This is a genomic window from Streptomyces sp. NPDC102279, assembly GCF_044766365.1.
In the GTDB taxonomy this organism is placed as follows: domain Bacteria; phylum Actinomycetota; class Actinomycetes; order Streptomycetales; family Streptomycetaceae; genus Streptomyces.
The window spans coordinates 305,172-359,174 of sequence record NZ_JBIWLU010000008.1 but is presented as its reverse complement, the minus strand read 5'-3'; the positions used below and the strand labels follow the sequence as shown (position 1 = coordinate 359,174).

At 70.2% G+C, this 54,003-nt stretch carries 59 protein-coding genes, 1 tRNA gene and 1 riboswitch (2 of these 61 running past the window's edge); of the genes, 40 read left to right on the top strand and 20 right to left on the bottom strand.

Annotated elements, in window-relative coordinates:
• From ACIRQH_RS22770 to ACIRQH_RS22750, 5 genes are all read left to right on the top strand, one after another.
• A protein-coding gene (locus ACIRQH_RS22770) for an amino acid permease (protein WP_358815009.1) crosses the window boundary here: on the top strand, nt 1–1,406 show its 3' portion. Its footprint begins 46 nt before the window's first position; only the last 1,406 of its 1,452 coding nucleotides appear in the window; its start codon lies off the left edge, out of view; the stop codon is at nt 1,404–1,406.
• 135 nt (nt 1,407–1,541) lie between these two features.
• On the top strand, nt 1,542–1,964 hold the full coding sequence (locus ACIRQH_RS22765; protein ID WP_358815008.1) for a M67 family metallopeptidase: 423 nt from the start codon (nt 1,542–1,544) through the stop codon (nt 1,962–1,964).
• Between the two features lie 79 nt (nt 1,965–2,043).
• Complete coding sequence (locus ACIRQH_RS22760) at nt 2,044–2,145, top strand: putative leader peptide (protein ID WP_355862894.1); 102 nt, start codon at nt 2,044–2,046, stop codon at nt 2,143–2,145.
• Between the two features lie 115 nt (nt 2,146–2,260).
• A complete protein-coding gene (locus tag ACIRQH_RS22755; RefSeq protein ID WP_081217507.1) occupies nt 2,261–2,539 on the top strand; it encodes a MoaD/ThiS family protein in 279 nt (92 codons plus the stop codon).
• Between the two features lie 17 nt (nt 2,540–2,556).
• Nucleotides 2,557–3,507: a cysteine synthase gene (locus ACIRQH_RS22750; protein ID WP_358815007.1), complete on the top strand. Its 951-nt coding sequence runs from the start codon at nt 2,557–2,559 to the stop codon at nt 3,505–3,507.
• A 157-nt stretch (nt 3,508–3,664) separates the two neighbouring features.
• Here the strand turns inward: ACIRQH_RS22750 and ACIRQH_RS22745 are convergent, their stop codons facing one another.
• Nucleotides 3,665–4,138: a type II toxin-antitoxin system PemK/MazF family toxin gene (locus tag ACIRQH_RS22745; protein WP_388866258.1), complete on the bottom strand. Its 474-nt coding sequence runs from the start codon at nt 4,136–4,138 to the stop codon at nt 3,665–3,667.
• A gap of 250 nt (nt 4,139–4,388) precedes the next feature.
• Between ACIRQH_RS22745 and ACIRQH_RS22740 the strand changes: the two genes are divergently transcribed.
• On the top strand, nt 4,389–5,141 hold the full coding sequence (locus ACIRQH_RS22740) for an MBL fold metallo-hydrolase (RefSeq protein WP_358815005.1): 753 nt from the start codon (nt 4,389–4,391) through the stop codon (nt 5,139–5,141).
• A 69-nt stretch (nt 5,142–5,210) separates the two neighbouring features.
• Here ACIRQH_RS22740 and ACIRQH_RS22735 read toward each other — a convergent pair whose 3' ends face one another.
• Both ACIRQH_RS22735 and ACIRQH_RS22730 read right to left on the bottom strand, forming a co-directional pair.
• On the bottom strand, nt 5,211–6,458 hold the full coding sequence (locus ACIRQH_RS22735) for a PTS transporter subunit EIIC (RefSeq protein ID WP_404226885.1): 1,248 nt from the start codon (nt 6,456–6,458) through the stop codon (nt 5,211–5,213).
• 260 nt (nt 6,459–6,718) lie between these two features.
• Nucleotides 6,719–8,005 (bottom strand): PTS transporter subunit EIIC, encoded by a 1,287-nt coding sequence (locus ACIRQH_RS22730; protein ID WP_358815003.1) that lies wholly within the window; start codon nt 8,003–8,005, stop codon nt 6,719–6,721.
• A gap of 174 nt (nt 8,006–8,179) precedes the next feature.
• Between ACIRQH_RS22730 and ACIRQH_RS22725 the strand changes: the two genes are divergently transcribed.
• From ACIRQH_RS22725 to rdgB, 4 genes are all read left to right on the top strand, one after another.
• Nucleotides 8,180–8,413 carry a glucose PTS transporter subunit EIIB gene (locus ACIRQH_RS22725; RefSeq protein WP_069920430.1) on the top strand — a complete coding sequence of 78 codons (234 nt, stop codon included), beginning with the start codon at nt 8,180–8,182 and terminating at the stop codon, nt 8,411–8,413.
• A 134-nt stretch (nt 8,414–8,547) separates the two neighbouring features.
• On the top strand, nt 8,548–9,294 hold the full coding sequence (gene rph / locus ACIRQH_RS22720; RefSeq protein WP_355862908.1) for a ribonuclease PH: 747 nt from the start codon (nt 8,548–8,550) through the stop codon (nt 9,292–9,294).
• 145 nt (nt 9,295–9,439) lie between these two features.
• A complete protein-coding gene (locus ACIRQH_RS22715) occupies nt 9,440–9,838 on the top strand; it encodes a hypothetical protein (protein WP_358815002.1) in 399 nt (132 codons plus the stop codon).
• A gap of 122 nt (nt 9,839–9,960) precedes the next feature.
• The gene (rdgB, locus tag ACIRQH_RS22710) at nt 9,961–10,563 is read left to right on the top strand and encodes an RdgB/HAM1 family non-canonical purine NTP pyrophosphatase (protein WP_404226884.1); all 603 of its coding nucleotides are present in this window, start codon (nt 9,961–9,963) and stop codon (nt 10,561–10,563) included.
• 76 nt (nt 10,564–10,639) lie between these two features.
• On the opposite strand, the gene ACIRQH_RS22705 is transcribed toward rdgB, so the two are convergent.
• The 5 genes from ACIRQH_RS22705 to ACIRQH_RS22685 form a co-directional block, all read right to left on the bottom strand.
• Nucleotides 10,640–10,724, bottom strand: a tRNA-Leu gene (locus ACIRQH_RS22705).
• A gap of 41 nt (nt 10,725–10,765) precedes the next feature.
• Complete coding sequence (locus ACIRQH_RS22700; RefSeq protein ID WP_388931237.1) at nt 10,766–11,776, bottom strand: HNH endonuclease signature motif containing protein; 1,011 nt, start codon at nt 11,774–11,776, stop codon at nt 10,766–10,768.
• Nucleotides 11,777–11,864: 88 nt separating this feature from the next.
• On the bottom strand, nt 11,865–12,185 hold the full coding sequence (gene sugE, locus ACIRQH_RS22695) for a quaternary ammonium compound efflux SMR transporter SugE (protein WP_358814999.1): 321 nt from the start codon (nt 12,183–12,185) through the stop codon (nt 11,865–11,867).
• Between the two features lie 39 nt (nt 12,186–12,224).
• Nucleotides 12,225–12,294, bottom strand: a riboswitch (guanidine-III (ykkC-III) riboswitch).
• A 49-nt stretch (nt 12,295–12,343) separates the two neighbouring features.
• Entirely contained in the window at nt 12,344–12,646 is a 303-nt protein-coding gene (locus tag ACIRQH_RS22690; protein WP_326790934.1) for a co-chaperone GroES, read from the bottom strand.
• A gap of 97 nt (nt 12,647–12,743) precedes the next feature.
• Entirely contained in the window at nt 12,744–13,082 is a 339-nt protein-coding gene (locus ACIRQH_RS22685; protein WP_358814997.1) for a DUF3618 domain-containing protein, read from the bottom strand.
• 134 nt (nt 13,083–13,216) lie between these two features.
• Between ACIRQH_RS22685 and bcp the strand changes: the two genes are divergently transcribed.
• Complete coding sequence (gene bcp, locus ACIRQH_RS22680) at nt 13,217–13,684, top strand: thioredoxin-dependent thiol peroxidase (protein ID WP_355862919.1); 468 nt, start codon at nt 13,217–13,219, stop codon at nt 13,682–13,684.
• A gap of 69 nt (nt 13,685–13,753) precedes the next feature.
• Here bcp and ACIRQH_RS22675 read toward each other — a convergent pair whose 3' ends face one another.
• Nucleotides 13,754–16,204, bottom strand: coding sequence for a transglycosylase domain-containing protein (locus ACIRQH_RS22675; protein ID WP_404226883.1), 2,451 nt, complete (start codon nt 16,202–16,204; stop codon nt 13,754–13,756).
• A 218-nt stretch (nt 16,205–16,422) separates the two neighbouring features.
• Between ACIRQH_RS22675 and ACIRQH_RS22670 the strand changes: the two genes are divergently transcribed.
• The 4 genes from ACIRQH_RS22670 to ACIRQH_RS22655 all read left to right on the top strand — a co-directional run bounded on the left by ACIRQH_RS22670 (nt 16,423) and on the right by ACIRQH_RS22655 (nt 20,105).
• Entirely contained in the window at nt 16,423–17,223 is an 801-nt protein-coding gene (locus ACIRQH_RS22670) for an ABC-2 family transporter protein (protein WP_358814995.1), read from the top strand.
• Nucleotides 17,224–17,251: 28 nt separating this feature from the next.
• Complete coding sequence (locus ACIRQH_RS22665) at nt 17,252–18,139, top strand: ABC transporter permease (protein WP_404226928.1); 888 nt, start codon at nt 17,252–17,254, stop codon at nt 18,137–18,139.
• A 10-nt stretch (nt 18,140–18,149) separates the two neighbouring features.
• Complete coding sequence (locus tag ACIRQH_RS22660) at nt 18,150–19,148, top strand: ATP-binding cassette domain-containing protein (RefSeq protein ID WP_388931232.1); 999 nt, start codon at nt 18,150–18,152, stop codon at nt 19,146–19,148.
• A 72-nt stretch (nt 19,149–19,220) separates the two neighbouring features.
• Entirely contained in the window at nt 19,221–20,105 is an 885-nt protein-coding gene (locus tag ACIRQH_RS22655; protein ID WP_388866233.1) for a DUF1707 domain-containing protein, read from the top strand.
• Nucleotides 20,106–20,214: 109 nt separating this feature from the next.
• On the opposite strand, the gene ACIRQH_RS22650 is transcribed toward ACIRQH_RS22655, so the two are convergent.
• Entirely contained in the window at nt 20,215–21,546 is a 1,332-nt protein-coding gene (locus ACIRQH_RS22650) for an SGNH/GDSL hydrolase family protein (RefSeq protein ID WP_404226882.1), read from the bottom strand.
• A 232-nt stretch (nt 21,547–21,778) separates the two neighbouring features.
• On the opposite strand from ACIRQH_RS22650, the gene ACIRQH_RS22645 reads away from it, so the two are divergent.
• The 4 genes from ACIRQH_RS22645 (at nt 21,779) to ACIRQH_RS22630 (ending at nt 25,735) form a co-directional block, all read left to right on the top strand.
• A complete protein-coding gene (locus ACIRQH_RS22645; protein ID WP_388866227.1) occupies nt 21,779–23,140 on the top strand; it encodes a DUF445 domain-containing protein in 1,362 nt (453 codons plus the stop codon).
• A gap of 79 nt (nt 23,141–23,219) precedes the next feature.
• The gene (locus ACIRQH_RS22640; RefSeq protein WP_388866224.1) at nt 23,220–24,734 is read left to right on the top strand and encodes an MFS transporter; all 1,515 of its coding nucleotides are present in this window, start codon (nt 23,220–23,222) and stop codon (nt 24,732–24,734) included.
• A gap of 85 nt (nt 24,735–24,819) precedes the next feature.
• On the top strand, nt 24,820–25,305 hold the full coding sequence (locus ACIRQH_RS22635) for a hypothetical protein (RefSeq protein WP_358814990.1): 486 nt from the start codon (nt 24,820–24,822) through the stop codon (nt 25,303–25,305).
• Nucleotides 25,306–25,375: 70 nt separating this feature from the next.
• On the top strand, nt 25,376–25,735 hold the full coding sequence (locus tag ACIRQH_RS22630; RefSeq protein WP_388866221.1) for a VOC family protein: 360 nt from the start codon (nt 25,376–25,378) through the stop codon (nt 25,733–25,735).
• Nucleotides 25,736–25,773: 38 nt separating this feature from the next.
• Here ACIRQH_RS22630 and ACIRQH_RS22625 read toward each other — a convergent pair whose 3' ends face one another.
• Both ACIRQH_RS22625 and ACIRQH_RS22620 read right to left on the bottom strand, forming a co-directional pair.
• Complete coding sequence (locus tag ACIRQH_RS22625) at nt 25,774–26,286, bottom strand: levansucrase (RefSeq protein WP_358814988.1); 513 nt, start codon at nt 26,284–26,286, stop codon at nt 25,774–25,776.
• A gap of 53 nt (nt 26,287–26,339) precedes the next feature.
• Nucleotides 26,340–26,834, bottom strand: a complete 495-nt coding sequence (locus ACIRQH_RS22620) for a DUF2269 family protein (RefSeq protein ID WP_388866218.1) — start codon at nt 26,832–26,834, stop codon at nt 26,340–26,342.
• A gap of 218 nt (nt 26,835–27,052) precedes the next feature.
• On the opposite strand from ACIRQH_RS22620, the gene ACIRQH_RS22615 reads away from it, so the two are divergent.
• Nucleotides 27,053–28,015: a GlxA family transcriptional regulator gene (locus ACIRQH_RS22615; protein ID WP_404226881.1), complete on the top strand. Its 963-nt coding sequence runs from the start codon at nt 27,053–27,055 to the stop codon at nt 28,013–28,015.
• Nucleotides 28,016–28,033: 18 nt separating this feature from the next.
• Here the strand turns inward: ACIRQH_RS22615 and ACIRQH_RS22610 are convergent, their stop codons facing one another.
• The gene (locus ACIRQH_RS22610; protein ID WP_358814985.1) at nt 28,034–28,336 is read right to left on the bottom strand and encodes a hypothetical protein; all 303 of its coding nucleotides are present in this window, start codon (nt 28,334–28,336) and stop codon (nt 28,034–28,036) included.
• Between the two features lie 141 nt (nt 28,337–28,477).
• Between ACIRQH_RS22610 and ACIRQH_RS22605 the strand changes: the two genes are divergently transcribed.
• A complete protein-coding gene (locus ACIRQH_RS22605) occupies nt 28,478–29,152 on the top strand; it encodes a hypothetical protein (protein WP_404226880.1) in 675 nt (224 codons plus the stop codon).
• A gap of 5 nt (nt 29,153–29,157) precedes the next feature.
• Here ACIRQH_RS22605 and ACIRQH_RS22600 read toward each other — a convergent pair whose 3' ends face one another.
• A complete protein-coding gene (locus ACIRQH_RS22600) occupies nt 29,158–29,385 on the bottom strand; it encodes a DUF397 domain-containing protein (protein WP_388931219.1) in 228 nt (75 codons plus the stop codon).
• A complete protein-coding gene (locus ACIRQH_RS22595) occupies nt 29,385–30,230 on the bottom strand; it encodes a helix-turn-helix domain-containing protein (protein ID WP_388931377.1) in 846 nt (281 codons plus the stop codon). Before ACIRQH_RS22595 ends, ACIRQH_RS22600 begins: the two co-directional genes overlap by 1 nt.
• A gap of 212 nt (nt 30,231–30,442) precedes the next feature.
• Between ACIRQH_RS22595 and ACIRQH_RS22590 the strand changes: the two genes are divergently transcribed.
• A complete protein-coding gene (locus tag ACIRQH_RS22590; protein WP_404226879.1) occupies nt 30,443–31,120 on the top strand; it encodes an ATP-binding protein in 678 nt (225 codons plus the stop codon).
• 121 nt (nt 31,121–31,241) lie between these two features.
• Here the strand turns inward: ACIRQH_RS22590 and ACIRQH_RS22585 are convergent, their stop codons facing one another.
• From ACIRQH_RS22585 to ACIRQH_RS22575, 3 genes are all read right to left on the bottom strand, one after another.
• Complete coding sequence (locus ACIRQH_RS22585; RefSeq protein WP_404226878.1) at nt 31,242–32,927, bottom strand: DUF262 domain-containing protein; 1,686 nt, start codon at nt 32,925–32,927, stop codon at nt 31,242–31,244.
• Nucleotides 32,928–33,408: 481 nt separating this feature from the next.
• Nucleotides 33,409–33,858, bottom strand: a complete 450-nt coding sequence (locus tag ACIRQH_RS22580) for a very short patch repair endonuclease (RefSeq protein WP_404226877.1) — start codon at nt 33,856–33,858, stop codon at nt 33,409–33,411.
• Between the two features lie 149 nt (nt 33,859–34,007).
• Nucleotides 34,008–35,018, bottom strand: a complete 1,011-nt coding sequence (locus tag ACIRQH_RS22575) for an SEC-C domain-containing protein (RefSeq protein ID WP_404226876.1) — start codon at nt 35,016–35,018, stop codon at nt 34,008–34,010.
• Between the two features lie 250 nt (nt 35,019–35,268).
• Between ACIRQH_RS22575 and ACIRQH_RS22570 the strand changes: the two genes are divergently transcribed.
• The 4 genes from ACIRQH_RS22570 to ACIRQH_RS22555 all read left to right on the top strand — a co-directional run bounded on the left by ACIRQH_RS22570 (nt 35,269) and on the right by ACIRQH_RS22555 (nt 38,565).
• The gene (locus ACIRQH_RS22570; RefSeq protein ID WP_404226875.1) at nt 35,269–36,108 is read left to right on the top strand and encodes a class E sortase; all 840 of its coding nucleotides are present in this window, start codon (nt 35,269–35,271) and stop codon (nt 36,106–36,108) included.
• A gap of 286 nt (nt 36,109–36,394) precedes the next feature.
• On the top strand, nt 36,395–36,703 hold the full coding sequence (locus ACIRQH_RS22565; protein ID WP_358814974.1) for a DUF6412 domain-containing protein: 309 nt from the start codon (nt 36,395–36,397) through the stop codon (nt 36,701–36,703).
• A 99-nt stretch (nt 36,704–36,802) separates the two neighbouring features.
• The gene (locus ACIRQH_RS22560) at nt 36,803–37,570 is read left to right on the top strand and encodes a YidC/Oxa1 family membrane protein insertase (RefSeq protein ID WP_358814973.1); all 768 of its coding nucleotides are present in this window, start codon (nt 36,803–36,805) and stop codon (nt 37,568–37,570) included.
• A gap of 137 nt (nt 37,571–37,707) precedes the next feature.
• Complete coding sequence (locus ACIRQH_RS22555; RefSeq protein WP_404226874.1) at nt 37,708–38,565, top strand: fumarylacetoacetate hydrolase family protein; 858 nt, start codon at nt 37,708–37,710, stop codon at nt 38,563–38,565.
• Between the two features lie 308 nt (nt 38,566–38,873).
• Here ACIRQH_RS22555 and ACIRQH_RS22550 read toward each other — a convergent pair whose 3' ends face one another.
• Nucleotides 38,874–39,347: a heme-degrading domain-containing protein gene (locus tag ACIRQH_RS22550; RefSeq protein WP_358814971.1), complete on the bottom strand. Its 474-nt coding sequence runs from the start codon at nt 39,345–39,347 to the stop codon at nt 38,874–38,876.
• Nucleotides 39,344–40,429 (bottom strand): Gfo/Idh/MocA family oxidoreductase, encoded by a 1,086-nt coding sequence (locus ACIRQH_RS22545; RefSeq protein WP_358814970.1) that lies wholly within the window; start codon nt 40,427–40,429, stop codon nt 39,344–39,346. The genes ACIRQH_RS22550 and ACIRQH_RS22545 overlap by 4 nt, the downstream gene beginning before the upstream one ends.
• A 128-nt stretch (nt 40,430–40,557) precedes the next feature.
• On the opposite strand from ACIRQH_RS22545, the gene ACIRQH_RS22540 reads away from it, so the two are divergent.
• The 14 genes from ACIRQH_RS22540 to ACIRQH_RS22475 all read left to right on the top strand — a co-directional run.
• Nucleotides 40,558–41,700: an ROK family protein gene (locus tag ACIRQH_RS22540; protein WP_388931205.1), complete on the top strand. Its 1,143-nt coding sequence runs from the start codon at nt 40,558–40,560 to the stop codon at nt 41,698–41,700.
• Between the two features lie 354 nt (nt 41,701–42,054).
• Nucleotides 42,055–42,954 (top strand): hypothetical protein, encoded by a 900-nt coding sequence (locus ACIRQH_RS22535; protein ID WP_388866172.1) that lies wholly within the window; start codon nt 42,055–42,057, stop codon nt 42,952–42,954.
• Between the two features lie 56 nt (nt 42,955–43,010).
• A complete protein-coding gene (locus ACIRQH_RS22530; RefSeq protein WP_388866169.1) occupies nt 43,011–43,769 on the top strand; it encodes a GntR family transcriptional regulator in 759 nt (252 codons plus the stop codon).
• Between the two features lie 143 nt (nt 43,770–43,912).
• Complete coding sequence (locus tag ACIRQH_RS22525; RefSeq protein ID WP_388866166.1) at nt 43,913–45,037, top strand: TIGR03364 family FAD-dependent oxidoreductase; 1,125 nt, start codon at nt 43,913–43,915, stop codon at nt 45,035–45,037.
• Nucleotides 45,031–45,750, top strand: coding sequence for an HAD family hydrolase (locus ACIRQH_RS22520; protein ID WP_404226873.1), 720 nt, complete (start codon nt 45,031–45,033; stop codon nt 45,748–45,750). Before ACIRQH_RS22525 ends, ACIRQH_RS22520 begins: the two co-directional genes overlap by 7 nt.
• Nucleotides 45,747–46,853 (top strand): ABC transporter ATP-binding protein, encoded by a 1,107-nt coding sequence (locus ACIRQH_RS22515; RefSeq protein ID WP_404226872.1) that lies wholly within the window; start codon nt 45,747–45,749, stop codon nt 46,851–46,853. The genes ACIRQH_RS22520 and ACIRQH_RS22515 overlap by 4 nt, the downstream gene beginning before the upstream one ends.
• Nucleotides 46,846–47,724 carry a 2-aminoethylphosphonate ABC transporter permease subunit gene (locus ACIRQH_RS22510; protein ID WP_404226871.1) on the top strand — a complete coding sequence of 293 codons (879 nt, stop codon included), beginning with the start codon at nt 46,846–46,848 and terminating at the stop codon, nt 47,722–47,724. Before ACIRQH_RS22515 ends, ACIRQH_RS22510 begins: the two co-directional genes overlap by 8 nt.
• Complete coding sequence (locus ACIRQH_RS22505) at nt 47,711–48,508, top strand: ABC transporter permease (protein ID WP_404226870.1); 798 nt, start codon at nt 47,711–47,713, stop codon at nt 48,506–48,508. Before ACIRQH_RS22510 ends, ACIRQH_RS22505 begins: the two co-directional genes overlap by 14 nt.
• Nucleotides 48,509–48,574: 66 nt before the next feature.
• Nucleotides 48,575–49,666, top strand: a complete 1,092-nt coding sequence (locus tag ACIRQH_RS22500; protein WP_404226869.1) for a 2-aminoethylphosphonate ABC transporter substrate-binding protein — start codon at nt 48,575–48,577, stop codon at nt 49,664–49,666.
• A 167-nt stretch (nt 49,667–49,833) separates the two neighbouring features.
• Entirely contained in the window at nt 49,834–51,054 is a 1,221-nt protein-coding gene (locus tag ACIRQH_RS22495) for an alkaline phosphatase family protein (protein WP_404226868.1), read from the top strand.
• A 131-nt stretch (nt 51,055–51,185) separates the two neighbouring features.
• Entirely contained in the window at nt 51,186–51,965 is a 780-nt protein-coding gene (locus ACIRQH_RS22490) for an HAD-IIA family hydrolase (RefSeq protein ID WP_355862979.1), read from the top strand.
• 130 nt (nt 51,966–52,095) lie between these two features.
• Nucleotides 52,096–52,671: a hypothetical protein gene (locus ACIRQH_RS22485; RefSeq protein ID WP_404226867.1), complete on the top strand. Its 576-nt coding sequence runs from the start codon at nt 52,096–52,098 to the stop codon at nt 52,669–52,671.
• Nucleotide 52,672: 1 nt separating this feature from the next.
• On the top strand, nt 52,673–53,338 hold the full coding sequence (locus ACIRQH_RS22480) for a class F sortase (protein ID WP_358814960.1): 666 nt from the start codon (nt 52,673–52,675) through the stop codon (nt 53,336–53,338).
• Between the two features lie 446 nt (nt 53,339–53,784).
• On the top strand, nt 53,785–54,003 hold the beginning of the coding sequence (locus ACIRQH_RS22475; protein WP_358814959.1) for a glycoside hydrolase family 6 protein. The gene runs 798 nt beyond the window's last position; only the first 219 of its 1,017 coding nucleotides appear in the window; its start codon is at nt 53,785–53,787; its stop codon lies off the right edge, out of view.

Here is a 54,003-nt window from a genome sequence, read left to right as displayed (position 1 = left end):
TGGGCGGCGACGCCCCCGAAGAGGGGTACGAGCGCGGGCTCGGCAGCCGTCAGGTCCAGATGATCGCGATCGGCGGCGCCATCGGCGTCGGCCTCTTCCTCAACGCCGGGGCGAACATCGCCAAGGCGGGACCCAGCCTCATCCTGATGTACGCCCTCGCCGGCGTCATCATCTTCTTCATCATGCGGGCCCTCGGCGAGCTCCTGCTCTACCGCCCGGTCTCGGGATCGTTCGCGGAGTACTCCCGCGAGTTCCTCGGCCCGTTCTTCGGCTACTTCACGGCCTGGACCTACTGGCTGATGTGGGTGGTGACGGGCATGGCGGAGCTGACCGCCGCCGCCATCTACATCCACTACTGGTTCCCGTCGATCCACCAATGGGTGTCGGCGCTGGTCTTCCTCGTCGTCCTCTTCGTGGCCAACCTGATCTCGGTGAAGGTCTTCGGCGAGATCGAGTTCTGGGCCTCGATGGTCAAGGTCACGGCCCTGATCGGCATGATCGTGATCGGCCTCGGAGTCCTCACCTTCGGCTTCAGCGCCGCCGGTGACACCGCCTCCGTCACCAACCTCTGGCAGTTCGACGGCTTCTTCCCCAAGGGCATCGGCTCGTCCCTGATGACCCTCCAGGGCGTCATGTTCGCCTACCTCGCCGTCGAGCTGGTCGGCGTCACGGCGGGCGAGTCCGAGAACCCCGAGAAGACGCTCCCCAAGGCCATCAACACCCTCCCGTGGCGTATCGCCCTCTTCTACGTCGGCGCCCTCACCGTCATCCTCTGCGTCGTGAAGTGGACCGAGTTCATGCCGGGGGTGAGCCCCTTCGTGAAGGCGTTCGCCGTGATCGGCATCCCGGCCGGCGCCGGCATCGTCAACTTCGTGGTCCTCACCGCGGCCCTGTCCTCCTGCAACTCGGGCATGTACTCCACGGGCCGCATGCTCCGCAATCTGGCCGACAACGGTGAGGCCCCGAAGGCCTTCAACAAGCTCTCCTCGACGAAGACCCCGGCCCTCGGCATCACGGTCTCCGTGCTCTTCATGGCCATCGGCGTCGTCCTGAACTACGTCGTCCCCGAGAAGGCCTTCGGCTACGTCACCTCGGTGGCCACCGGCGCCGGCATCTGGACCTGGCTGATGATCCTGATCAGCCACATCCGCTACCGCCGCGCGGTGGACGCCGGCCGGCTCCCGGCCTCGTCCTTCCCCGCCCCCGGCGGCGCGAAGTGCAGCTGGGTCGCGGTCGTCTTCCTGCTCTTCGTCACCGGCCTCATCGCCTACGACACCGACTCCCGCGTCTGCCTCTACGTGATGGCCGTCTGGGCCGTCGCCCTGGGCATCGGCTGGGCGATCCTCAAGGCGCGCAACCCGCAGATCACGCAGCGCCGCGAGCCGGAGCTCGAAAAGATCCGCTGACCTGGGGGAACCGCACCCGGTCCGGCCGGCCCCGTCATCCCGGGCCGGACCCGCGGGCCGCACCGCGGTTCACCATGTGGGCCGCTCCGTACCACTCCTCGGTACGGAGCGGCCCTTCTGCTTATCCTGGCCAGCATGCTGACCATCACCCAGGCCCTGTTCGACCAGATCGTCGCGCACGCGCGCCAGGACCACCCCGACGAGGCGTGCGGCGTCGTCGCGGGACCGGCGGGAACCGACCGCCCCGAGCGGTTCGTCCCGATGCTCAACGCGGCCCGTTCGCCCACGTTCTACGAGTTCGACTCCGGCGACCTGCTCAAGCTCTACCGCGAGATGGACGACCGCGACGAGGAGCCCGTCGTCATCTACCACTCGCACACCGCGACCGAGGCCTACCCCTCCCGCACCGACCTCACCTACGCCAACGAGCCCGGCGCGCACTACGTCCTCGTCTCCACGGCCGACTCGGACGCCGCGGGCCCCTTCCAGTTCCGCTCGTACCGGATCGTGGAGGGCGAGGTCACGGAGGAGGAGGTCAAGGTCGTGGAAACCTACTGATCTCATCCATCGGTCAAAAAACGTCCGGAATACGAGATCACACTCCGGAACCCGTACCGGGAATCGATACGATGAGCCCATGGTTTCCCACGACGTGAGCGACAAGACGCCGGGCGCCCTGCTCGTGGCGCGGCTGCACGTCGACCTGTGCAGGCTGCAGAGCGCCATCTGTACGCGCTGACCTGCCGCCGCCGTACGGCCGAGAGCCGCGGCACCGCAAGCCCCGTACCACCTGCACCGCCCGCGCCGCCGCGCGTCTTCCGACCTGACTTTCCTTCCGACAGGAGCCCGCAGACATGGCCATCGAGGTCCGCATCCCCACCATCCTCCGCACCTACACGAACGGCGAGAAGGCCGTCGAGGGCGGCGGGGCGACCCTTGCCGAGCTCTTCGCCGACCTCGACACCCGTCATGCGGGCATCCGGGCCCGGATCGTGGACGGCGACGAACTGCGCCGCTTCGTCAACGTCTACCTGAACGACGAGGACGTCCGCTTCCTCGACGGCATCAACACCAAGCTGACCGACGGCGACAGCGTCACCATCCTGCCGGCCGTCGCCGGCGGCATGGCCTGATCGGCCGCTGGTCTCCGATGCGCTACGACTCCCCGCTCGCCGCGGTGGGCAACACCCCTCTGGTGCGCCTGCCGCGGCTGTCGCCGTCCGAGGACGTCCGGATCTGGGCGAAGCTGGAGGACCGCAACCCGACGGGTTCGGTCAAGGACCGGCCCGCCCTGCACATGGTCGAGCAGGCGGAGAAGGACGGCCGCCTGACACCGGGCTGCACGATCCTGGAGCCGACCAGCGGCAACACCGGCATCTCGCTCGCCATGGCGGCCAAGCTCAAGGGCTACCGCATGGTCTGCGTGATGCCCGAGAACACCTCGCAGGAACGCCGTGAACTGCTCGGCATGTGGGGCGCCGAGATCATCCCCAGCCCGGCCGCGGGCGGTTCCAACACCGCCGTACGGGTCGCCAAGGAACTGGCACGGCAGCACCCGGACTGGGTGATGCTCTACCAGTACGGCAACCCGGACAACGCCGGCGCCCACTACGCGACGACCGGCCCGGAGATCCTCGCCGACCTCCCGTCCGTCACCCACTTCGTCGCGGGCCTCGGCACCACGGGCACCCTCATGGGCGTCGGCCGCTTCCTGCGCGAGAACAAGCCGGACGTGAAGATCGTCGCCGCGGAGCCCCGCTACGACGACCTGGTCTACGGCCTGCGCAACCTGGACGAGGGCTTCGTCCCCGAGCTGTACGACGCCTCCGTCCTCACCACCCGCTTCTCCGTCGGCTCGGCGGACGCGGTCACCCGCACCCGCGAGCTCCTCCAGCAGGAGGGCATCTTCGCGGGCGTCTCCACCGGCGCCGCGCTGCACGCCGCGATCGGCGTCGGCACCAAGGCCGTCAAGGCCGGCGAGTCCGCCGACATCGTCTTCGTGGTCGCCGACGGCGGCTGGAAGTACCTGTCGACGGGCGTCTACACGGCGGCGACGACGGAAGAGGCGATCGAGACACTGCAGGGCCAGCTCTGGGCGTAGCCCGGACGCCGAGAGGGTCGAACAACGCGAAACGCCGGAGGGCGTGGAAACCGGAAACCCGGCTGCCACGCCCTCCGGCGTTTCGACGTTCTCCCTCGGGGAGGCTCATCGGGGAGGGCCGGCCGGCGTTCGTGACGCGCCCGGCCTCCCGGCGCTCTCAACCCGCCAGGTTCCGCACCTGGTCCCACAGCGCCCGATCGACCACGCCGACCCGGCGCCGGAAGTCACCCACCGACACCTCGCGCAGCTCGTCCGTCTCCAGATAACTCGGCCGCCCCTGCGCGTCCCCCACGGCACCCGGGGGCAGCCGGATCACCCCGGGCCGCTCGTCGTGGTACTTGCTGGTGATCTTCGCGACGGTCACCCGCTTCCCGCGCACCGTCAGCACCAGACACGGCCGGTCCTTGGCCCCCGGCCCGTCCTCGTAGGGCACGTTCGCCCACCAGATCTCCGCCGCCTTCGGCAGCCGTCCGCCGCGCAGCTTCGCGCCCCGGCGGGGACCCGTGGGCCGCCCCGGGGGACGCTTCCGCCCGGCCGGCCGGCGCCCGCGGCGCCCCCAGCCGTCCACCACCGCCGCGATCAGCGCGAGCAGTACCACCGCGGCCGACGCGAGCCACCAGGACGTGTCCATACCGAAGAAGGTACCGGCGCGCATCTGCCCACGCCCGCCCGGTACGGACCCCGGTTGACCCAAGGTCCATCCGAACCGGTGACACCACAGGTGAGTTCGCCCACAACAGCCCCTGGCGGAGGAGCGACCGGCCCTGGTGCGCCTTACGCTCGACGGACCGCACGACTCCCGTTCCCCGTATCCGTACCCGAGTACCTGCGCCCCCCATCTACTCTCTGCACGTCCTGCCAGCGCGGAGGTTCCAGCTCTTATGAAGCTCACCGTCGTCGGCTGCTCGGGGTCGTTCCCGTCCGTGGATTCGGCCTGTTCGAGCTACCTCGTAGAGGCCGACGGCTTCCGGCTGCTCCTCGACATGGGCAACGGTGCCCTGGGCGAGCTGCAGCGCCACTGCGGTCTCTACGACCTCGACGCGATCTTCCTCAGCCATCTGCACGCCGACCACTGCATCGACATGTGCGCGTACTTCGTCGCGCGCTACTACCGTCACGACGGCGGCCGCTGCGACCCGATCCCCGTCTACGGACCCGAGGGCACGGAGCAGCGCCTGACGACGGCCTACGCCGACACGCCGTCCGCCTCCTCGATGAGCGAGGTCTTCGACTTCCACACCGTCAAGCCGAGCACCTTCGAGCTCGGCCCGTTCACCGTGCACACGGAGCGGGTACGCCACCCCGTGGAGGCGTACGGGATCCGGCTGGAGCACGGCGGACGGTCGCTGACGTACTCCGGGGACACCGGGCCGACCGAGGTGCTGGACGAACTCGCCCGCGACACGGACCTGTTCCTGTGCGAGGCGGCGTTCACCCACGGCAAGGAGGAGATCCCCGACCTCCACCTCAACGGCCGCCAGGCAGGCGAGTCGGCCACCCGCGCCGCCGCCCGCCGCCTCGTCCTCACCCACATCCCCCCGTGGACGAACCCCCAGACCAACCTCCGGGACGCCCGCACGGCGTACACGGGCCCGTCGGAACTGGCGGTGCCCCGGGTGACGTACGAGGTCTGACGGCCGCTCACGCAGAAGGCCCCCGGAACCAGCTGGTTCCGGGGGCCTTCGAGCGTGGGACGGGACGGCTCACGCCTTGGTGAGGTCCTCGACCTCCTCCTCGGGCTCGCGGCCCGGGGTGGCGAGGTTGAACTTGATGATCGCGAAGCGGAAGACGGAGTAGTAGACCGCCGCGAAGACCAGACCGATCGGGATGATCAGCCAGGGCTTGGTCGCCAGGTTCCAGTTGAGCGCGTAGTCGATGGCGCCCGCGGAGAAGGTGAAGCCCGCGTGGACCCCGAGCGCCCAGGTGATCGCCATGGAGAGCGCGGTCAGGACGGCGTGGATCACGTAGAGCAGCGGCGCGATGAACATGAACGAGAACTCGATCGGCTCGGTCACCCCGGTCACGAACGAGGTCAGCGCGAGCGAGACCATCATGCCCATCACGGCCTTGCGGCGCTCGGGACGTGCGCAGTGCGCGATGGCGAGCGCGGCGGCCGGGAGGCCGAACATCATGATCGGGAAGAAGCCCGACATGAACTGACCGGCGGTGGGGTCACCCGCGAAGAAGCGGTTGAGGTCACCGTGGACGACGTCACCCGCGGCGTTCTTGTAGTCGCCGATCTGGAACCAGGAGACCGTGTTCACGAACTGGTGCATGCCGACCGGGAGCAGCCCACGGTTGATGAGACCGAACAGGCCCGCGCCGACGGCGCCCAGACCCGTGATCCACTCGCCGAAGTTCGAGATGCCCTCGCCGATCGGCTTCCAGATCAGACCGAAGAAGACGCCCATCGCGGTGCCGACGAAGGCCATGATGATCGGCACCAGACGGCGGCCGTTGAAGAAGCCGAGCCAGTCCACCAGTTGCTTGCGGTGGTAGCGCTTCCACAGCACGGCGGCGAGCAGGCCCATCAGGATGCCGCCGAGGACGCCGGGGTTGTTGTAGGTCGCGGCTATGTCCGCGCCCTTCTGGACCTTCGCCTCGGTGACCGGGAACGCCTTCAGCACGTTGCTGTAGACCAGGAAGCCGACGAGCGCGGCGAGGGCCGTGGAGCCGTCCGACTTCTTGGCGAAACCGATCGCGACACCGATGCAGAACAGCATCGGGAGGTTGTCGAAGATCGCGCCACCGGCCGTGGCGAACACGGCCGTGACCTTGTCCGGCAGGTTCAGCTTGTCGTGCACGTCGTCCTGGCCGAGCCGGAGCAGGATGCCCGCCGCCGGCAGCACGGCGATCGGCAGCTGCAGGCTGCGGCCGACCTTCTGCAGGCCCTGGAACAGGCCGGATCCCCGCTTCTTCGCGGGTGCCGCCGAGGCTGTGGCGGTGGTCATAGTTCCTCCATGTGCTGGCGCTGCCGGGGGACGGGAAAGTTGCTGAACGGGGTGGGCAGCGGCCACGTGGTCTACACCACTCAGTGGTGTAGACCTGTTGTAGCACGGTGAAGGCTGGATAAGGAACCCGCTGATTTTGTGGTCTCGGCCATAACGGGAAGAACTGGTTCCGGCCATGCCGAAGGGCCCCCGGACCAGGTGGTCCGGGGGCCCTTGGGGGAGAGCGGTGCTGGTGGGCGGCTCCCTCGTCGGGAGAGGGGCTACGCCTTGGTCGTGTCCTCCACGTCCTCCTCCGGCTCCCGCCCCGGCGTCTTCAGATCGAACTTGGTGATCGCGAACCGGAAGATCGTGTAGTACACGGCCGCGAAACACAGCCCGATCGGCACGATCGCCCACGGCTTGGTCGCCAGGTTCCAGTTGATGACGTAGTCGATCAGACCGGCCGAGAAACTGAAGCCGTCATGCACGCCGAGCCCCCACGTCACCGCCATCGACACACCCGTCAGCACCGCGTGCACCACGTACAACAGCGGTGCAATGAAGAGGAACGAGTACTCCAGCGGCTCCGTGATGCCGGTGACGAACGACGTCAGCGCCACCGACAGCATCAGACCGCCCACCTCCTTGCGGCGATGCGGCTTCGCGCAGTGCGTGATCGCCAGCGCCGCCGCCGGCAGCGCGAACATCATGATCGGGAAGAAGCCCGAGGTGAACTGCCCCGCGTTCGGGTCGCCCGCCAGGAACATGTTGATGTCACCGTGCACGACCTCCCCGTCCGGCTTGGTGAAGCTGCCGAACTGGAACCAGATGGGCACGTTCAGGAACTGGTGCAGACCGATCACCAGCAACGCCCGGTTGGCCAGACCGAACACACCCGCACCCCACGCGCCCAGCCCGACCAGCCAGTCGCTGAAGTTCTCCAGCGCGTCACCGATCGGCGGCCACACCCACACGCACAGCGAGGCGAACAGGATCGCCACGAACGCCATGATGATCGGCACCAGCCGGCGCCCGTTGAAGAAGCCGAGCCAGTCCACCAGCTTCGTACGGTGGAACCGCTGCCAGAAGTACGCCGACAGCAGGCCGATCACGATGCCGCCGAACACCCCGGGATTCTGGTACGTGAACTCGACGACCGAGTTGTCCTCCAGCTGGCAGCCCAGCTTGATCGCCGTGCTCCCTCCCGGGCAGTCCTCCGGGAACGCGCGCAGCACGCTGTAGTAGACGAGGAACCCCACCACCGCCGCGAGCGCCGTGGAACCGTCCGACTTCTTCGCCATGCCGATGGCCACACCCACGCAGAACAGCATCGGCAGACCGAGCTGACCGTCGAGCAGCGCGCCGCCCGCCGCTCCCATCACCTTCGAGACGTTGTCCCAGCCGAGCCCGTCCGCGCCGAACACGTCCGGCTGCCCCAGCCGGTTGAGGATGCCGGCGGCCGGCAGCACGGCGATCGGCAGCTGAAGACTCCGGCCCATCTTCTGCAGACCCTGGAAAGCCTTGTTCCAGCGGTTGCGCGCAGGTGAGACGGCACTCACGGCACTCATGGGCGTCCTCCGGGCCGGGCCGGTTTGGCGACTGCCCGTCAACTGGTGTAGACCAGTTGACGACGCGTCGCTCTGTCGTGATCGCCATCATTCGGCACCCACGACACGACCGCTCGCGAAGATGGGCCAACTGTGGGTTACTGCGACAAAGCGGTTCTGATCAGGGAGTAGGACATGGCCACGAAGGCTGAGAAGATCGTCGCCGGGCTCGGCGGCATCGACAACATCGAAGAAGTCGAAGGCTGCATCACCCGCCTGCGCACCGAGGTCCACGACGCCTCGCTGGTCGACGAAGCCGCTCTCAAGGCCGCCGGCGCCCACGGCGTCGTCAAGATGGGCACCGCCATCCAGGTCGTCATCGGCACCGACGCGGACCCCATCGCCGGCGAGATCGAAGACATGATGTGAGAACCGGGACCCGCTGAGGCACCCGCCGCTCCCCGCGAGCAGCACCCCGCCTCGACGAACCCGGCTCACCCCCGAGGGGCTGCTTCCGTCACCGGCGGACAGCCCCTCACCCGTGTGCCGATAGGCTCAGCGACATGTCTCGCATCGACGGCCGCACCCCCGAACAGCTGCGCCCCATCACCATCCAGCGTGGCTGGAGCAAGCACGCCGAGGGCTCCGTCCTCGTCTCCTTCGGCGACACCAAGGTCTTCTGCACGGCCTCCGTCACCGAAGGCGTCCCCCGCTGGCGCAAGGGCAGCGGCGAGGGCTGGGTCACCGCGGAGTACTCCATGCTGCCCCGCGCCACCAACACCCGCGGCGACCGCGAGTCCGTCCGCGGCAAGATCGGCGGCCGCACCCACGAGATCAGCCGCCTCATCGGCCGCTCCCTGCGCGCCGTCATCGACTACAAGGCGCTCGGCGAGAACACCATCGTCCTCGACTGCGACGTCCTCCAGGCCGACGGCGGCACCCGCACCGCGGCCATCACCGGCGCCTACGTCGCCCTCGCCGACGCCGTCGCCTGGGCCCAGGGCAAGAAGCTCATCAAGGCCGGCCGCAAGCCGCTCACCGGCACCGTCTCCGCCGTCTCCGTCGGCATCGTCGGCGGCGTTCCCCTCCTCGACCTCTGCTACGAGGAGGACGTGAAGGCCGACACCGACATGAACGTCGTGTGCACCGGCGACGGCCGCTTCGTCGAGGTCCAGGGCACCGCCGAGGCCGAGCCCTTCGACCGCAAGGAACTCAACGCCCTCCTCGACCTCGCCGTCGCCGGCTGCGACGAACTCGCCGCCGTCCAGCGCGCGGTACTCGAATCGACCGGTGAGGCAACCGCGCGTTAGTTCCACGCGTTCTAAGGGGTACGGGCGCACGGTCCAGCCGTGCGCCCCGCCGGCCACGTCAGGCGGATCGGGACGACCCCACCGCGGGACACACCGGCCGCCGACGCGGCCGTACGCCATCATGCCCACGGGGAGGGACCGTTCCATGTCCGCGCGCCACCACCGTCGTCGCCGTACCGCCGCACTCGCCGTCACCGCCGCACTCGTCGTCCTGCCGGCGGCCGTCGGCTGCGACGCCGTGAACAAGGCGCTCGACTGCGTGCAGACCGCCGACTCGATAGCCGACAGCGTCACCGACCTCCAGCAGGCGGTCGAGAACGCGGCCGACGATCCGTCGCAGACCGACGCCTCCCTCAACTCGATCGAGAACAACCTCGACAACATCGGCGACAAGACCGACAACGCCGACGTCAACAAGGCGGTCGACAACCTGAACAAGGCCGTCGCCAACGTCCGCACCGCCGTCAAGAACGGCGACAACACCCCCGACATCAGCCCCGTCACGGACGCGGCGGGCGAACTGACGAAGGTGTGCACGCCATAGGGGTGATGCGGGGAGCCCGGCCCTCGCGGCCGCACCGGCCTCCCGCGGGGACCGGGCCGCGACAGCTCGCGGGACCGGACGCCCGTCCGGCAACGGTGCCCCCCTCGGCGATACTGGCCCCCATGACCCGCCTGATCCTCGCCACCCGCAACGCCGGCAAGCTCACCGAACTGAAGGCGATCCTCGCCGACGCAGGCATCACGCACGACCTCGTCGGCGCGGACGCCTATCCCGACATCCCCGACGTCAAGGAAACCGGCGTCACCTTCGCCGAGAACGCCCTGCTGAAGGCCCACGCCCTCGCCCGGGCGACGGGGCTGCCAGCCGTCGCCGACGACTCGGGCCTGTGCGTCGACGTCCTGAACGGCGCCCCCGGGATCTTCTCCGCGCGCTGGGCCGGCCGCCATGGCGACGACCAGGCCAACCTGGACCTGCTCCTCGCCCAGCTCTCCGACATCGACGCCCCGCACCGAGGCGCCCACTTCGCCTGCGCGGCGGCTCTCGCCCTGCCGGACGGCACGGAACGCGTCGTCGAGGGCCAACTCCTCGGCACCCTCCGCCACACCCCGGCCGGCACCCACGGCTTCGGCTACGACCCGATCCTCCAGCCCGAGGGCGACATCCGCACCTGCGCGGAACTCACCCCCGCCGAAAAGAACGCGATCAGCCACAGGGGCAAGGCGTTCCGAGCACTGGTACCGGCGGTCCGCGAACTGCTGGGCTGACCTCGGCCGCCCCTGGCCCTCCGCGCGCACGAAGGCCCGGTCCGTGAACCCGGACCGGGCCTTCGTCTTCCCGCTGTGCGGTCGGTGGGACTCGAACCCACACGGGATTTCTCCCACGGGCACCTAAAACCCGCGCGTATAGCCTATTCCGCCACGACCGCGTCAAAACGGACACTTCGCCTGTCTGTGCCGCTGATGTCGCTCAGTGTACGGGGGAGGGGTCCCCGCCCGGAGGGTGACCGTTCTTCCGGCGGCACCATGTCGCGGTCAACGCATGGCAGTTCGGACACAGGTAACGCAGGTTCTCCGCGCGGTTGTCCAGCCAGTCGCCGTTGACGTGGTCGATCTGGAGGGTGATCGGCTGGTCCATCCAGCTCCCTGGGTTACCGCAGGAGGCGCACGCGTACGAAGCGCCCAACTCCTGGAGTGCCGCATGCAGCCGCGCCCGGTTGGGGCGCGCCGATCCCGCGGGGAGCACCACCAGGGCCTTCGGCGCCACAGGTGCCCGCCCGCTCGGTCGACCCCATGCCCGCCGACGGAAGTGGCCCGTGTCCAGGTCGAGTTGGGCCACCCTGCGGCGAACCCGGCGGTGATTGGTGTCGTTCACGTCGAGGCCCAGTGCCCGCATCACGTCCGCGTAGCTGGTGGCCGCGGGCACGGCGGCGCGCAGGGCGGCCTCGGGAATAGCGAGGCGGGCGTTGCGGAAGTGGGACGTGTCGACGCCCTGCTCCCGCAGCATCCTTCCCAGCGCGGCTCTGGACCGGCTGTCGTCGGGGACGCCGAGCGCTCCGGCCGTTCCGCGGATGCTCGCGGAGGACGCGGCAGCCGTGAGCAGTTCCTCCGGAGTGAACGGCAGGTCGAGGCGCGACCGGGCGATGCCCGGGAAATGGCGGAGGTCGAGACCGGCCGCTTCGATGCGGCGCCGGATGTGCGCGAGGGTGCCGGTCGCCGGCGTGGCGCCAAGCTTGAGCACGACCTCGCGCAGGGTCGTGGACGACGCCACCGCTTCGGCGATCGCGGCGTCCGGGTAGCGGGACCAGGGGCTGCGCCGCCTGAAGTGGCCGGTGTCGATTCCCTGGGCGGCGACCCGCTCCTGGAGCACGCGCCGCCGGCCGCCGCTCGGCGCGAACCCCAGCCGCCGCATCAGCTCGTTCCAGGTGTGCGACTGCCCGACGGCCGTCGCCAGCGCGCCCCGGTCGTACTCACCCGTCAAGACCGATCCCCCGTTCTCGGTCGCGCGTTCGCCACCTCGAACGGGTCAACGAGCAGCTCATCGGATCGTCACGCCCGGAGGGTCCGGCTCAGTGGCCCGAGGTGAGCTTCAGGCCCACCACCGCCACCAGCAGCAGGCCGATGAAGAAGATGCGGGCCGCTGTGGCCGGTTCGCCGAGGAGGAGCATGCCGAGGACGGCGGCGCCCGCCGCGCCGATGCCGACCCAGACGCCGTAGGCCGTGCCGATGGGGAGGGTCTTCGCGGCGTACGAGAGGAGGACCATGCTGGCGACGATTCCGGCGCCGGTGAGCACGCTCGGGACCGGGCGGGTGAAACCGTCGGTGTACTTCATTCCGATCGACCAGCCGACTTCGAGCAGACCGGCGACGAGCAGCAGAACCCAGGCCATGGGAGGCACCTCCGAGAGACAGGACGACGACTGGACGGAAGTGCGTCGTCTTTGCCCTACCCGGTACGGCGCGTCTCGTCGGGTACTTTCCACCGTAGCAAAGGAATGCGTAAGGGGCTGGTGACCATGGTCACCAGCCCCTTACGGCGATTTTCACCCTACAAATACAGGCCCGTCGAGTCCTCGGACCCCTCGAACCGGTCCGCGGCCACGGCGTGCAGGTCCCGCTCGCGCATCAGCACATAGGCGGTCCCGCGCACCTCGACCTCGGCGCGGTCCTCGGGGTCGTACAGGACCCGGTCGCCGGGCTCGACCGTACGGACGTTCTGGCCCACCGCGACGACGTCGGCCCAGGCGAGGCGGCGGCCGACGGCCGCCGTCGCGGGGATCAGGATGCCGCCGCCGGAACGACGCTCGCCCTCGGCGGCGTCCTGCCGCACGAGCACACGGTCGTGCAGCATCCGGATGGGCAACTTGTCGTCGTGGGTGTTGTGCTGTTCCCGATTGGCGCTCACGCCCAGAACCTACCTGTCCCCGAGCCTTCCGTAGCCGGGCGGGTCAGCCCTTGCGGCGCCGCGTGCCCAGCACGAGCAGTCCGACGACGCCCACCGCCAGCAGGGCCGCCGGCACGATGCGCTCCAGCCGGGGCGCACCCTCCTCGGTGACGAACTGCCCCTTCACATCGCCGACGACGCGGTTCACGCCGACGTAGGCGCGCCCCAGTGTGTGGTCGATGTTGGAGGCGACCTTGGCCTTGGCGTCTCCGACGATCGTCTTGGGGTGGACCCGCACGCCGATCTCGTCGAGCGTGTCGGCGAGCGTTGCGCGGCGGTTCTTGATGGCCGCCTCGATCTGCGCCGGAGTCCTGGTATCCGACGTGTCCGACGTATCCGACACCGCGCTGCCTCCGTGGTCGTGTAGTGACTGTCTGGTTCGGACAGTCTGTCAGCTCCTGGTGCGCCGCACCCCTCGGCACCCCCCATTACGCTCGTTCCGTATCCATTCCATCCCCTTGGCCACGTGAGGTACCGATGAGCGAGCGACTGCAGCCCGGCGACACCGCCCCCGCCTTCACCCTGCCCGACGCCGATGGCAACGAGGTCTCCCTGGCGGACCACAAGGGCCGCAAGGTCATCGTCTACTTCTACCCGGCCGCCCTCACCCCGGGCTGCACGAAGCAGGCCTGTGACTTCACGGACAACCTCGACGTGCTGGCGAGCGCCGGTTACGACGTCATCGGTGTCTCTCCGGACAAGCCGGAGAAGCTCGCGAAGTTCCGTGAGAAGGAGTCCCTGAAGGTCACGCTGGTCGGGGACACCGACAAGTCGGTCCTGGAGGCGTACGGCGCCTTCGGTGAGAAGAAGCTGTACGGCAAGACGGTCGTCGGGGTCATCCGTTCCACGGTGGTGGTGGACGAGGAGGGCAAGGTCGAGCGGGCCTTCTACAACGTGAAGGCGACCGGGCACGTGGCGAAGATCATCAAGGATCTGGGGATCTGACCCGCTCGGTACGGTTCGGCGCGCGGAGGTCCTCCTGCCGGGGACGGCCGCTGCGTGCTCCCCGGTCCGTCAGGGTTTTCTGGAGGTGAGCGGGCCCAGCGGGCCTTCGCCCGTGCTGGTGCCCGTTCCGCCGTCCGTGCCGGTGTCGCCGTCGGTGCCGGTGTCGCCGTCCGTGGTGGATCCGGTGGTGCCGCCGTCGGTGGTGGTGCCTCCGCCGTTGCCGTTCGTGGTGCCGCCTCCGGTGTCGGCGCCGCCGTTGGTCTGGCCCTGGTTCTGGCCCGCGGTCTGTCCCTGGGTCTGGCCGTTGGTCCGGCCCGGTGACTGGCTGGCGCCCTGGGTCTGCCCCTGGTCCTGGCCCGGGGTCTCCTGTCCGCCGTCGGTGGTGCCGCCGTCGTTCTCGTCGCCGGTGGTGTCCGGCTCGCTGGGTTCGAAGGAGGGGACGTCCTCCTGTTCCTCGGCGCCCGGCTGGAGCTGGAGGTCGAAGTCGGACGCGTCGGTGCCTTCGAGGGCGTCCTTGGTGAACTGGGCCCAGATCTGGGCGGGGTAGCCGCCGCCGTTGATGCGGGCTTGGCCGAGCGCGCCGTACAGGGACTTGTGGGCGCCGGTCTCGGGGTCCTGGCCCATCACGGAGACGACGGTGGCGAGGTCGGGGGTGTAGCCCGCGAACCAGGCGGCCGTGTCCTCCTCGGCGGTGCCGGTCTTGCCCGCGGCGGGCCGGTCGGCGGCCTGTGCGGCCTGCCCGGTGCCGCCGTCGACGACGCTCTGGAGCATGGACGTGGTGGTGTCGGCGGCCTGACGGCTCACCGCCTGGGTGGTCTGCTGCTTCGGCAGCTCGACGTCGTCCTCACCGTCCTTGGTGATCTTCTCGACGAGTGAGTACGTGCCGTGCCTGCCGTGGTTGGCGAGCGTGGCGTACGCCTCCGTCATGTCGAGGACGCTGGCGGTGGCCGGGCCGAGGGCGATGGACGGCGAGGCCGTCAGGTCGGGGGTGTTCGCGGGCAGGCCGAGCGCGACGGCGGTCTTCTCCACCTTCGCGGGGCCGACGTCGACGGCCATCTGCGCGTACACCGAGTTGACCGACTTGTCGGTGGCGGTGCGGACGGTGATGTCGCCGTACGAGACGCCGTCCTCGTTCTCCGGGGCGTAGGTGCCGCCGCTCCAGCCCTGCACCGGGCGTTTGTCGGTGCCGTCGTAGACGGTGTTCGGGGTGATCATGCGGCCGTCCTGGGTCGTGGAGAAGTTCTGCACGGCCGAGGTGAAGACGAACGGCTTGAAGGTGGAGCCGACCTGGTAGTCGCGGCGGGTCGCGTTGTTCACGTACTGCTTGGTGTAGTCGATGCCGCCGTACATCGCGCGGACCTTGCCGCTGGACGGGTCGATGGCGACGCCGCCGGCCCGGACGTAGGTGTCGACCTTGCGGTTCTTCTTGTCGAGCTGGTCCGTCACCTGGTCGTTCACGGCCTTCACGAAGGCGTCCTGCTTGGGCTTCTGCAGGGTGGTCGTGATGCGGTAGCCGCCGGTGGTCAGGGTGTCCTCGTCGAGGATCTTGTTCGAGGTCAGGTAGTCGTTGACCGCCTGCACGAGGTAGCCGCGCTGGCCTGACATGCCCGCCGATCCCTTGGCCTGTTTGGGCGGCTGGAAGGTGACCCGGGCGCGCGCCGGCTGGGTCAGCCACTTCTTCTTGACCATGCCGTCGAGGACGTAGTTCCAGCGGGCGAGCGCCGCCGCCTTGTTCTCGGGGTGCGCGATCACGTCGAACTCGCTGGGCGCGTTGAGCAGCGCGGCGAGGTAGGCGCCCTGGGCGACGGTCAGGTTCTGGGCGTCGACGCCGTAGTAGGCCTGTGCGGCGGCCTGGATGCCGTAGGCGTTGCGGCCGTAGTAGCTGGTGTTGAGGTAGCCCTCCAGGATGTCGTCCTTGCTCTTCTCCCGGTCGAGCTTGATGGAGATGAAGAACTCCTTGATCTTGCGGGTGACGGTCTGTTCCTGGCCCAGGTAGTAGTTCTTCACGTACTGCTGGGTGATCGTCGAGCCGGACTGCTTGCCCTTGCCGGTGGCCGTGTTCCAGCCCGCGCGGATCATCGCCTTGGGGTCGATGGCGGACTCGGTGTAGAAGTCGCGGTCCTCGGCGGCGAGCGTGGCGTGCTGGGCGTCCTTGGAGATCTGCGCGAGGGAGACGTTCTCGCGGTTGACGTCGCCGTCGCGGGCGAGCTGGCTGCCGTCGGCGTACAGATAGACGTTGCTCTGCTTGGTCGCGGCGGCGTTCGCCGGCGGGATCTTGACGAGGTAGTAGCCGAGCGCGAAGAGGCCGACCAGGACGAGGATCAGGCACACGAGGGTGCCGAGCAGCATCCGCCAGGTCGGGACGAGCCGGCGCCAGCCGGTCCGCTTCCGCTTCTCCTTCCGCTTCTTGCCGGGCTCGCCCGGTCCCGCCGCGGGGTCGCCGGCCGGGCGGGGGCCCGGTTCCGGTTCCCTGGGTGCCCAGCCCTGGTCGTTCCGCTGCGGCTGCGGCTCGTCACTCATCTGTTCGCCGGACTCCTGTTTCGCGTCGTACGTCGCCGTACGACCTCTTACGCCTCTTACGCCTGGTGCGCCCCTCTTGAAGACTGTCGCACCCTGCGTTTCGTTCCCTGATCCCGGCACGCGTCGCGCCGGAAAATGCCTGGCGGCGCGCGCGGGGCGGGGGCTAGGCTCCTGCGCTTTGGCTCAACTTGGCTCAACGCTCAGGAGAGGGGCGGGTTGTGGGCACGACGCGGTTGTACGCCTCCGTCGCGGCGGGCGGCTTCCGGCGGTACGCCACCTACCGGACCGCCACGGCCGCCGGCGTCTTCACGAACACCGTCTTCGGGCTGATCCTCGCCTACATCTTCATCGCGCTGTGGGACACGAGGCCGCACCTCGGGGGCTACGACCAGGCCCAGGCGCTCAGCTACGTGTGGCTCAGCCAGGCGCTGCTGATGGTGGTCGCGGTGATGGGCGGCGGCTTCGAGGACGAGCTGATCGAGCGCATCCGTACGGGTGACATCGCGATCGACCTGTACCGGCCGGCGGACCTGCAACTGTGGTGGCTCGCACAGGACATGGGGCGGGCACTGTTCCACCTGCTGGGCCGCGGGGCGGTCCCGCTCGCCTTCGGGGCGCTCTTCTTCGACCTGTCGCTGCCCGCCGATCCGCTGACCTGGCTCGCCTTCCTGGTCGCGGTCGCGCTCGGAGTGGTCGTCGGGTTCTCGATCCGTTTCCTGGTGGCGCTGTCGGCGTTCTGGCTGCTCGACGGCGCGGGTGTCTCTCAGCTCACCATGATCGCCGGGGTGTTCTGCTCGGGGATGCTGCTGCCGCTGAACGTGTTCCCGGGCACGCTCGGCGAGGTCGTACGGGCCCTGCCCTGGTCGTCGCTGATCCAGGCGCCCGTGGACGTCCTGCTCGGCACGGCGGATCCGCTCGGCACGTACGCGTTCCAGGCCGCCTGGGCGCTCGCGCTGCTCACGGCCGGGCGGCTGCTCCAGTCGGCGGCGACGCGAAGGGTGGTGGTGCAGGGTGGCTGACCCTGTCGAGGAGGCCGTGCGGGAGACGTTGCCCGGTCCTGCGGCGGCCGGGCCGGTGGGAGAGAGGGCGGTGGAGGCCCATCCCTTCGCGCGGCAGGGAGCGTACGAGCGGCTGTGCGACGGGCTGCGCGCCTACCGGCTGATCACGGCGATGTGGATGCGCTCGACGATGGCCTACCGGGCGTCGTTCGCGATGACCGCGCTCGGGAACTTCGCCGCGACCGCCCTGGACTTCGTCGCGATCCTGCTGATGTTCTCGCAGGTCGACCGGATCGGCGGCTACGGACTGCCCGAGGTGGCCTTCCTCTACGGTGTGGCCGGCACCGCCTTCGGGCTCGCGGACCTCGCGCTCGGCTCGATGGACCGGCTCGGACGGCGGGTGCGCGACGGCACCCTCGACACCCTGCTGGTGCGTCCCGTGCCCGTCCTCGCGCAGGTCGCCGCCGACCGGTTCGCGCTGCGCCGCCTCGGCCGCATCGTCCAGGGACTGGTCGTCCTCGGCTACGCCGTCGCCGTCCTCGACATCCAGTGGACGCCGCTCAAGATGCTGCTGGTCCCGGTGATGCTGCTCAGCGGCGGCGTGATCTTCTCGGCGGTGTTCGTGGCGGGCGCGGCCTTCCAGTTCGTCGCGCAGGACGCCTCCGAGGTGCAGAACTCCTTCACGTACGGCGGCAGCACGCTCCTGCAGTACCCGCCGACCGTCTTCGCCAAGGACATGGTGCGCGGGGTGACCTTCGTGCTCCCGCTCGCCTTCGTCAACTGGCTGCCCGCGCTGTACGTGCTGGGGCGGCCGTATCCGCTCGACCTGCCGGCGTGGGTCGCCTTCACATCACCACTCGTGGCGGTGCTCTGCTGCGCGCTCGCCGGGATCGCCTGGCGCGCGGGGCTGCGCGCCTACCGCAGTACGGGAAGTTAGGGGAACGGGCGTGGCCATCACCGAGGACGGCGGGCCGGCGGGGCCGGACGCCGGATTCATCGAGCTGGACGGTGTCGAGAAGGTCTTCGACGTGCGTAAGCGGACGGGGTTCCTGCGCAGTGAGCGGCGGCAGGTGCGGGCGGTCGACTCGATCTCGTTCAGCGTGCGGCGCGGCGAGATGGTCGGCTACATCGGTCCGAACGGCGCGGGGAAGTCGACGACCATCAAGATGCTCACCGGCATCCTCACCCCGAGCGGCGGCCGGTTGCGGGTCGCGGGGCTGGACCCGTCGCGGGAGCGGACCCGGCTGGCCCGCCGGATCGGGGTGGTGTTCGGGCAGCGGACGACCCTGTGGTGGGACCTGCCGCTGATCGACTCCTACCGGCTGATGCACCGCATGTACCGGATCCCCGACGGGCGTTACCGGGAGAACCTCGACCGCTGTGTCGAACTCCTGCAGCTCGGGGCGCTGTTGGACGTGCCCGTTCGGCAGCTGTCGCTGGGGCAGCGGATGCGCGGCGACATCGCGGCGGCGCTGCTGCACGATCCCGAGGTGCTCTACCTGGACGAGCCGACCATCGGGCTCGACGTGATCAGCAAGGCGCGGGTCCGGGAGTTCCTGCGGGACCTGAACGCCGACCGCGGCACGACCGTCCTGCTCACCACGCACGATCTGACCGACATCGAGCAGCTGTGCCGGCGCGTGATGGTCATCGACCACGGGCGGCTGATGTACGACGGTGCGCTGGCGGGGCTGCACGAGGTGGGGGAGAGCGAGCGGACCCTGGTCGTCGATCTGGAGCGGGAACTCCCGCCGATCGAGCTGGAGTCGGCGCGCGTGGTGAAGGTGGAGGGACCGCGCCAGTGGCTGGCGTTTCCCGCGGCCCTCTCGGCGGCGCCGCTGGTGGCGCGGATCGCGGCGGAGTACCCCCTCGTGGACCTCTCGGTGCGGGAGCCCGACATCGAGGCCGTGATCAGCCGCATGTACGCGGAGAAAGCGATCTCATGAGGCGACCGTCAAGGCTTGCCGAGGCGGCGAGCGGCATGGCGAGCGGGCGGGGGAACTCGTAGGCTGCTGTCCATGACGGACCACGAACTCCCGGAGCTGCGCGCCTCGGACGCCGATCGTGAACGGGTCTCCGAACAGCTGAGGGACGCCCTCGCCGAAGGACGCCTCGACATGGAGGAGTTCGAGGAGCGGCTGGAGGCGACGTACAAGGCCCGTACCTACGGGGAGTTGACGCCGATCACCCGCGATCTGCCGGGTGCGGCGGCCGCGGCCCCGATCTCCATGGTCAAGCACCCTGTGGACGACGGCAGTTGGGGTTCGCGGATCGTGGGAGGCGAGGGTTCCTCGTCGTGGGGTGTGGCCGTGCTCTCCGGGTTCGAACGCAAGGGCCGCTGGACGGTGCCGCGCCGCTTCAACTCCGTCGCCTTCATGGGCGGCGGCGAGATCGACCTGCGCGAGGCGAACTTCGCGGACCGTGAGGTCGTCGTCAACTGCGTCGCGGTCATGGGCGGGATGAACGTCATCGTGCCGCCCGGCGTCGAGGTCGTCGTCCGAGGCATCGGCATCATGGGCGGCTTCGACCACCGTGAGGAGGGCCGACCGGGCGATCCCGGGGCGCCCAGGGTGATCGTCACGGGCTTCGCCTTCTGGGGCGGCGTCGGTGTGGAGCGCAAGCTCACCCGTGCCGAGCGCCGGCGCCAGCGGGAGGAGCGCCGCCAGGAGAAGCTGGAGCGTCGTGCGGAGCGCAAGGAGCTGCAGGGGTCGCAGGGCGGCCGCCTCGGTGACGTGTTCGACGTCCTCGACGACGCGCGGGACCTGATCCGCGACCGGCACGAAGACCATCACGAGTACCGCGACGAGCGCGAGCGGGAGCGCCACGATCGCAACGAGGAGCGCCGGGAGCGTCACCGGGAGCGCCGCGAGGACCGCCACCGCCGGCACTTCGGCGACTACTGAACTCCCGCGGCCCCCGCGGTCGTCGGCGGGCGCGGTGACCGCGGTGTCCCCGTGGACGGCCGCGGCGCGCCCGCGATCGCGAGCGCGCCGGAGGGCGTGAGGGGTCGGATCACAGCTCCGCCGGAGCCGAGCCCTTCAGCTGCTGCAGGTCGAACACCTCGGCCATCCGCCGAAAGCCCCTGTCGCTCGGGTGGAGATGGTCCCCCGAGTCGTACTCGGTCCGCAGGCGGCGCGGGTTGTACGGGTCGCGCAGGGCCGCGTCGAAGTCGACGACGGCGTCGTAGACCTTCCCGGCGCGGATCTCCGCGTTCACGGCCTCCCGTACGGCCTCCCGCTGGGGGGAGTAGCCCCGGTGGCCCTCGAAGGGCATCAGGGTGGCGCCGACGACCCGCAGGCCGCGGGCGTGCGCCTGCCGGACCAGGGTCCGCAGGCCCGCCGTGATGGTGCTCGGGTCGACCTGGTTCGGGTTGCGCAGGATGTCGTTGACGCCGAGGTCGATGACGACGGCCTTGACGTTCGTACGGTCGAGGACGTCCCGTCCGAAGCGGCTCAGTCCGCTGGGGTTGTCGGCGGGACGGCCGAGGCCCGCCGCGAGGATCTGGTTGCCGCTGATGCCCTGGTTCACGACGCTGTAGCGGGGCGTCTCGCCGGTTCCGGCCGAGGCGCGCAGCCGCTCCGCGAGGACGTCCGGCCAGCGGCGGTTGGCGCCGACGGTCGAGGTGACGCCGTCGGTGAGCGAGTCGCCGAGCACGACGACCGTGCCCGTCGCCTCGTCGCTCAGCACGTCGACCGCCGTCACGTAACGCCAGTACGGCGTCTGCTCGGTGTACGAGGTGCCACTCAGGTCCTCCGTACGGTCGCCCTGCGCGACGTACGAGAGCTGGCGTGCCATCGGGTGGTAGGTGACCGGTCCGGACGGCGTCGGCGAGTACGTCGTCACCAGGATGTCCGCGCCGTGCGGGATGCGTACCCGGACGGCGTCGCTCATCACCTGACCGCCCGCCGGGATCACGACGGCCGTCGTGCCGCCGAACGTGAGGCGGCGCATGGTGTCGGCCGCGGCGGCGGCGTTGTCGGCGGTCGCGGCGACCGCGATCGTGGCGTGCGCGAGGGCCAGCGGCTGCTGTCCGTAGAGATTGGACAGCGTGATGCGGGCACCCGTGCCCCCGACGGCCGCGTGCACGACGTTGCGCACGGAGCGGCCGGCCATGCCGTTGGTCTCCGTGCCGGGCTCCGCCCCGGCCGGGGACGCCGACCAGGCGCCGACCCAGGTGCCGGTGGAGGCGGGCGCGGCGGAGTTGTGCGACGTACGCCCGGCGGCGACGTCGGTCCGGGTGCCACTGCCGTCGTCGGCGGCGACACCGATGTAGATGGCCCCGGAAAGGACCACGACCACGGCGAGAACCGCGGCGAGCAGGGCATAACCGTGACGCTTGGTCATGCGGTGCGTCTCTCCTCGAAACGAGTGGGAGCGAAATGCTCCGATGTGATCACCCCATGATGCGGCATGGGCCGGGGGGAGTACCGGCGCACCCCCCTTTGGGTCCCTCCGGTCGAATCCCCATCCGAACAGACGCCGGGAACTCGTGTGCCGTTCCAGTAGTCGGTCAAGAAGAGAGGGGAAAGAGACAATATTTACGGGCTGGGTCGGGTTCTGCGGACGGGTGGAGTGAATGGAACGCACGAAATCGGGTGAACCGGACGGCATGGAGCATGCCCACCCCGGGGGGACCGCGAACGCGACGGCACCCGCCGCGCCACCGGGCCGCGCGATGAACACCTTCAGCGCCTCCGACATCGAGAAGCGGCGCGGGGTGCGCCGGATGAAGGCGACCGCCACCGGCCTGCTGCTCCTCGTCGCCCTGGTGTACGTGCTGGCGAAGTGGGCCTCGCACGAGGGCGCGGGCGCCTGGGCCGGCTATGTCGCGGCGGCCGCGGAGGCGGGCATGGTCGGCGCGATGGCCGACTGGTTCGCCGTCACCGCCCTCTTCCGGCACCCGCTCGGCCTGCCCATCCCGCACACCGCGATCATCCCCACCAAGAAGGACCAGCTGGGTGTCTCGCTCGGCGAGTTCGTCGGCGAGAACTTCCTCTCCGAGGAGGTCGTGCGGCAGCGGCTGCGGGCCGTGGGCATCGGCAGCAGGCTGGGCGCCTGGCTCGCGGACCCCGAGCACGCGGACCGGGTGACCGCCGAGCTGGCCGCCGCCCTGCGGGGCGCGCTGACCGTGCTGCGGGACTCGGACGTCCAGGCCGTCGTCGGCGAGGCGATCACCCGGCGCGCCGACGCCCAGGAGATCGGCCCCGGCATCGGCAAGATGCTGGAGCGGGTCGTCGCGGACGGCGGGCACCGGCGGGTCGTCGACCTGGTGGTCAGCCGCGCGCACGACTGGCTGGTCTTCCACGACGAGCAGGTCATGGACGCCGTGCAGGGCGGCGCGCCCGGTTGGACGCCCCGCTTCGTCGACAAGAAGGTCGGCGAGCGCGTCTACCGGGAGCTGCTCCGCTTCGTCACCGAGATGCGCGACTCCCCGTCCCACCCGGCTCGCGGCGCCCTCGACCGGTTCCTCACCGACTTCGCCTCCGACCTGCAGTCCGACACCGAGACCCGGGCCCGCGTGGAGCGCCTCAAGGGCGAGGTGCTGGGCCGCGGCGAGGTCCAGGACCTGATCGCGTCCGCCTGGACGGCCGTACGGTCGATGATCGTCTCCGCGGCGGAGGACGAGCGCAGCGAACTACGGCTGCGTGTGCGGGCCTCCCTGCTGTCCCTCGGCGCCCGCATGGCCACCGAGCCCAAGCTGCAGGCCAAGGTCGACGGCTGGGTCGAGGGCGCCGCGGTGTACGTGGTGACGACGTACCGCACGGAGATCACCTCGCTCATCACCGACACGGTCGCCGGCTGGGACGCCGAGCACACGACCAAGAAGATCGAGGCGAACATCGGCCGTGACCTGCAGTTCATTCGGATCAACGGCACGGTGGTCGGCTCGCTCGTCGGCCTGCTGATCTACACCGTGTCGCGGACGCTGGGGGCGTAGCCGGGCGCGGACGGCGGGTGCGTAAGCGGGCGGAGATCGGGGAACACGTGCGGCGTTCACTCGAAGGAGAGGGAGCCCCATGACCCCACCCGCCTCGCCGGCCCCCACGCCCGCGTCCACCGGCACCATCACGACCAGCGTGCCCGCCCGGCTGGACCGGCTGCCGTGGTCGCGCTGGCACTGGATGATCGTGATCGGCCTCGGCACCGTCTGGATCCTGGACGGTCTCGAGGTCACCACCGTCGGCAACATCGCGGGCCGCCTCTCCGAGGAGGGCAGCGGACTCTCCATCACGTCGGCGCAGGTCACCGGTGTCGCGGCGGCGCTCTACGTGGCCGGTTCCTGCGCGGGCGCCCTGTTCTTCGGCTGGCTGACCGACCGCTACGGCCGCAAGAAGCTGTTCATGGTCACCCTGGTGGTCTATCTCGCCTCGACCGCGCTGACCGCCCTGTCCTTCGACGCCTGGTGGTTCTTCACCTTCCGCTTCCTCACCGGCTTCGGCATCGGAGGCGAGTACGCGGCCATCAACTCGGCGATCGACGAGCTCATCCCGTCCAAGTTCCGCGGCCGGGTCGACCTCATCATCAACGGCAGCTACTGGCTCGGCGCGATCGGCGGCGCCCTGCTGTCCATCGTCATGCTGAACACGGACATCTTCCCGAAGAACCTCGGCTGGCGGCTCACCTTCGCCCTCGGCGTCGTCCTCGGCCTGGTGATCCTGCTGGTCAGGCGGCACGTTCCGGAGAGCCCCCGCTGGCAGTTCATCCACGGCCAGGGTGACGCGGCAGACGAACTGGTCACCTCCGTCGAGGACGAGGTGGAGAAGGAGACGGGCAAGACGCTGCCGCCGCCCGCGGGCGAGATCACCATCGAGCAGCGCAAGAGCATCGGCTTCGGGATCATCGCCAGGACCGTCTTCGCCCGCTACCCGAAACGCGCGGTGCTCGGCCTCGCCCTCTTCATCGGCCAGGCCTTCCTCTACAACGCGATCACGTTCGGCTTCGGCGCCATCCTCACCACGTTCTTCGACGTCCCCACGGGCAGCACCGGCTACTACTTCGCCGTCATCGCGGCCGGCAACTTCATGGGCCCGCTGCTCCTCGGCAAGCTCTTCGACACCGTCGGCCGCCGGGTCATGATCTCCTCGACCTACCTGCTGTCCGGTGTGCTCCTGTTCGGAACCGCCTGGCTCTTCGACCAGGGCTCGCTGAACGCCGTGACCATGACCGCCTGCTGGTGCGTGGTGCTGTTCTTCGCCTCCGCCGGCGCCTCCAGCGCCTACCTGACCGTCTCCGAGATCTTCCCCATGGAGACCCGGGCCATGGCCATCGCCTTCTTCTACGCCATCGGCACCGCAGCCGGCGGCATCAGCGGCCCGCTCGTCTTCGCCGACCTCACCAAGTCCGGCGTCGTCGGCGACACGGTGCTCGCCTTCCAGATCGGCGCCGGCCTGATGTGCGCCGCCGGACTGGTCGCCGTGTTCTTCGCCGTCAACGCCGAACGCCGCGGGCTGGAGGACATCGCCGCCCCCCTGTCGACGGCGCCCTCCACCAGCGGCACGTCGTCCTCGACGTCGTCGGCCTCGTCCGACTGAGGTCCGGCACGGGGCCCTTCCGAGTATCCCGTTCTGAGTACGCGTACTCTGTCGGGCCCCCGCCGGGCACGTAACCCTCGTACGCATGACCGAGAAGCTGCTCCGCCCCCTGCGAACGCGCCCCTGGCCGGAACGCTGGCTGACGCGCGTGCTCGGCGCCGCCCTCTCCGGCGCGGCGTACCTCCTCTGCCTTCCCTGGGACCTGCGCAACCGCCCCGCGGCACAGGGATCCACGCTGGAGACCACCCCGGTGACCGCCACGGGCGTCCTCGCCCTCGCCGTCTGCCTGCTGCTCCTGGCCGCCTACGTCGGCCACCGCGACGCGCTCGCCTGGCCCCTGCTGCTCGTCGCGGCCCCTCCGGCGGCCCTGCTGTACGTGTCCCTGCGCACCCATCCCGGACCGCCGGACGGCTTCGTCGACGCCTGGCCGCTCACCTGGGCGTTCTTCACCCTGCTCGGCGCGGCGGGTGCGCTGGTCGTGGCAGCGGTGGCCCGGCGGTTCAGGACAGACTGGACGGAGCCGGCCGACATCGACGAATGGTTCGTTCTCGCCCACCGTCCCTGCACGTGACGAACGCCGTACCGCGTCCGTGACGCACCCCGCCGTCCCGCCACCCGTGAGCCATCAGGAGGCACCGCACATGACCGTCCGCAGGATCGTCCCCGACATCCAGGTCGGCTCCGAGCAGGACATGTCGGCGAACCGCGACTTCTACGGCGTGCTCGGGTTCGAGGAGGTCATGAACCAGGGCTGGGTCATGACCCTCGCCTCCCCGGCCAACCCCACCGCCCAGATCAGCTTCCTCACCGAGGAACGCACCGCACCCGTCGTCCCCGACCTGAGCGTGGAGGTCGAGGACGTCGACGCCGTGTACGCGCGGGTGCTCGCGTCGGGCGCGGAGGTCGTGCGGGAACTCCGGGACGAGGAGTGGGGCGTACGACGGTTCTTCGTCCGTGACCCGAACGGGCGAGTGGTGAACGTGCTGGGCCACCGGGCCTGACCGCGTCGGCCCACCTCACTCACCGAACCGGCGACGACTCACTGAGCGTAGAAGTACCGCGTCCCCTTCTCGATGAAGTACGAGGCGTAGACGCGGCCGAGGGCGGGCTTGCCGCGGTACATCCCCACGTACTGACGCGAACTGTCGACCACGACGGGCCGCGTCATGCAGGCGAACTTGACCCGCTGCTGTGCCTCCGCCCACTGCACGGCCGCCGGATCGACGCGGTCGCTGACCAGCAGCGGGAAGGCGCCGACACCGTTCTGCAGGCCGACGGGCAGACCACCCTTGGTGTCCTTGGCGTACTTCATCACCTGGTCGGTGAAAGCGGAGACGACGGGCACGGTTATCTCCGGGACCGCCGCGGCCACGGTGAACAGATGCAGTTTCGTCGCCATCCAGCTCATCCGGAACTCGGCCCGCCGCCCGACGAGCACGGGCACCCCGGCCCAGTCCTCCCACCGAGTGGCGCATCCGTCCTCGGTCAACCGGCCCTGCACGAAGGCCAGGTAGGCGCCGGGCGCCGACTGCTGTTGCTGCTGTGCGTCCATGCGCGGATCCTAAGCACCCGGGCGGGGTGCCGAGTCGTGCGGGGTGAGGAGAGTCAGGCCCCCGTGGTGGACCCGGGCCGGATGATCATCAGGACCGTGACGGTGGCCCACAGCAGGTTGAAGATCCCGGTGAACATGGCGAGCCGAACGGTGGCCGCACGACCGTCTGTTGCTCCGTCCCCGGGTGTCCCTTCCATCTCCCCGCCTCCCTCGGCCGTCTCCAGGACGGCACTCTGACGGGGCAGTACGAGGAGCGCGAGCACGCCGGCCGCGAGCGCGGTCAGCACGATGGAGACGATCAGCCAGGTGTCGCCGAGCACACCCATGTTGCTCGCCGTGGCGAAGCCGAACACGGGGACGACGACGCCGACGACGGCGTACACACGGCAGATGCGGTGCAGCAGCCGCGCGGTGGCGAGCGCGTCGGCATCGTCCGGCGCACCGAGGGACCGGCGCGCGGCCGGCGGGAACATGCTTGCGGCGACCGTCACGGGCCCGATGGCGACGATCGCGGCGATGACGTGGACGGCGAGGAGGAACTTGGTCACGGGGTGACGGTAGGGGCCGGGACGGATCTTGCAGAAGTGGCGCTTTTGCCAGACAGCAACGGATTCCGGCCAAGAGAGTGAAGAGCGGCTGAACGGAGACGGATCAGCCTCTGACCTGCCCCTGAACTGGGCGAAGGCGTCTCCTCGCGAGGCCGCAGGAGCCGGCGGACGGACCCGACCCGGATGACGGGAACCCGTCGTACGCCTAGGCTCCAGCCATGCACACCGTGGCCGTACTGGTGCTCGACCAGGTCATCCCGTTCGACCTCTCCGCCCCGATCGACACCTTCGGCTGGGCCAGACTGCCGGACGGCCGGCCCGCGTACCGGACCCGGGTCTGCTCGGTCACCGCGGGCGCGGAGGTGAGCGCGGGCGCCTTCACACTGCGCGCGCCGCACGGCCTGGAGGCGCTGGCGGAGGCCGACACGATCGTCCTGCCGGGGCGGTCCGACCCGTCGCTGCCCCTCCCGCCCGGCGTCGCGGACGCGCTGCGCGCGGCGGCCGCGAACGGCACACGGATCGCGTCGGTCTGCGTCGGGGCGTTCGTCTTCGCGGCCACGGGCCTGCTGGACGGCCTGCGCGCGACGACGCACTGGCGGGCGGCGGGGGAACTGGCGTCCCGCCACCCGGCGGTGACCGTCGACCCGAACGTCCTCTACGTCGACAACGGCCAGTTCCTCACGTCGGCGGGCGCGGCGGCAGCCCTGGACATGTGCCTGCACATGATCCGCCGGGACCACGGCTCGGCGGTCGCCGCGGACGCGGCCCGGCTGTCGGTGATGCCCCTCGAACGGGAAGGAGGACAGGCCCAGTTCATCGTCCACGCACAGCCACCGGCACCGGCGGGCACGACGATGGAGCCGCTCCTCGCCTGGCTGGAGGAGAACGCGGAACGCGAACTGACCCTGGAGGCCATCGCCGTCGAGGCCGGCACGAGCACCCGCACCCTCAACCGCCGCTTCCGCGAACAGACCGGCACGACGCCCCTGCAGTGGCTGCACCTGGCCCGGGTCCGCCGCGCCCAGTACCTCCTGGAGACGACCACCCACACGGTCGAACGCATCGCCGTCCAGGCGGGCTTCGGCTCCCCGACGGCGTTCCGCGACCGCTTCAAAAGGGTGGTGGGGACGAGCCCGCAGGCGTATCGGCGGGCGTTCCGGGGAGCAGGGGCGGCAGCTTAGGGGGACAGGGGGCTTAGGTCAGCCCCGGCGGTCGGATACGGCCCAGGAGGCGAGGGCCACGGCTCCGGCGACGCCGAAGACGGCGGGCCAGGCGCCCACCTTCTTGGCCAGCGGATGCGACCCGGCGAAGGCGGCGACGTACACGACGGTCAACGCCCCGGCGGCCTTCCCGCCGGCCTGCCGCTTCCACTGCTGCGCGGCAGCGACTCCGGCAGCGGCGAGGACCACCCCGCCGAGCTGCCGCTTCCTGGTCCACCGGGCAACCCCGTACCCCCCGACAAGCCCCCCAGCAGCCACCACCGCGGCCGGAACCTTCGCCATCACTGCCTCCTGCTGCTGCCTACGCCGCCGCGCCGATCACCGCGCGTCTGCCGAACGAACCGAGGCTAACGCGGACACAAGGCGGGGCTGACGGGGGCCAACCTTTCCGCCTTGTCAGTGGCATCCGTTTGGATATGCGGCATGACCGTTCACGACGTGGCTCGGGCGCTGCCTGACATCGCGACCTTGAGGAACCTCTGCCGTTCGATAGCCATGGCGGAGGCCGTCCTGAACCCAGACGGGGAACGGGAGCACTGCTTCATGCCGTCCTGGTCAGAGGCGGAGGAGCTGGCCTCCTTGCGCAACGGGTCGGGCGACGAACTCGACATCGTCTTCGCCCCCACCGGCGCGTACATTCGCGGCTTCGACCACGAGTCCCCCTTGAGCCCGTACGGCCACGAGGACCTGCCTGCGCCGTGGCCGGGCGTGCTGGACTCGGTCCCCGAGGTCTTCCGCCGCTACATCGACGAGCCTGCCTTCACGGACGAGGACGGATGCCCCGTCGTGACCGTGTGCCTGTGGCGCACCGCGGTTGCCACGTCCTGGGAGGCGGGTCCCATCACCTACCCCGACGGACACTCGGACCCGGACGGCTCGGACTGGCTCTTCGAACTGCTCCTCGATCCGACCCCGGAGGCGTTCCGGTCGTTCGCCGAGGACTACTACGAGACGTCGGTGGACGTCGAGATCATCCGGCACATCTACGCTCTGCGCCCGCTCGGCCGGTCGCACATCGTGGCCCTCAATCCTTCGGCACCCGTGGAGACGGTTCTCGCGGAGGCCAAGGCGATGGGGTATCCGCTCGCGGCCCAATAGGTCAGTCAGGGTGCTGCGTTGGCCTCTCGGACTCCATCGTCAGTACGCCCTCCTGGCAGGCTGCGTATGAAAGCCCGCCAAGCCGCAGACCGGACGGCGACGAGGAGGTCGGAGGACGCTTTTGAGTCGCGGATCAGCGTGCCGTCGTTCGTGTGGGCGCACTCGACGCATTCGGTGCCGCTGCCGCCGCTGTAGGAGGACTTGAACCAGACGGGCGTCAGCGGTTTGGGCATTACGGCTCCTTGCTTATGCGGCGGATCAGCGCTGACGAGGACTCCAAGTCGACTGCTTGCGCGCTGAGGTACTGGAACGCCAACCTATAGCGCTCCAGTTCCTGCTGCTTCTCCATGAACAGGCCACCGCTCAGGACGTCGACGTACACCACGTCCAGATCTGGAGCGGGGCCACGCAGGATAGCGAAACTGCCAACAGCCGCTGCATGCGCTCCTGTTGAGAACGTCAGGACCTGGACGGTGATGTGAGGCAGCTCCGCCACTGCCAGGAGGTGCTGGAGCTGCTCCCGCATGACGTCGCGCCCGCCGACGCTTCGTCGGATCGCTGCTTCGTCGATCACGCACCAGATGTGCGGTGGTTCATCTCGGCGGAGGAGCTCCTGTCGCTTCATGCGGATGTCGACCATGTGCTGTACCTCCCGCTCCGGACACTGCATTTCCGAGGCTCGGTGAACCGCTTCGGCATAGGCGCGGGTCTGGAGGAGACCAGGGATGTACATGCAGGCGTAGTGGTCCTCGCGGACGACCTCGTCCTCGAGGGTGAGCATCAAGTTCATGGAGTCGGGGATTGGGTCAGCGAGTGATCGCCACCAGCCCTGGATCTTCGCCCCCTTGGCAAGGTCGACCAAGGCGAGCCGTTCGACGTCGGTGACGTCGTACTCCCGGCACAGGGCATCAATAGCCGGCCATTTGACCGACCCCTCCTTGGTCTCGTACCGGCTGAGCGTGGCTTTGGAGATCCCGACGCGGGCGCCCGCCTCCTCTAGCGTCAGCCCTTTCCCTTCCCTTAGGCGACGTAAGTCGGCTCCGAGTTGGCGTCTGCGCGTTGTAGGTCCAACTGCCATGTGCACGGCCCTTCCGTCGGGATCCCTCAGATCGTGGTGGCTGCCGGACCGCGACGGCAAGGTCGCGCGCGCCGGGGGCGTGCGGACCTCCCCACGCTTCCGAGCGCCGTCCATTTCATGAAGTGAGAGTTCCATTTTGAGAGTTCCACTGCAACGCTCTGTGATGAAGCGATCGCAAGGGCGAAGCTGCCCGTGAGGAAGGGGACTTGTGGATGGACTGCGCAAGCTGTGTATCGAGGAAGCCGTGGGATCTGCCCTTCGTGGCTGAGCCCAAGGAGGTACCGGCCCTTCGCCGTATCGTGCGACGTCACCTGGAACTCTGGGGCCTGACCGAGGTCAGCGAGGCGGCCCAGCTCTGTGTGACCGAGCTAGTTTCCAACGTCATTGCCCACGTGGGATGGGGAACCCCGGCCACTCTCGCCGTCTCGATGAACGGCACGTATCTGCGCATCGAGGTCCATGATCCCGATGCTCGCGCCTTACCGACCTTGGTGCATGCGGAAGCTGACGGCGAGAGCGGGCGCGGCATGGCGCTCGTCGATGCCGTCGCTGATCGCTGGGGTGTGCTGCTTCACACGGACCGCAAGATCACCTGGTGTGAGCTGGCTACCAACCTGATCTCGCCCGGCGGCCCCAGCGGCGGCGTTCCTGCGGCAGGAGCGGCCGCCACGCTCTACGCGTACGGCGCAGCACGGCTGCACGGGTCGGAACCCACGGTGTTGAGCATTGCTGTGAGGGAGGAGGTCGCCGTCGATGTGATCGCCGACCTCCTCCACTGGCTTCAAGCGCACGGCCATGACGTCGATGAGGTGCTGGACCGAGCGCAGGCGCGCTTTGAAGCCAGGTTGGGTGGGGGCAGGGGGTTGGACGCTCGCACCCAGACGCGATGAGAGTGTTTTACTTTCGAGTTTCGTACCCGCCGAAAACCTGTCTGTTTTCTATCGGCACGGGTGGCGGCCGATGAGGACTGGACGAAGTTGGTCAAATTCTGCTGCGTCCGCTTGGCGTCGATCATGGCGCTGATTCACCCGTGACGGACTCGATGGCCTTAATGACGAGAGTTTTGCGGATAAATAGGAAGGCCGCGTAGTTGTCGTTCCTCAACTGCGAGTCATGGTCGCCCGGCAGCAAGTGTGACTGCAGAATTCCAGAGACTTCCTCTTCGCCAAGTGCCTCTTCCATCGTGGACAGATACTCCGAAGGGGCACGCTTCCCGATGCTCTGGTTGGTTCTCTTGTCGATAAGGGCTCGATTAAGGATGAGTTCCGGGTTCCCTGGATCCCCAGTTTCTTCGAGGTATTTCTTCGGGAAGATGTGGTGAGCGTCGATACTCTCTTCGAGAATTTTCTCTGGCGTAAGAGTCGAGCCTGAATGGAAATCTCGAGCGCCGCTGCTCAGTGTCAGCGCCATGACTCCCTTGTACAAAGCTTGCAGGTTAGTTCTGGCCGAGTCCAGAACCTCGCCGGTGAACGTGAAACCCTCCACCGCCTCAGGTATTCTTTCTCCGTCGTTGAGCCAAGAGGTGAGGTCCATGAAATCCTTACCCGCTTGACTGTTGCCGCCTTGGTCGTAATTTCTGGAGAAAACGGAGCACCAGAAGAAGCGGCGAATCTTTTGCAAAGCGGCCCCGCTTTGCGCGGAGCGCTTTGTTTCGACCACATGCCATGCTGCGGACAGAGGGACAAGCATCATGGAGTACGGCAGCCACTTCGGTGCAAGTACCCCGCACTCATCGCGAAGGAACGTAAGCGCCCGAGCGGCCCCAAGGGCCACCTGGTCCCAGTGCTTCTCGAACTCTGCGGGTGCTAGCTCCAAGACGTCACTGCGTTGGGCTGAGGCTGACTTGGTTCCGCGAGTTCCCTTGAATTTCTCAACCGTAGCGCGAAGTGAGACCGCTTGGAGTAGGTAGTAAGCGTCCACTTCGAATGTAGCCAAGATCGGGTGCTTATGCTGTACTCTCTCCCAATCTCGTCGAAGATCCACTCCGGCAGGCCAAAAGCGGGCAGCTAGCAACTCGAAAACGCTGAGTTTGACACCCGTTCTATTGAGCGTCTCAAATATGCGACACACGGCATCCAGAGGAGTTGCTTCGGGGAGCTCAACGACCGGGAATCGGTAATTACCAATCGGGCGCAAATATTTCCGAACGAGCTCCCTGATTTCACTGCGAATGGCCTTCCAGTTCTCTTCCTCTATAGCCTCCTCCATTACGTCGAGCCACTCTTCGATGCGGTCGGACTCGATTAGCGACAATGGGAAGAGTGACTGCCTAATTTCTTCGGCAGTGTTGACTGGAGGACGCTTGCGTAGCGATCTGGCGTTGATCTCTCGATAGACGATTACGTCGTCCAGGCGACTTGCGTCAAGGAGTCCCGGAGAATCCGAGTCGAGCGATCCCAGGAGTTTGAGATCGACGAAGAATCTTTGGGGTCCCGTACCGGTGAGGGCCTGGAATATCGAGGTAAGTCTTTGCTGCCCGTCTAGGACCAGAGTGGCGGACTCTTTGAGTTGCGTACCGTCGAACCCCTCGAAAGAGCGTCGCCTGATCTGCGGGGTCTTCTGTTCCCAGAAAAGAAGGGTTCCAGCTGGATAGCGAGCAACGATGGAGACGAGTAGTTTTTGCGTGTCGGCGGGATCCCAAACAAAGCTTCGCTGAAAGTCTGGTATCGCCAGGCGACCTCGCTTCATGTCGTCCATCAATTCTTTGATTGATGGCGTGTCTGGGGTCGACATCTGCTTCGATGAGTGCTGCTCCTGCCAGACCACGGAATCCCCCTAGGTAGATAGTTCGATGCTCCGGTTCACCGTGCTGACCGACCGTCAATCGGCATCCTGGATCGTATGGTCTGGTGCTCGTGCCGTTCCCGGATCTCCTCGACGACGTCCGGACTGATTCCGAGTTGCTCAAGCCGCTTGATCGCTTCCGTGGGAGGAAACGCATAGCGCCTTGAAAGTGTCGTACAGGCCATCGAATTCATCGGCCAGGAGTTTCGGATGCCCCCGCCCTCGTTCTATGAGCCGTCGCGCCACAGCACCCTTGCGAGCCGTCCCCCTGACGGCAAGGCAAGGCGCCCCGAGGTGGGGCGCGCGCGTCACTCCTGCGCAACATCTCCACACTATTGGGTGCGGTGGCCATCGATAAGGGAAACGAAGGCGCCGACAGGCCCGGATCCGCAGTTCACTCGACGTCGGGAGGGCCGCTTGCCGGGTTCGCCTCGGTATGTGAGTTTGGTTCTCGTCCTGTGGTCTGTGGTGACCGTCGTTCCGTGAGCGCTGCTTCGATTCGACTCGCGACGGTCGTACTGGCCTCGTGTTCCCAGAATCTCAGGACGACCCACCCGGTGTCGGCCAAGTGCTCGGTGGTCTCGCGGTCGCGAGCCATGTTCTTGTCGAGCTTCGAGCGCCACCACTCCGCATTTGCCTTGGGTTGGGTCGCGTGTTCGGGGCAACCGTGCCAAAAGCAGCCGTCCATGAAGATCGCGACCTTCGCCTTGCCGAACGCGATGTCGATCGTGCGGCGCGGAAGTCCGGGTACCGGCACGTTGACTCGGTAGCGGAGTCCGGAGGCGTGCAAAAGGCGTCTAACAGCGATCTCTGGTGCGGTGTCGCGGGAGCCTTGACGGCTCATGCGCGCAGACACGGCGGGAGAGGACGGAACAGCATCAACCACAGGGGCATTCTGCCGGACCTGTCGATATGCCGGCTGCGTGAGGTTGAAAGGTGGCGCCCCGGACGCCGATTTGCGCATTGCAGGGCGCCCGGGATCGACGGTCGGAGTCAGGCCCCGTGGCACTCCCCATAAGCATCTCCCGACCCGCACCAGCACCCATCCCCCCGCCCCGGCGGCCAAGCCACCGCCAACCCGCGTGCTGCCAGCGTCGTTGCGTACTGGGGGAGGAGTGTCGTGTCCGACGGGGACGAGGCCTCTGAGGCTGCGAAGGCCTCGTAGGAGGGGACCGTTGCCGTGACGATGCCGAGGTTCGGGGTGCCGGAGGCGGCGAGTTCGCGGAGGGAGGACTCTATGGTCGCGAGGTGCTCCTCGTGGGAGGGGTACTCCTCGGCGAGGTCCGGGTACGCGGCGACCAGTTCGGCCAGTTCGGGGGCCGACCAGTGCAGGACCGCCACCGGGAACGGGCGGGAGAGGGCCTCGCGGTAGGCGCCCAGTTCCGCCTGGAGGCGGCTGATCTCGGCCTGGAGTTCCGCCGGGTTGTCCGAGCCGAGCGACCAGATCCGCTTCGGGTCATGGAGTTCGTCCAGGGAGATCGCGGACGAGTGCTGGGTGTCCGCGAGCGCGTCCCACTCGTCGTGCGCCGCGCCCAGCATCCGGCGCACGCGGTGCCGGCCGAAGAGCAGCGAACGCGTGGCGTACGGCGGCTCCGTCACGTCCGTCAGCAGCAGGGTCGCACCTTCGGTGAACGTGTCCTGTGCCGCTTCCAGCTCGTCGTGGGACTCCAGGGCCTCGGCCACGATGACCCAGGGCGCCGGGTCCCGGGGTGCCGCCGCGCGGACGCCGTCGATGATCGCGCGGGCCTCCGCCTCGTGGCCGTACTCCCAGAGGTTCGACGCCTTCAGGGCGCGCACCAGGTGAGGGTTCTCCAGCGGGTCCGTCGAGGACAGCAGGCGGTCGTAGAGCGCGGTCGCGGCTGGACGGTCTCCGGCCAGTTCGAGGTGGGCCGCCGCCTGCACGAGCAGGTGTTCGGCGTCCTCGGGGTAGAGGCCGGCGGTCCGCTCCAGGCGTGCCGCTTCGGCGGTGTGGTCGACGTTCTCGGCAGGCGTGTCGGGGCGCATGAGTGACACCGTACTGCCGTTGGCCGACAAAGAAGAGAGAGGTGCTGGCCACAGCGGCGGGAGTCACCAACGGCATATGCGCAAGGGTGAGGAGGGGTGCCTGCCTCGGTCGATCTGTGAGCGAGAGGGCCCGGTGGACCGGCCGTCGCGGCTGGAACTCCCCCGTGAGCGCGGCGCGGAGCTTCGCCCGTTGCTCTGGTCACTTCGCGAGGTGCCGCCTATCGTGCGGGCCGGCGAAGGGGGCGTTCGGATGTGGGCTCCGGGGGTCGTGCACCACGGGACGCGGCGGCGGCGGGCGGCGTACCGGCGGGCGGTCTGGAGCGGTGCCGAGGTGTTCGTCACCGTCGGGGTCGTGCTGCTCCTCCTCGTCGTGCACCAGTTGTGGTGGACCAACCGGCAGGCGCGGCACGACGCGGATCACCAGGTGCAGGCGTTGGAGCGGGAGTGGGGGAGGGCGGGGGCTCCCGAGGCGGTGGGGTCGGCCCAGGGAGGCGATGACTCCGGTTCCGGTTCCGCCTCCGGTTCCGCGTCGGGAGCAGGAGACGGGGAGCGCGACGGGAAGAGTGGCGCCGGGGACTCCACCGGTGCGGCGTCCTCGCGCGGGACCGCCGCCGACAGCGCCCGGACGACGCCCCGTTGGTCCCAGGCCTACGCCGTCCTCAGCATTCCCCGGCTCTCCCTCCGGGTCCCCGTCGCGGAGGGGGTCAGCAAGGCGGACGTCCTCAACAAGGGGTACGTCGGTCACTACAAGGGCACGCAGCAGCCCGGACAGGCCGGGAACTTCGCGCTCGCCGGGCACCGGAACACGCACGGGGAGCCGTTCCGGTACCTGCCGAGGCTCAGGCGCGGCGACACGATCACCGTCGAGACGAAGAGCGCCGTCTACACGTACGTCGTCGACCGGATCCTGCCGCAGACCTCACCGAGCGACGGCGGGGTCATCCGGCCGGTGCCCCGCAGCACTGTCCGCCCGTCGTACGGCTACAGCGAGCCCGGGTACTACGTCACGCTCACCACGTGCACCCCCGACTACACCTCCCGGTACCGGATGGCGGTGTGGGGCAAGCTCACGGCGATGCGCCCTCGCTGACCCGACCGCCATGCCGGACCGCCATGCCGGACCGCCATGCCGGACCGCCATGCCGGACCGCGATGGCGGACTGCACCGTGCCCTCGTCGGCCGGACTACACCGTGCCCTCGTCGGCCGGACTGCACCGTGCCCCCGGCCGGCCGGCCGGACTGCGCCACGCCTCCGGAGCCGACGCGGCGACCGGCTTCCCGCCGGTCCGGGTCATCCGGCGGTCCGGAGAGAAGCATCCTGTATAACGAACGGAAGGACCGACGCACGCGCCATGGACGAGAGGAGGGGCAGCCGATGATCCGCACCTGGGCCAACGCCCGTCCCGCCGCCGTACTGGTGCTGCTGCTCCTCCAGGTCGCCCTGTTCGACACGGGCAGCCTCTCCGCCACCGTCGCGCTCGCCGCGACCGCCGCCGCAGGGTCCGCCTTCGCGGCCTGCTCGCTCATCGTGTCGCGCTGCGCGCCCGCCGTGCCGCGCACCCGGGTCCGTACGGCCATCCGCGACCGCGCCCGCCGTACGGCCTTCCTGGCCCAACGCGACCCGGACGCCAAGGGGCGCCCGCGGCCCAGGGCGCCCGGACACGCCCTCCCGACGGCCGCGTAGGGCACCCTCTCCACCTTCTGCACCCTCTGGTGACCCCGCGTGGTCCGTCATGCCGCATTCCGTACCCCCGGCACGACGAGACCCCCGGAGGGCTCACCCATGTCCACGTTCCTGTCCGCTTTCGCGCATCTGGTCGAGAACTTCGCCGACCTGCTCCAGCCCCTGTTCCACGCCTCGGCGGCCGCCGTCGCGATCGTCCTGTTCACCGCGCTCGTACGACTCCTCGTGCACCCCCTCTCGCGAGCCTCGGCGCGCGGACAGCGGGCGCGCGCCGCGCTCCAGCCGCAGATCACGGCGCTGCGGAAGAAGCACGGCAAGGACCGTGAGAAGTTCCAGAAGGCGCTGATGGAACTGCACGCCGAGGAGAAGGTGTCGCCGCTCTCCGGCTGCCTGCCCAGCCTGTTCCAGATGCCGGCGTTCTTCCTGCTGTACCACTTGTTCTCCAGCTCGACGATCGGCGGCGGCGCGAACTCCCTGCTCGGGCACACCCTTTTCGACGCGCCGCTCGGCGGGCGCTGGGCGGGGGCCCTCGGTGACGGGGGGATCTTCGGGCCGGCCGGTCTCGTCTACCTGGCGCTGTTCGCCGTCGTCGCGGCCGTGGCCACCTTCAACTTCCGGCGGACCAAGCAGATGACGGCCGCGGCGGCTCCGGCCGCGGTGGGCACCGACGGCGAACCCGTGCCGGGCCTCGCCTCGATCAACAAGCTCATGCCGTTCATGTCCTTCTTCACGCTCTTCACCGTGGCCGTGGTGCCGCTGGCCGCCGCGCTGTACGTCGTCACCAGTACGACCTGGAGCGCGGTGGAGCGGGCGGTGCTCTACCGGGACATGCCGGGAGCAGCACCCGCCGCGGCCGCGCTCATCTGACTCCGGGCACGCGGCCGCCCGAGCGGTCCAGTCCGTGAACGGGGTCTTGCGGAGTGGACGCCGAGCTTGGAGGATCGACCAGTCATCCGATGGCTGCACCTGTCGGTCGACGCCCGCGATCGAGGGAGATGGTGATCATGAAGCTGCTGCGAGTCGGTACGGCGGGGTCGGAGCGACCCGCGCTGCTCGACGCCCAGGGGACTCTGCGGGATCTGTCGGGTCTCGTTCCCGACATCGACGGGGGACTGCTCGCCGACGAGGCCGCGCTCGGACGGATCCGTTCCGCGGCCGAGTCCGGGGAGCTGCCCGTCCTGGACGCGACCGGGCTGCGCGCCGGGCCGCCGCTGGCCCGGATCGGCAAGGTCGTGTGCATCGGGCTGAACTACCACGACCACGCCCGTGAGACCGGTGCCGAGGCGCCCGGCGAGCCGGTCATCTTCTTCAAGGCCGCGGACACCGTGGTCGGCCCGGACGACACGGTGCTCGTGCCGCGCGGGTCCGTGAAGACCGACTGGGAGGTCGAGCTGGCCGTCGTCATCGGCCGTACGGCCCGGTACCTGGAGTCCCACGAGGAGGCGCTCGCCCATGTCGCCGGGTACGCGGTGGCGCACGACGTCTCCGAGCGCGAGTTCCAGATCGAGCGCGGCGGCACCTGGGACAAGGGCAAGAACTGCGAGACGTTCAACCCGCTGGGGCCGTGGCTGGTGACCGCCGACGAGGTGCCGGACCCGCAGGCGCTGTCGCTGAAGCTGTGGGTGAACGGCGAGCTGAAGCAGGACGGTACGACCGCCGAGCAGATCTTCCCCGTCGCCGAGGTGGTCCGGTACGTCAGCCACTTCATGACGCTGTACCCGGGCGACGTCATCAACACCGGTACGCCGGCGGGGGTCGCCATGGGGCAGCCCGAGCCGAAGCCGTATCTGCGGGCGGGGGATGTCGTGGAGCTGGAGATCGAGGGGCTGGGGCGGCAGCGGCAGGAACTCAAGGGAGCGTAAGCGCTCCGCTTGGTCTGTGGTGGGGTCCGTCGGGGGCCGGGTGCCTATTTGACTGCGGGTGCGTTGTGGCTGTTCGCGCAGTTCCCCGCGCCCCTGAATGGGCCGGCCCGTTTTCTTCGTCCGCGGGTGCGCTGTGGCTGGTCGCGCGGTTCCCCGCGCCCCTGAATGGGCTCGCCGTCTCCTGTTGGCTGCGGGTGCGTAGTGGCTGGTCGCGCCGTTCCCCGTGCCCCTGACAGGGGCACGCCGTTCTCGGTTGTCCGCGGGCGGGGCGCCCCGCGCCCCCTTCGGGGCGCGGGGAACGCGGTCGGTCACGCCTTCAGGAACTTCTCCAGGGCCTCGACCACCAGGCGGTGGTCCTCGATCTGGGGGAGGCCGGAGACCACCACCGTGCCGATGACTCCCGTGTCCTTCACCGTGAGCGGGAACGCCCCGCCGTGGGCCGCGTACGTGTCGGGGTCGAGGCGGGAGGAGTCCTCGAACGTCGTGCCCTTCGCGCGAAAGCGGGAGCCGACCAGGAGCGAGGAGCAGCCGTAGCGCTCGACCACGCGGCGCTTGCGGTCGATCCAGGCGTCGTTGTCCGGCGTCGAACCGGGCAGCGCCGCGTGGAACAGCTGCTGGCCTCCGCGGCGGATGTCGACGGCGACCGGAGCGCGCCGCTCACGGGCCAGCTCGACGAGGAGCGTGCCGAGAGCCCAGGCGTCGTCGTGGGTGAAGCGGGGGAGCGTCAGCCGGCGCTCCTGCTCCTCCAGCTCGGCGATCTCGGGTGCGACGGGCGCGTTCACAGGGACACCACCACTCCCTCGTGCGCGGAGCGTCGGGCCGCCTCCAGGACGTCGAGGGCGGCAGCGGCCTCGTGCGCGGTCACCGGGTTCGGCGCGCCGTCGCGCAGGGCGGCGGCGACGGCCGCGTAGTACGCCGGGTAGGCGCCCGGGACGGTGGGCTGCGGGCGGCCGCCGTCGGTCAGCGGGGACTCGCCGGAGCCGACACGACCCCACAGCGACTGCGGCTCCACACCCCACGGGGACGCGCCGCCGGGACGCCTGCCCTCGCGCAGGTCGGCCTCCTGCGGGTCGAGCCCGTACTTGACGTAGCCCGCCCGCGAGCCGAGGACACGGAAGCGCGGGCCGAGCTGCGCGGTCGTCGCGGAGACGTAGAGGTGGGAGCGGACCCCGCTCGTGTGCGTGATCGCGATGAACGTGTCGTCGTCTGCCGCCGCACCCGGCCGGCGGATGTCCGACTCGGCGTACACCGAGGCCGCGGGGCCGAAGAGGACGAGCGCCTGGTCGACGACGTGGCTGCCGAGGTCGTAGAGGAGACCTCCGATCTCTGCCGGGTCGCCGGACTCGCGCCAGCCGCCCTTGGGCTGCGGACGCCAGCGCTCGAAACGGGACTCGAAGCGCTGGACGTCACCCAGCTCGCCCTCGGCGATGAGCCCGCGCAGGGTCAGGAAGTCGTTGTCCCAGCGGCGGTTCTGGAAGACGGAGAGCAGCAGGCCGCGTTCGTCGGCCAGGGCGGCCAGCTCACGGGCCTCCGCCGCCGTTCCGGCGATGGGCTTGTCCACGACGACGGGCAGGCCCGCCTTGAGCGCGGCGGTCGCGATCGGGACATGCGTCTTGTTCGGGGACGCGATGACGATCAGGTCGAGTTCGTCGGCGCGGGCCCACAGGTCGTCGGGGGTGGCGGCGAACCGGAGTCCGTCGCCGAACTCGGCGCGGGCCTGTTCCTGCCGCTCCGGGTTGGAGGTGACGACCGTGTCGAGGGTCAGGCCCTCGGTCGAGGCGATCAGCGGGGCGTGGAAGACGGAGCCCGCGAGGCCGTAGCCGACGAGACCCACGCGAAGGGGCGTACCAGTCATGCCTGTCATGGGTCCCACTTTCGCAACGCTGTTGCCAAAGTGCAAGCGCGGGGGAGAATGGGTCGCGTGAACAGGACCGACGCAGGACCGATGAGGGTGGGAGCGGCGTGACCGGCGTGCCGGGGAGTCCAGGAACCGTGGCGAGTCCCGGAACCGTCCGGAGTGCGGGCCCGGCCGGGGGTGCCGGCACTCCCGGCGTGAACCTGCCGGCCCTGCGCAGCCACAACGCCGCGCTGGTGCTCGACCTGCTGCGCACGGCCGGGGCCGCCGGGATCAGCCGGCTCGAACTCGCCGAGCGCACGGGACTGACCCCGCAGGCCGTCAGCAAGATCACCGCCCGGCTGCGGGCCGACGGCCTCGCGGCGGAGGCGGGCCGCCGCGCGTCCACCGGCGGCAAGCCCCGTACGGTGCTGCGGCTCGTCCCCGAGGCCGGTCATGCCGTCGGCCTGCACCTCGACCGGGACGAACTGACCGCGGTGCTCTGCGATCTCACCGGTGCCGTGGTGGCCGAGCGGCGCGCCCCGCTGGACCTCGGCGCCGGGGCGGACGCGGTGGTGGAGGGCGCCGCCGGCGAGGTGGAGGCCCTGCTCGGCGGGGTGTCCCCGCTGGGCGTGGGGGTCGCGCTGCCCGGCCCGCTCGACCACACCCTCGGTGTCCTGCACCGGGTCACGGGCTTTCCCGAGTGGGACGGCTTCGCGCTGCGGGACGCGCTGGCCGGGCGGCTCGGGCTCCCGGTGGTCGTCGACAAGGACACCAACGCGGCGGCCCTCGGCGTCGCGGTGGGCGCCGGTTCGGGCTCCGGCCCGGTGGGCGGCGGGTCCTTCGCCTACCTGCATCTCGGTACCGGGCTGGGCGCCGGGCTCGTGATCGGCGGGACCGTGCACCGCGGGACCCGCACCGGGGCCGGTGAGTTCGGGCACCAGGTGATCCAGCTGGACGGGCCGCTGTGCGAGTGCGGGAACCGCGGCTGCATCGAGGTGCTCTGCCTGGACGCGGTCGGACGCGGCACCCTCGACGAGGCGGCCCGGGTGCTCGGCGCCGGGGCCGCGAACCTGGCGGGCCTGCTCGACATCGACCTGGTGCTGCTCGGCGGCCGTACGGTCGCCGCCCACGAGGAGGTCTTCGTACGGGGAGTCGGCACCGTCCTCGGGGAACGGGCCCGGCGTGAAGGGGGCGGCACCGTGGTCCCGGTCGGCATCGCCCCCGGCGGTGCCCGCGGCGTGGCCGAGGGCGCGGCGCAACTCCTGCTGGCCCCGCTGTTCGGGCGCGGGGACGGCTGAGAGGAAGGGCGGGGAATCTGGTCGCGGAGGGCGGCCGGTTCCGAGCCCCGGGTGCGGTGGAACCGGGTGGGACGGGTGCGCCTGCACCGGGTGGGACGGGTGCGCCGGCACCGGGTACGACGGGCGCCCTGGAATCGCATCGCATACGGGGTGACCCGGCGCTGGAGACCGGCCCGCTGGGCACGTGACCCGGGCCGGTCGGGGGATTCCTGCCGCCGAACGGGGGGCCCGTGCGCGTGGCGTGCCGGGGGCCGTCGGGGAGACGTGTCAAGGTCACGGCGCCGTTGCCCCGTACCGCCTGACGCTTTCGAAGCTCCCGATCCCCGTCCCCCACCGATCGGCCAGAGGCTCCCCATGCGACTGCGTACGTCCCACCCGCTCGTCCCGGCCGCCCTCGCCCTGTGCGCCGCGCTCGCACCGGCGCCCGCCCACGCGCTCGAACCGCGTCCCGCGTGTGTGGCGTCCGACACCCATGACTTCCCCGTCACGACCCGGATCCACGGCGGTCCGGACGACTACCGGCCGGGCGGCGACTTCGGGACCTGGTATCTCGACCTCACCAACACCACGTCGCACACCTGCGGCGCGATCCACCCGGTCGTCGTCCTCGCGGACACCGGCCGGACGCTCCGGCCGGAGCAGCTGCGGATGGAGTTCTACGAGGGCGAGCGGGCGCACCCGGTGACGTTCGAGCGGACCGACGAGGCCGAGAACGTGGCGCCGTTCGACGACGGTTTCCCCGGGTTCACCGTGGCGCCCGGCCGCACCCTGACCGTGAAGGTGCGGCTCTCCTTCACCTCCGCCGCGCCCGCCCCCGACGACGTCGTCGCGAGCGCGTCGGTCGTGCAGCGGCACGGCGGCGACGGCGACTGGGTGGGGGAGTCGAACGACTACCGGTTCCACGTCGGGGACGACGACGGGGACACCGGCCGGGAGCAGGGCTCGGACGAGGGCGGCACCACGGACCCCGGCACCGCCACGGCCGACACGGGCACCGGCAGCGCGAGCCCCGGCACGGGGACCGCGACCGGGGGAACCCGGAGCCCCGGAACCGGCACCGCGAGCGCGAGCGCCGGCACCGGGGCGGCCGCCTCCGCCGGTACGGGCGCGGCGGCGCCGTCCGCGGAGGAGCTGGCGAGGACCGGACCCGGCGCCCCGAACCGTCCCCTGCTGGCCGCGCTCGCGGTCGCCCTGACGGCCCTCGGAGCCGGACTGCTCCTCGTGGCACGGCGGTTGCGCACCCGCCGCCCCTGAGGCGCCGCCGAGACCTGGCAGCCGCGCGGCCCGCGCCGTCTGCGACGATCGTGTCCGTGGACTACCCGAACGACCAGGCTCCCGGCGCCCCCGTCCGCTCCGGCATCCCGGAGCACGGCCGCATCCCGAAGTACTACGCGGTGAAGGCGCACATCGCCCGGCTCGTGGACGAGCTGGGTGAAGGGGGACTCCTGCCCACCGAGCGCGACCTCTCGGAGAAGTACGAGGTCGCCCGGGAGACGGTGCGCCAGGCGTTGCGCGAGCTGCTGCTCGAAGGGAAGCTGCGGCGGCAGGGACGCGGCACGGTCGTCGCGGGTCCCAAGCTGGAGCAGCCGCTGTCGCTGGCGAGCTACACCGAGGGCGTCCGCAGACAGGGGCGCGTTCCCGGCCGTTCGCTGATCTCCCTCGACCGGTTCCCGTGTCCGGAGACACTCGCCGCCGAGGCGGGCCTCAAACGGGGTGAACCGGTGTGGCACATGGAGCGCGTGCTGCTCGCGGACGACGAGCGGGTCGGTCTGGAGAGCACGTACGTGGCGGTCGGCCGGGTCCCCGGACTCGACACCGACTTCGATCCCGACTCCTCGTTCTACGCCTACCTCCACGACCGGCTGGGCATCGGGTTCGGCGACGCCGACGAGCGGATCGAGACCGTGCTGGCCACCCCGCGGGAGGCGCTGCTGATCGGCACGCCGCCCGCCCTGCCGATGCTGCTGCTCCACCGGATCTCCCGGGACACCGACGGGCAGCCGCTGGAGCGGGTGCGGACGCTGTACCGGGGCGACCGGTTCTCGTTCACCGCCCACCTCGGCGACTGATTCCGGCCAGATCGAGGCGGGCTCCGGCCCGCCTCTTATTATAACGACAAGATAACGGGTCTAGCCCAAATGTGATAGGCAGTTCACCATCTGGTTGCTGTCCGGACCCTTCCGATTCCCCCGTACCGAGGAGCGTGGCCGTTGTGAGAGTGATAGTCGTCGGAGCCGGCGTGGTGGGCACCCTGCACGCCTGGCATGCAGTGGAGCGCGGCCACCAGGTCGTACAGATCGAGCGTGAGGCGGAGGCCCGTGGGGCCTCGCTGCGCAACTTCGGCCAGATCTGGGTGAGTGGCCGAGCCGGAGGAGAGGAGCTCGACACCGCCCTGCGGGCGCGGGAGCTGTGGGAGGAGATCGGCGCCCGGGTCCCGGGTCTCGGGTTCCGGGGCTGCGGATCGCTGACCCCGCTGCGCAACCCGCGAGAGACAGCCGTCGCCGAGGCCGCACTCGCTCGCGACGACGCGGCGGCCCGCGGCTACAAGCTGCTCACCGCCGGTGAGGCGCGCGAGCTGAACCCCGCCCTGCGCGGCACCTTCGAGGCCGCCCTGTACTGCGAGCGCGACGCGGCCGTCGAGCCGCGTACCGCCCAGGTCGCCCTGCGCGCAGAGCTGCTGAGGTCCCCGGACTACACCTTCCTGCCGGGCCGCGAGGTCCGCGAGGTGATCGGCGAGAACGCCGTCCGCGACGACCACGGCGACGTCCACACCGGTGACGTCGTGGTGCTGTGCACCGGCGCCTGGCTCGGCGGTCTCGTCCGCGAGCTGGCCGGGCCGGAGCTGCCCGTGCGGCGCGTCCGGCTGCAGATGATGCAGACCGACCCGCTGGGCGAACCGCTCACCACCTCCGTCGCCGACGCGGACAGCTTCCGCTACTACCCGGCCTACCGGAGCGAGGCGCTCGACGCCCTCGACGCCGGCCAGCCGCAGACGCCGACCGCGGCCGAGCACCGGATGCAGCTGCTCATGGTGCAGCGCGCGGACGGGGGGCTGACCATCGGCGACACCCACGAGTACGAGCACCCCTTCGCCTTCGACACCCTCGAAGACCCCTACGACCACCTCGCCGAGGTCGTCGAGTCCTTCCTCGGCCGCCCGCTGCCGAAGATCCGGCGCCGCTGGGCCGGGGTGTACGCGCAGTGCACCGACACCAGCAGGGTCGTGCACCGCCAGCGCGTCCGGGACGGGGTGTGGCTGGTCACCGGGCCCGGTGGGCGCGGCATGACCTGCTCACCCGCAATCGCAGAGACGACCGCCGACGAGCTGGGATGGTGACCGGGTTGAACGACATACGACTTGTGGTGCTCGACATGGCAGGCACCACCGTGGCCGACGGCGGCCTCGTGGAGCAGGCCTTCGCCGTGGCCGCCGGGGAGCTGGGCGTGGAGCCCGGATCCGCCGACCACACCGAGAAGCTCGACTACGTCCGCGCCACGATGGGCGAGTCCAAGATCTGCGTCTTCCGGCACCTGTTCGGCGAGGAGGCGCTCGCCCGGCGCGCCAACGCCGCCTTCGAGAAGGCGTACGGGGAACTCGTCGACGGCGGTCGGATCGCGCCGGTCACCGGGGCCCGCGAGACGATCGAGGAACTCCGGGCGGGCGGCCGGACCGTCGTCCTGACCACCGGGTTCGCCCGGGTCACCCAGGACGCCATCCTCGCCGCCCTCGGCTGGCAGGACCTGGTGCCGCTCACGCTGTGCCCGGCGGACGCCGGAGGCCGCGGCCGCCCCTACCCCGACATGGTCCTGGAAGCCTTCCTGCGGACCAAGGCCGCCGACGGCGTCGGGCAGACCGCCGTCGTGGGCGACACCTCCTACGACATGCTCAGCGGCGTCCGCGCCGGCGCCGGACTCGTCGCCGGCGTCCTCACCGGCGCCCACGACGAGGACGCGCTGCGCGCCGCCGGAGCCGGGCACGTCCTCGGCTCCGTGGCCGAACTGCCCGCCCTGCTCGGCGAGTTCACCGGCTCCGGCGGAGAGCGGCGATGAGCAGCGGCATCCGCTTCGACCGGGTGTCCGTCGCCTACGGCGGCACCACGGTCCTCGACTCCCTCGACCTGACCGTCGAGCCCGGCGAGGTGATGGCCCTGCTCGGGCCGTCCGGCTCGGGCAAGACCACCGCGCTGCGGGCCGTCGCCGGATTCGTGCGGCCCGCCGCCGGGCGGGTGTTCATCGGCGACCGCGACGTGACCGGCCTGCCGCCGCACCGGCGCGGGATCGGCATGGTCGTCCAGCAGTACGCCCTCTTCCCGCACCTGCGTGTCGAGGACAACGTCGCCTTCGGGCTCAAGGCGCGGAAGACCCCCAGGGGCGAGATCCGCGGGCGGGTGGCCGAGGCCCTGGGGATGACAGGGATGGCGGCGTACGCACGGCGCCACCCGCGCGAACTGTCCGGCGGGCAGCAGCAGCGCGTCGCCATCGCGCGGGCGCTCGCCATCCGGCCCGGAGTCCTCCTGCTCGACGAACCGCTGTCCGCCCTCGACGCCCGGCTGCGCTCCGGAATGCTCACCGAACTGGCCCGGCTGCACCGCGAGTTGCCCGACGTGTCGATCCTCTACGTCACCCACGACCAGATCGAGGCACTGACCCTGGCCGACCGGATCGCCGTCATGGACAAGGCGCGGCTGCGGGACGTCGGCACCCCCCAGGAGCTGTACCGGGCGCCGCGCACCGAATTCACCGCGTCCTTCGTGGGCAACGCGAACCTGCTGCCGGTGACGGTGGGTTCCGGCACGGTGTCCCTCGCCGGGACCCGGCTCGACGTCCCGACCGGGGACGCCGCTCCCGGCGCCTCGGCCACGCTGTGCGTACGGCCCCACCTCGTCGGCCTCGGGTCCGGACCCAACCGGCTGTCCGGCTTCGTCGGCGAGGTGCAGTGGCGCGGGGCCACCCATCGGCTGTACGTGGACGTGGCGGGCCACCGGGTGATGGCGGACGTGCGAGAGCTGCGGAACCCGCCGGCCCCGGGGGACCCGGTGGACCTGCACTTCGCCTCCGAGGACGCCGTACTTCTCTCCGCGGGCGTCTCTGGCGGGGAAGCCGTGGGACGGGAAGCCGTGGGAGCGGCCGAAGGGGGAGGCCGGAATGGCTAGCGCCGCGGTCCCCGCCCCGGCGAAGGCGGTCACCGGGGCCAGGACGGCAATCCCCTCCTGGGTCTGGGCCTGGGCCCTGCCCCCCGTCGTCGTGCTCGGCATGGTGTTCCTCTATCCGCTCGGGCTGGTCGTCCAGCAGTCGTTCCGGCCGGACACCGGAGGGACCTCGGCGCGGGCCTACGAGGACGTGTTCGCCTCGACCGCGTTCCGGGAGGCGCTCGGCACCACCGTGTGGCTCGCGCTCGGATCCACCGTCGGCTGCCTGGTCCTCGGGTTCGCCCTCGCCCTGGTCATCACCTTCGTGCCGTTCCCCGGCGGCAAGGCGGTCGCCAGGTTCATCGACGTCTTCCTGTCCTTCCCGTCCTTCCTGATCACGCTCGCGCTGCTGTTCGTCTACGGCACCGTCGGCATGGCCAACGGGCTCTGGACGGGCGCCACGGGGGCCGCCGAGGGACCCTTCCAGTTCCTCACCACGCCTTGGGGTGTGCTCCTCGCGGAGATCACGTACTTCACCCCGTTCGTGATGCGGCCGCTGCTCGCCGCCTTCTCCGGCATCGACACCGGTCAGCTGGAGGTGGCCTCCTCGCTCGGCGCGCGGCCCGCGCGGATCGTGCGGCAGGTCATCCTCCCCGAGGCGCTGCCCGCACTCGCCTCCGGCGGCAGCCTGGTCCTGGTGCTGTGCCTGAACGAGTTCGGCATCGTCCTGTTCACCGGGGCCAAGGGCGTCACCACGCTGCCGATGCTCGTGTACGGCAAGGCGATCCTGGAGTCCGACTATCCGGGAGCGTGCGTCGTCGCCGTCGTCAACGTCCTGATCTCCGTGGGGCTGTACGGCCTCTACCGGGTGGTGAGCCGCCGTGTTGGTGCATAGCCGCACAGGGAAATGGGCCACCTGGGCCGTCTTCCTCGTCCTCTTCCCGCCGCTGTTCGCCATGCCCCTGCTCGTCGTCCTCGCCGCGTCGTTCGCCACGAACTGGTCGAGCGCGTTCCCGTCCGGCTTCACCACCGGGCACTACACCGCCGCCACCCGCGGCGAATCCCTCCAGGCCCTCACCACCAGCCTGGTCACCGCCCTCGCCGCGAGCGTGCTCGCGCTCGTGGTGGGCACCTGGGCGGCGCTGGCCGGGCACGCCCTGAACAAGCGCGGAAAGCGCCTGCTGGACGCGCTGTTCATGCTGCCGGTCACCGTGCCGTCCGTCGTCGTCGGGCTCGCCGTCCTGGTCGCCTTCTCCAAGCCGCCGGTACTGCTCAACGGCACCCGGTGGATCGTCATCCTCGCGCACGCCGTTCTTGTCACGGCGTTCGCCCACCAGTCGGTGTCGGCCGCCGTCGTGCGTCTCGACCCGGCATACGAACAGGCCGCCGCCTCCCTCGGCGCCCGGCCCTCCTACGTGCTGTGGCGGGTGCGGCTGCCGCTGCTGCTGCCCTCGCTCACCGCCGCCGCCGGCCTCTGCTTCGCCCTGTCCATGGGCGAGTTGAGCGCCACGATGATGCTCTACCCGCCGGACTGGACCCCGCTCCCCGTCCAGATCTACGCGGCCACCGACCGCGGCGCCCTGTTCACCGGTTCCGCGCTCGCCGTGGTCCTCATGACGGCGACGGTGCTCGTGCTCTTCGCCGTCTCCCGGATCCGCACCAAGGCCTCCTACCGCTGACCCGCTGATCCGTCCCACCGGCCCGCCCCCCCCAACACACCGAACACGCAAGGAGTTCACCTCGCCATGCCCAGAAACGCCCGCCCGCTCCGCCTCGCCCCGGTCGCCGCCGTGACCGGCAGCCTCGTCCTCGCCGGCTCCCTCACCGCGTGCGGCGGCGACTCGGCCGCCGCCGACGCCAAGGCCGTCACCGTGTACAGCGCGGACGGCCTCAAGGGCGAGAACGGCGACGGCTGGTACGACCAGGTCTTCAAGGACTTCGAGAAGCGGACCGGCATCAAGGTCAAGTACGTCGAGGGGGGTTCGGGCGAGATGGTCCAGCGGGCCGTCCGCGAGAAGACCAACCCGCAGGCCGACATCCTCGTCACCCTCCCGCCGTTCATCCAGCAGGCCGACGGCAAGGGCCTGCTCCAGAAGTACGCGCCCAAGGGCTCCGACCAGGTCGACGGCGCCGACAAGGCCGCCGACGCCACCTGGACCTCCGTCGTCAACAACTACTTCGGCTTCGTCTACAACAAGAAGGAGCTGAAGCAGGCCCCCACCACCTGGGACGAACTGCTCGGCGGCACGTACAAGAACAAGCTCCAGTACTCCACCCCCGGTGTCGCCGGCGACGGAACCGCCGTGCTGATCAAGGCGATCCACGACTTCGGCGGCAAGGACGCGGCGCTCGCCTACCTCAAGAAGCTCCAGTCCAACAACGTCGGCCCGTCCGCCTCCACCGGCAAGCTCGCCCCCAAGGTCGACAAGGGCGAACTGCTGGCCGCCAACGGCGACGTCCAGATGAACCACGCGCAGTCCAAGGACATGCCGAACCTCGGGATCTGGTTCCCGCAGGCCACCGGCAAGGCCGCCGACGCCGCCGGGAAGCCGACCACCTTCGCGCTCCCGTACGCCGCCGGCCTCGTCACCAGGGCCCCGCACTCGGAGAACGGCAGGAAGCTCCTCGACTTCATGCTGTCCGCCACGGCCCAGCGGCAGGTCAGTGCCATCGGCGGCGGCTTCTCCGCGCGCTCCGACATCAAGGCCACCGACGCCAACGCCATCGCGCTGACCAAACTCATGGACGGCGTCGAGGTCTTCGAGCCCGACTGGGCGGACATCGACAAGAACCTGACCTCGTACGTCGAGGACTGGAAGTCCGCCACCGGCAGCTGAGCCACCGCTGCCTGAACCACCGCGCCTGAACCAGCGCCTGCCGAAAGGCCGTTGGCCACCCCGCCCGACCCGCGACGCCCCTGGACCGCCGGGGGCGCCGCCGTGCCCGGCACCCCCGCGCTGTTCCATCCGTGCTCCACACCCTCGTCCCCCTTCCGGAGGATCACGTGTCGTCACGCATGTCCCGTCGCTCCCTGCTCGCCTCCGTGGCCGGCCTCGCCCTCGCCGCCGGCCCGCTCGCGTCCGTCGCCCGAGCCGCCTCCAAGACCCCCAAGGTCCTCGTCGTCGGCCTCTCCTGGGCGCCCCTGACGGACACGGTCTTCTCCTCCAAGGTCGACACCCGCGTGTCCACCCCGAGCGCCGAGTACGACACCGGCACTACCTCGCGCGCCGTGGCCCAGCTGCGGGACGCCAACCCCGACGCGGTGTTCGTACAGCTCGACAACGTCGACCACGCCGGCCACGGCTACGGCGCCGCCAGCCGGCAGTACCTGGACGCCATCCACGGCGTCGACACCCAGGTCGGGCAGCTGGTCGCCGCGGTCAGGGCCCGGGCCACGTACGCCTCCGAGGACTGGCTGATCATGGTCACCGCCGACCACGGGCACACCGACGCGGGCGGCCACGGCGGCTCCAGCGGGCCCGAGCGGCAGACCTTCATGATCGCGACCGGCCCGACCCTGGCCGCCGGTTCCGTGCGCCACGACGTCAGGATGCCGGACATCGCGGCCTCCGCCCTCGCGCACCTCGGCATCGCCATCGACCCCGCCTGGGGCCTCGACGGACGGCCCGTGCAGCAGCCCGCCCCGGACGACTTCGACGCGCTGCGCCCGCAGCTCGCCACCCGCGTCGACGAGACCGGCATCGGCGCGACGGTGGTCGGCTTCACGCACACCCCGCCGAGCGGCTGGTCGGTCGACAACTCCGCGATGGGCACGGGCGGCGTCACCGAGTGGCGCGGCTGGTCCTTCACCACGGACGAGTTCTGGACGAAGGCGCAGCCCGACCAGAACCGCGAGGGCAACGTCCGGGCCCGCAACGTGTTCGCGGTCGCCGACGGCGACGAGTGGCAGGACAAGACCTTCTCGGGCACCTTCGACTCCACCCTCGTCAGCCCCGCGTACCCCGTCACCGGAGGCACGCCGGCCACCCTCACGTACACCACCTACTACCGCCAGGAGTCCCCGCAGAAGGGCGAGGTACTCGTCTCCTACGACGGCGCCACCCCGGTCGGCGTGAAGACGTACACCGCCGACACGTCGTCCCGCGTGGAGAAGCTGACCCTCCAGGTCCCGGCCGGGGCGAAGACCGCCCGGGTCCGGTTCCGCTACACCGGCGGGAACAACTGGTACTGGGTGATCGACGGCGTCTCGCTCACGTCGGCCTGACCGCACCGCGTGATCCCGGCCGGGCCGGGATCACGCCGTCCTGACTAGGCTGGGGGCGTCGGCACAGCGTCGTTCCGGCGCCCCCGGATCGAGTGCGTACGTACGCCACAGGACGGCAGGAGACCCAGCACATGTCAGAGCGCAAGCCCATCGAGTCGTGGCTCACCGACATGGACGGTGTCCTCATCCACGAGGGCGTGCCGATCCCCGGCGCCGACTCCTTCGTCAAGAAGCTGCGGGAGTCCGGCAAGCCCTTCCTGGTCCTGACGAACAACTCCATCTACACCGCCCGTGACCTGCACGCGAGGCTGCGGCGCATGGGCCTGGACGTGCCGGTCGAGAACATCTGGACCTCCGCCCTCGCCACCGCCAAGTTCCTGGACGACCAGCGCCCCGGCGGCACCGCGTACGTCATCGGAGAGGCCGGCCTGACCACCGCGCTGCACGACATCGGGTACGTCCTCACCGACCACGAGCCGGACTACGTCGTCCTCGGCGAGACCCGCACCTACTCCTTCGAGGCCATGACCAAGGCGGTCCGGCTGATCAAGGGCGGCGCCCGGTTCATCGCCACCAACCCGGACGAGACCGGCCCCTCCACCGAGGGCCCGCTGCCCGCCACCGGCGCGGTCGCCGCACTGATCACCAAGGCCACGGGCAAGCAGCCCTACTTCGCGGGCAAGCCGAACCCGCTGATGATGCGGACCGGACTGAACGCCATCGGCGCGCACTCCGAGACCAGCGCGATGATCGGCGACCGCATGGACACCGACGTACTGGCCGGGCTGGAGGCGGGGATGCAGACCTTCCTCGTGCTGACCGGCCTGACCACGCCCGACGAGATCGAGCAGTACCCGTACCGCCCGTCGATGGTCCTCGACTCGATCGCCGACCTGGTCGAGCGCGTCTGACCCGCCGGGCGTCCGGAGCGGGCCCGAAACCCGAAACGCCCCGGACCGACCCGTTCGGAGCAACGGTGGCCCGCTGAAGATGCGGGCCACCGCCGCGCGGGGGACTCTCCAGATGTCTGGAGGTTTCACGATGCGCTCAGTGCGACTCACTCTCTGTGCCGGTGCGGTGGTCGCGGCCGCGTTCACCCCCGTCGCCCACGCGGCCGACGCGGGACCGGCCGGTGTCTCCGTGACGCCCGCCGGCCCCGCCTTCGGCAGCGACGTCCGGCTCCGGGCGATGGGCTGCGCCGGCCGGACCGGCACCGCGGTGTCGGACGCGTTCGTCTCGGACGCGCGGCTGACCGGGCCCGGCGGCGGCGGGCTGGTCGGCGAGACCCGCGTCCGCACCACCCTGCACCCCGGCAGCTACCCCGTCGAGGTCGACTGCGACGGACACTCCGACCGGGTCACAGGCACGGTCACCGTCGCCGACCCGGCCGCCTCGCCCGCCGTGACCGCGCCCGCCTCGCCCGCCGTGACCGCGCCCGCCTCGCCCGTCGCGCCCGTGCACGCGGGCGGCGGCGCCACCGCCCACTTCGGCTCGGTGGACGCCCGGGAGGCCGGCCCCGGCACCAGGCAGGCCGTGACGGGCCTGATCCTCGCGGGCGTCGCCGCGGTCGCCGTCGCGGTCCGCAGCGCACGCCGGGGCCAGGACGGCCGCGACTGACATGGCCGAACGTGAACGCTCCTCCGGCACCGGCCGGCTGCTGACCGGGATCGCCTGGCTGGTACTGCTGCTCGCCCTGTGGCTGTGGGGGAGCAAGGTGACGGACCTCCGGCTCGGGATATCGTCGCCCACCACCGGGGACATCGCGGCCGTGGGACGGCCGCCCGAAGTCCGGCTGCCCCACGCGCTCAAGCCCCTCGGCAACGCCCGCCCGCAGCGCGTCGACATCCCCGCGATGGGCGTGCAGGCCCCCGTCGTCGCCCGCGGCCTCGACCGCGCGGGCGCCATCGACCCGCCCCCGTACGACCAGCCGGGCGTCGTCGCCTGGTACGCGGCCGGCGTGGAACCGGGCGCCGTCGGCACCGCACTGATGGTCGGCCACGTCGACACCGACACCCGGCCCGCGGTCTTCTACAAACTCAGCTCCGTGAAGCCCGGCGACACCGTCCGGGTCGTCCGCGACGACGGGACGGTCGCCGAGTTCACCGTCGACGACGTCCAGGTGCTCCCGCGCGACCACTTCGACGCCCGACAGGCCTACGGGGCACGGGAGTCGGGGCGGGCCGAACTGCGGCTGGTCACCTGCGGCGGCACCTTCGACAGGACGACCGGGAGCTACACGGCGAACGTGGTCGTGTCGGCGTACCTCACCGGGCGCGGCGTGTGAACCGAACGCCCGTACCGCCGGCGCGGCAGCCGGAACACACCTGCCGGTGACCGGAGCCGTCACCGCAGCCCGGTCGGCGACCCGCTCCCCCCGAGAAGCCGCCGACCGGGCTGGTCCTCGACCGCGCGCGCACGGATTGCGGGAGTAATCCGGCGTCGACGCGGGAGGTCTGGGTCCCCGTCCGCCGGACACGGCGGACGATCGGGACAACCGGCCGGGGGCTGGGGCCGTTTGGGGCCACCTTAGAGGGAATGGGCGATACGGCCTAGAGCTGGTCCCGCGCCAACTCGCCCTGGCCTGGCGCCCGGTGGCACCCGTCGGCCCGCGCGTGGTCCTCGTCGTGTCGGGGCTGTAACAGCTCCTGGACAAGCACCGGAGACCCCGCGGAGCAGACGGTGGGTATGTCACGATTGACCCTTAGGACGGTGCACCCAAGGGGGAGTCGGATGTACGGCAAACAGGGTGCCGGGGCACGGGCGTCCATGGCGGTGCTGGGGGCGGCACTGCTGCTCGCGGGGTGCTCCTCCGGGGGCGGCGGCGGCAAGGACGAGGAATCCGGGGCGCCGGTCACGCAACAGCCGAAGAACGCGGACCCGTTCTGGGTGAACCCGGACGGAAACGCGGCCGAACAGGTCGCCGCCTACGCCGAGGCGGACCGCGACGAC

What these genes read in the sequence shown, in the direction of transcription:
- ACIRQH_RS22750 (WP_358815007.1), top strand. Translation starts at nt 2,557, where the DNA reads ATGCGCTACGACTCCCCGCTCGCCGCGGTGGGCAACACCCCTCTGGTG.
- ACIRQH_RS22555 (WP_404226874.1), top strand. Translation starts at nt 37,708, where the DNA reads ATGAAGCTGCTGCGAGTCGGTACGGCGGGGTCGGAGCGACCCGCGCTG.
- ACIRQH_RS22725 (WP_069920430.1), top strand. Translation starts at nt 8,180, where the DNA reads ATGGCCACGAAGGCTGAGAAGATCGTCGCCGGGCTCGGCGGCATCGAC.
- ACIRQH_RS22595 (WP_388931377.1), bottom strand. Translation starts at nt 30,230, where the DNA reads ATGGCAGTTGGACCTACAACGCGCAGACGCCAACTCGGAGCCGACTTA.
- ACIRQH_RS22515 (WP_404226872.1), top strand. Translation starts at nt 45,747, where the DNA reads ATGAGCAGCGGCATCCGCTTCGACCGGGTGTCCGTCGCCTACGGCGGC.
- ACIRQH_RS22745 (WP_388866258.1), bottom strand. Translation starts at nt 4,138, where the DNA reads ATGGACACGTCCTGGTGGCTCGCGTCGGCCGCGGTGGTACTGCTCGCG.
- ACIRQH_RS22715 (WP_358815002.1), top strand. Translation starts at nt 9,440, where the DNA reads ATGTCCGCGCGCCACCACCGTCGTCGCCGTACCGCCGCACTCGCCGTC.
- ACIRQH_RS22730 (WP_358815003.1), bottom strand. Translation starts at nt 8,005, where the DNA reads ATGAGTGCCGTGAGTGCCGTCTCACCTGCGCGCAACCGCTGGAACAAG.
- ACIRQH_RS22510 (WP_404226871.1), top strand. Translation starts at nt 46,846, where the DNA reads ATGGCTAGCGCCGCGGTCCCCGCCCCGGCGAAGGCGGTCACCGGGGCC.
- ACIRQH_RS22500 (WP_404226869.1), top strand. Translation starts at nt 48,575, where the DNA reads ATGCCCAGAAACGCCCGCCCGCTCCGCCTCGCCCCGGTCGCCGCCGTG.
- ACIRQH_RS22580 (WP_404226877.1), bottom strand. Translation starts at nt 33,858, where the DNA reads ATGAGCCGTCAAGGCTCCCGCGACACCGCACCAGAGATCGCTGTTAGA.
- ACIRQH_RS22640 (WP_388866224.1), top strand. Translation starts at nt 23,220, where the DNA reads ATGACCCCACCCGCCTCGCCGGCCCCCACGCCCGCGTCCACCGGCACC.
- ACIRQH_RS22760 (WP_355862894.1), top strand. Translation starts at nt 2,044, where the DNA reads ATGGTTTCCCACGACGTGAGCGACAAGACGCCGGGCGCCCTGCTCGTG.
- ACIRQH_RS22545 (WP_358814970.1), bottom strand. Translation starts at nt 40,429, where the DNA reads ATGACAGGCATGACTGGTACGCCCCTTCGCGTGGGTCTCGTCGGCTAC.
- sugE (WP_358814999.1), bottom strand. Translation starts at nt 12,185, where the DNA reads ATGGCCTGGGTTCTGCTGCTCGTCGCCGGTCTGCTCGAAGTCGGCTGG.
- ACIRQH_RS22610 (WP_358814985.1), bottom strand. Translation starts at nt 28,336, where the DNA reads ATGGCGAAGGTTCCGGCCGCGGTGGTGGCTGCTGGGGGGCTTGTCGGG.
- bcp (WP_355862919.1), top strand. Translation starts at nt 13,217, where the DNA reads ATGAGCGAGCGACTGCAGCCCGGCGACACCGCCCCCGCCTTCACCCTG.
- ACIRQH_RS22655 (WP_388866233.1), top strand. Translation starts at nt 19,221, where the DNA reads ATGACGGACCACGAACTCCCGGAGCTGCGCGCCTCGGACGCCGATCGT.
- ACIRQH_RS22765 (WP_358815008.1), top strand. Translation starts at nt 1,542, where the DNA reads ATGCTGACCATCACCCAGGCCCTGTTCGACCAGATCGTCGCGCACGCG.
- ACIRQH_RS22690 (WP_326790934.1), bottom strand. Translation starts at nt 12,646, where the DNA reads ATGCTGCACGACCGTGTGCTCGTGCGGCAGGACGCCGCCGAGGGCGAG.
- ACIRQH_RS22630 (WP_388866221.1), top strand. Translation starts at nt 25,376, where the DNA reads ATGACCGTCCGCAGGATCGTCCCCGACATCCAGGTCGGCTCCGAGCAG.
- ACIRQH_RS22560 (WP_358814973.1), top strand. Translation starts at nt 36,803, where the DNA reads ATGTCCACGTTCCTGTCCGCTTTCGCGCATCTGGTCGAGAACTTCGCC.
- ACIRQH_RS22575 (WP_404226876.1), bottom strand. Translation starts at nt 35,018, where the DNA reads ATGCGCCCCGACACGCCTGCCGAGAACGTCGACCACACCGCCGAAGCG.
- ACIRQH_RS22490 (WP_355862979.1), top strand. Translation starts at nt 51,186, where the DNA reads ATGTCAGAGCGCAAGCCCATCGAGTCGTGGCTCACCGACATGGACGGT.
- ACIRQH_RS22635 (WP_358814990.1), top strand. Translation starts at nt 24,820, where the DNA reads ATGACCGAGAAGCTGCTCCGCCCCCTGCGAACGCGCCCCTGGCCGGAA.
- rph (WP_355862908.1), top strand. Translation starts at nt 8,548, where the DNA reads ATGTCTCGCATCGACGGCCGCACCCCCGAACAGCTGCGCCCCATCACC.
- ACIRQH_RS22625 (WP_358814988.1), bottom strand. Translation starts at nt 26,286, where the DNA reads ATGGACGCACAGCAGCAACAGCAGTCGGCGCCCGGCGCCTACCTGGCC.
- ACIRQH_RS22600 (WP_388931219.1), bottom strand. Translation starts at nt 29,385, where the DNA reads ATGCCCAAACCGCTGACGCCCGTCTGGTTCAAGTCCTCCTACAGCGGC.
- ACIRQH_RS22605 (WP_404226880.1), top strand. Translation starts at nt 28,478, where the DNA reads ATGACCGTTCACGACGTGGCTCGGGCGCTGCCTGACATCGCGACCTTG.
- ACIRQH_RS22615 (WP_404226881.1), top strand. Translation starts at nt 27,053, where the DNA reads ATGCACACCGTGGCCGTACTGGTGCTCGACCAGGTCATCCCGTTCGAC.
- ACIRQH_RS22535 (WP_388866172.1), top strand. Translation starts at nt 42,055, where the DNA reads ATGCGACTGCGTACGTCCCACCCGCTCGTCCCGGCCGCCCTCGCCCTG.
- ACIRQH_RS22735 (WP_404226885.1), bottom strand. Translation starts at nt 6,458, where the DNA reads ATGACCACCGCCACAGCCTCGGCGGCACCCGCGAAGAAGCGGGGATCC.
- ACIRQH_RS22585 (WP_404226878.1), bottom strand. Translation starts at nt 32,927, where the DNA reads ATGGACGACATGAAGCGAGGTCGCCTGGCGATACCAGACTTTCAGCGA.
- ACIRQH_RS22650 (WP_404226882.1), bottom strand. Translation starts at nt 21,546, where the DNA reads ATGACCAAGCGTCACGGTTATGCCCTGCTCGCCGCGGTTCTCGCCGTG.
- ACIRQH_RS22590 (WP_404226879.1), top strand. Translation starts at nt 30,443, where the DNA reads ATGGACTGCGCAAGCTGTGTATCGAGGAAGCCGTGGGATCTGCCCTTC.
- ACIRQH_RS22740 (WP_358815005.1), top strand. Translation starts at nt 4,389, where the DNA reads ATGAAGCTCACCGTCGTCGGCTGCTCGGGGTCGTTCCCGTCCGTGGAT.
- ACIRQH_RS22755 (WP_081217507.1), top strand. Translation starts at nt 2,261, where the DNA reads ATGGCCATCGAGGTCCGCATCCCCACCATCCTCCGCACCTACACGAAC.
- ACIRQH_RS22480 (WP_358814960.1), top strand. Translation starts at nt 52,673, where the DNA reads ATGGCCGAACGTGAACGCTCCTCCGGCACCGGCCGGCTGCTGACCGGG.
- ACIRQH_RS22565 (WP_358814974.1), top strand. Translation starts at nt 36,395, where the DNA reads ATGATCCGCACCTGGGCCAACGCCCGTCCCGCCGCCGTACTGGTGCTG.
- ACIRQH_RS22570 (WP_404226875.1), top strand. Translation starts at nt 35,269, where the DNA reads ATGTGGGCTCCGGGGGTCGTGCACCACGGGACGCGGCGGCGGCGGGCG.
- ACIRQH_RS22520 (WP_404226873.1), top strand. Translation starts at nt 45,031, where the DNA reads ATGGTGACCGGGTTGAACGACATACGACTTGTGGTGCTCGACATGGCA.
- ACIRQH_RS22485 (WP_404226867.1), top strand. Translation starts at nt 52,096, where the DNA reads ATGCGCTCAGTGCGACTCACTCTCTGTGCCGGTGCGGTGGTCGCGGCC.
- ACIRQH_RS22675 (WP_404226883.1), bottom strand. Translation starts at nt 16,204, where the DNA reads ATGAGTGACGAGCCGCAGCCGCAGCGGAACGACCAGGGCTGGGCACCC.
- ACIRQH_RS22645 (WP_388866227.1), top strand. Translation starts at nt 21,779, where the DNA reads ATGGAACGCACGAAATCGGGTGAACCGGACGGCATGGAGCATGCCCAC.
- rdgB (WP_404226884.1), top strand. Translation starts at nt 9,961, where the DNA reads ATGACCCGCCTGATCCTCGCCACCCGCAACGCCGGCAAGCTCACCGAA.